Source organism: Streptomyces physcomitrii (assembly GCF_012273655.1).
GTDB classification, from domain to species: domain Bacteria; phylum Actinomycetota; class Actinomycetes; order Streptomycetales; family Streptomycetaceae; genus Streptomyces; species Streptomyces physcomitrii.
The window spans coordinates 75,529-123,176 of sequence record NZ_JAAWWP010000021.1; the positions used below are offsets into that span (position 1 = coordinate 75,529).

The following is a 47,648-nucleotide window of genomic DNA, read 5'->3' on the forward strand; positions in this document are numbered from 1 at the left end:
TGCCGGACGCCCGCCAGCCCTTCTTCGCGGAGATGGCGCACGCGGTCGAGCAGGCCGCCGCCGACCGCGGAAAGATGGTCCTGGTCGGCAACTCCGACTACCTCGACGAGCGCGAGGTCCACTATCTGCGGGCCTTCCTCGGCATGCGGGTCTCGGGCCTGATCCTGGTCAGCCAGGGTCCCAGCGAGACCGCCGCGGTCGAGATAGACGCCTGGGACGCGCGGGTGGTGCTGCTGCACCGCCGCCCCGAGGCGATCGAGGACGTCGCCGTCGTCACCGACGACGTCAGCGGCGCCCAGCTCGCCACCAGCCACCTCCTCGACCACGGGCACGCCTACGTGGCCTGCCTCGGCGGCACCGAGGAGACCCCGGCGGTCGGCGACCCCGTCTCCGACCATGTCGAGGGCTGGCGGCGCGCGATGGACGAGGCCGGGCGCTCCACCGAGGGGCGCCTTTTCCAGGCCCCGTACAACCGCTACGACGCCTATCAGGTCGCGCTGCGGCTGCTCGACGGTCCCGACCGGCCGCCGGCCATCGTCTGCGCCACCGACGACCAGGCCATCGGGGTGCTGCGGGCCGCGCGCGAGCTGCGGATCGACGTGCCGGGCGGTCTCGCCGTCGCGGGCTTCGACGACGTCAAGGAAGCCGGGCTGACCGATCCGCCGCTGACCACGGTCGCCAGCGACCGGCAGGCCATGGCGCGCGCCGCGGTCGACCTCGTCCTCGACGACGGGCTGCGGGTCGCGGGATCCCGCCGCGAACGCCTCAAGCTCTTCCCGTCCCGTCTGGTCATCCGCCGGTCCTGCGGCTGCGACTGAGCGCATGGGGACGCCGGGGAACACCGGGGGCGCGGCGGCGCGGCGCGCGCTCCCGCCGGTCGGTTCTTCGGTTCTTCGGCCGGTCGCACCAACACCCTTCGTACGTATGCCGATCCGGCGATCCGCCCATCCGGCGATCTGTCCATGGGCCGGTCCGACGGGCTTACGTACGAAGGGTGTCGGGATGAAGAGCGTTTGTATGAAGCGGGGGGATGAAGCGGGGCCGGGCGGGTGGATCCGGGGTGGTTTCGAGGATGAGGGTCGGTTCATCGCATGGGCGGTGAACCGACGACCTCACCGACGTTGAAGTGATCAACCGCCGAGCCGATCAGCCTTCGGATGCTCATCCGACTGATCAGCCGACTGGTCAACCGTCTGATCAGAACAGCAGGTTGTACTGGTTGAAGCCGGTGCCCAGACTGGTGGGGGCGGCGAAGAGGTCGGCCGAGGCCTTCCCGGTGCCCTTGTGCAGCCAGAGCTTCCCGGCGGAGTCACGGGTGAGGACGTCCGCGATCCCGTCGCCGGTCAGGTCGCCGTCGGTCACCATGGCGCTGTACTTCCAGCCGGTACGGGCCTGGATCCGCGCCGCCCACGGGGACTTGGCGTTGCCGGTGCCCCGGTAGAGCCACAGGGTGTTGCCGCTGTCCTTGACCAGCAGGTCGGCCTTGCCGTCCCCGGAGAGGTCACCCCGCCCGTACACCTTCACGTTCTTCCAGGACTTGTCGACCACCTTGATCTTGGCCGCGAACTGCCCGTTGCCCTTGCCCGGGTACAGATACGCCGAGCCGTCGGTGTCCACCACGACCAGGTCCGGCCACCCGTCCCCGGTCATGTCCCCCGGGAAGGCGTACGAGGGGTAGCCGCCCCAGACCGAGGAGATCTCGCCCCACTTCCAGGTCCAGCTCTGGTGGTCCAGGTAGTTGCGGTACAGCTTGCCGTCGGCCGTGTCCCGGATGACCAGGTCCTGGAACCAGTCCCGGTCCAGGTCAACCTGGAGCCCCCAGCCGAGCGACTCCCAGCCGTGGCTGACGAAGGCGCGCTGCGCGAGTCCGGTGCCGGTGCTGTCCTGCTGGAAGAGGCCGCCGGAGGGCGTACGGGCGAGCAGGTCGGCGCGGCCGTCGAAGGAGAGGTCGGCGTCGTCGATCCGCGGCTGCGCGGCCCAGGCGTACGAACTGACCTTGGAGAAGACCGGATAGGCGCCCTTGGCGGTGCAGCCCTCCACGCCCCAGGAGACGATGCCCGCGATCTTGCCGTTCACCACGAGCGGGCCGCCGGAGTCGCCGTTGCAGGGGCTGGTGGTCCCCTCGTCGGCGCCCGAGGCGGGCGTACCCGCGCAGGCCATGGAGCCCTCGACGAAGTAGTCCTGCCCGAAGACCTCGCCGAGCGCGCTGTCGCAGGTGGCGTCGGCGACCATCGGCAGCTCGGCCTTGCGCAGCTTCGCCGCCGGCGGTGCGCCCGGGGCGCCGGAGGTCAGGCCCCAGCCGTAGACGGTGCCCTTGGTGCCGGGGGTGTAGAGGGAGCTGTCGTTCGAGGCCGCGAGGCGCAGCCAGGCGCTCTCCAGCGGCGAGGAGAGGGTGAGGACGGCGATGTCGTCCTTGATCGTCTCCGGGTTGTAGCGGGGGTGGTTCCACTGGGCGTGGACGCCGGTCACGGTGCCGTTCTCGTAGTCGTCGAGGTCGGTGGTGCCGGACAGGACGGCGCCGTTCTTCGCCCAGTCGAGGCCCGCGACGCAGTGCGCGGCGGTGAGGACCTTGTTCGGGGCGACCAGTGCGCCGCCGCAGAACCAGCCCTCCCCGGTGGACTCGTCGTAGTAGCCGAGCTGGACCATCCACGGGGCCTTGGCGATGGTGGTCTCGCTGCCGCCGATGATGAACGGCGTCGCCTTCGGGGCCTTGCGGCGGGTGCCGTCCGGCTCGGCGACGGCGTTGTGCCGCTGGGCGGCGCGCAGGCGCTCCCGCAGCTCGTGCGCGGAGGCCTTCGGCTTCGGGACCGGCTTCGCGAGCCCCGCCGCGGGCAGTCCGGGCGGCTGCTCGTCCGCGGCGGCGGGCCCGGCGGCGAGGGCTCCGGCACAGCTGAGCGCCAGGGCGAGGGTGACGGCGGACAGGCCGGTGAGGGCCCGTCTGCTCCGGCCACGCAGGACACGTATCACGGGGGTCTCCGGGAGGGTGAGGTGAGCTGAGGTGAAGCCGGGCGAGATGGGGTGAGGTGAAGTGAGCGGGGCAGAGGGAGCGTTCAGGCCTCGGCAGGAAGGGCCCGCAGCTCAGGAAAGACGGCCCGCGCCGCTTCAGCCGGCCCGCGCCGCGTCGCGTTCTCCGGCTCGTCGAGCCTAGAACGCGCCGCGATCTCCGCACAGGAACGTCGTAGAAGACGGCCGGATCACGGTCAATCACGGCCGATCACACGGGAGTTGTCCCGTTTCTGTCCGTTCCTTCTTCTGAAGTCGACTCCTGGCGACCGGAGTTGAACGGTCGCCTCAGTCCGCTCCACCTGTCGCAAGCTCCTCTGCGCCCCTTCCTGCCTCTCCGTCCCTCCGCCGCTCCCTCCCCCATTTCTGCTCTCTGCCGTCTCTCCCCCGGCCGCCGCCCCGGTCCTTATATGGGGCATACGCACTTCTGCCGGGCTTCTCAGGGCGCGCTCAGGCAGCTCTCATCTACGGCGCCGAGTCTGGTTGTCATGAACGAGAACACCCGCCAGAGCGGCGCCTACGACCAGGACGGCCCCGAGGGGTCGTCGCACTCCGAGCAGTACGGCCCCGGGCCGGGCGCACCGCAGGGCGGCTACCCGCCCCGCCCGGCGCACGAGCCCGCGGGGCACCGCGCGACCGGCGGCGGAACGCACGCCTGGCCGAGCCAGGCCGGCTGGAGCGGCCAGAGTGGCTGGAGCGGCTGGAGCGGCCACGGCGGTCAGGGCGGCCACGGCGGTCAGGGCGGCTCCGGTACGGACGGTGGCGTCGGCGGCGGGGACGGTGGCGTCGGCGGCGGTGTTCCGGTGGGCGGTCACGGGGAGCGGCGGCGGGCCCGGCGGCCGGTGGCCCTCTTCGCGGCGGTCGCGCTGGTGGCGGCCGCGGTGGGCGGCGGCACCGCCTACGCCGTGCAGGAGCTGAACGACAGCGGTCAGGCCACGGCGACCAGCGCCACCGGCACGGTGAACGGCACCAGCGTGGCCACCAGCAGCAAGGGCACGGTCGCGGGCGTTGCCGCCGCGGTGAGCCCGAGCATCGTCGAGGTGACGGCGTCCGCGCAGGGCGGGAAGTCCACCGGCTCCGGGGTGATCGTCACCGCGGACGGGGAGATCGTCACCAACAACCACGTGGTCGCGGGCGCCTCCTCGGTCAAGGTGACCACGAACGACGGCAAGTCCTACCGCGCCGAGGTGGTCGGCACGGACAGCAAGAAGGACCTGGCCCTGCTCAAGGCGAGCGGCGCCCCGAAGCTCAAGCCCGCCTCCCTCGGCGACTCCTCGGACCTCCAGGTCGGCCAGGACGTGGTCGCGATCGGCTCGCCCGAGGGCCTCAGCGGGACCGTCACCCGGGGCATCGTCTCCGCCCTGGACCGGGATGTCACGGTCGCCAGCGAGCAGGAGCAGCAGCCGCAGACGCCGGGCCCCGGGGACGGCTGGCCCTTCGAGTTCGGCGGCCGCCAGTTCAACGGCGACACCGGCTCCTCGACCACCACGTACAAGGCGATCCAGACCGACGCCTCGCTGAACCCGGGCAACTCCGGTGGCGCGCTGATCAATATGAACGGCGAGATCATCGGGATCAACTCCGCGATGTACGCACCGAGTTCGAGCAGCGGCGGCTCCGGTGACTCGGGCAGCGCGGGCCTCGGCTTCGCCATCCCGGTCAATACGGTGAAGGCCGACCTGGACCAGTTGCGGTCGGGGGCGAGCAGCTGAGGGGTGACGGCGGCCGGTGGCGGATGGCACGGGTCCTGGGACGGCGGGGGCGGGGATCGCGCGACCTGGGATCGGCGGACCCGGGGACTGCGGATCCAGGGACCGCCGATCCCAGGACAGGCCGTGCCCCCCGCCGGGCCGCGTCCCCGCCCCCTCGTACCCTTCCGGCGTGCAAGGCTGAGTCCGACCGCGCTGGGACCGAGCGTCCCCTCCCGCCCCCGCCGTATCCGAGGAACCCGCCCATGTCACCCGCCCCCGGCGCCGAAGGCGCACCGCAGCAGCGCATCCTGATCGTCGACGACGAGCCCGCCGTGCGCGAGGCGCTCCAGCGCTCGCTGGCCTTCGAGGGCTACGGCACCGAGATCGCCGCCGACGGCCTCGAAGCCCTGGAGAAGGACGGCTCGTACCGCCCCGATCTGGTCGTCCTGGACATCCAGATGCCGCGCATGGACGGCCTGACCGCCGCCCGGCGGATACGGGCCACCGGCAGCAGGGTCCCGATCCTGATGCTGACGGCGCGGGACACCGTGGGCGACCGGGTCACCGGACTGGACGCGGGCGCCGACGACTACCTGGTCAAGCCCTTCGAGCTGGACGAACTCCTGGCCCGCATCCGGGCCCTGCTGCGCCGCAGCTCGTACGCGACGGAGGAGGGCGGCGCCGAGGAGGGCGAGGTGCTCGCCTTCGGCGATCTGCGGATGGACCTCGCCACCCGGGAGGTCACGCGGGGCGGGCGCCGGGTGGAGCTGACCCGCACCGAGTTCACCCTCCTGGAGATGTTCCTGGCGCATCCGCGGCAGGTGCTGACCCGAGAGCAGATCCTCAAGGCGGTCTGGGGCTTCGACTTCGAGCCCACCTCCAACTCCCTGGACGTGTACGTGATGTACCTGCGCCGCAAGACGGAGGCGGGCGGCGAGCCGCGCCTCGTGCACACGGTGCGCGGGGTCGGGTACGCCCTGCGCGCGGGCGGTCCGGAGTGAGCGGACGGCTGCGCGCGCTGCCGCTGCGTTCCCGGCTCGCCCTGCTCGTGGCGGCGGCGGTCGCCCTGGCGGTGGCGATCGCGGCCACCGCCTGCTGGGTGCTCACCCGCAACCAGCTGCGGGACGAGCTGGACGACTCGCTGCGCAACACCACGGCCGCCGAGCCCTACCTCCAAGCCCTGCGGCAGAACTGCTCCCCCGACTCCCGTACCGGCGAGAACGCCCCGCCCGCCTTCGCCTACATCCAGACCGTGCAGGGCGACGGCTCCCGCTGCGTCGGCCTCGGCTCCAAGGCGGTGGACGTCGGCAGCGAGGACCAGCAGGTCGCGCTCGGGCTGCGGGGCAGCGCCCTGCACGACGCACGGACCGTCGACGGTGAACAGGTGCGCGTCTTCACGCAGTTGTCCGAGGGCCGGATCGCGGTGAGCATCTCCCGGCCGCTCACCGAGATCGACCAGTCCCTCAACCGGCTCGCCCTGCTGCTCGCCGCGGTCGCCGGGCTCGGCGTCTTCGGCGCCGGGGCCGCGGGCCTGTGGGTCGCCCGTACCGCGCTGCACCCGGTGGACGAACTCACCGGCGCCGTCGAGCATGTGACGCGCACCGAGGACCTGGCGGTGCAGATCCCGGTCGACGGCGACGACGAGATCGCCCGCCTCTCCCGCTCCTTCAACGCGATGACCACCGCCCTCGCCTCCTCGCGCGACCTCCAGCAGCAGCTGATCGCCGACGCGGGGCACGAACTGCGCACCCCGCTCACCTCGCTGCGCACCAATATCGACCTCCTGGTGCGCAGCGAGGAGAGCGGCCGGGACATCCCCGCCGACGACCGGCGCGCCCTGCTCGCCTCCGTCCAGGCCCAGATGGCCGAACTCGCCGCCCTCATCGGCGACTTGCAGGAACTCTCCCGCTCGGACACCGGCCAGCAGAGCAGCCGCGCCGAGGTGGTCGCCCTGCACGAACTGACCGCCACCGCCCTGGAGCGCGCCCGCCTGCGCGGCCCCGAACTGCACATCGACTCGGCCCTCGACCCCTGGTACGTACGCGCCGATCCGGCGACCCTGGAGCGCGCCCTGGTCAACATCCTGGACAACGCGGTGAAGTTCAGCCCGAGTGCGGGCACCATCGAAGTCAGCCTGTGCAAGGGCGAGTTGACGGTCCGGGACCATGGCCCCGGGATCGCCCCGGAGGAACTCCCGCACGTCTTCGACCGCTTCTGGCGCTCCCCCTCCGCCCGCGGCCTGCCCGGCTCCGGCCTCGGCCTGTCGATCGTGGCCCGTACGGTGCGGCAGGCGGGCGGCGAGATCGGCCTGCGGCCCGCCCACGGCGGCGGGACGGTGGCGACCCTGCGGCTGCCGGGCGCCTCCGAACCGCCCCCGCGACTGGAGGAGTCGGATGAGGGGCCGCCCACTCCCCCGGGCTCGGGTTCGGGTTCGAGCTCAGATTCGGGCTCGGGTTCGGGCTCAAGCTCGGGGGAGGTCTGAGGCCCCGGACCGGGACCACACGGGCGGCGGCCCACCGGAGTTCAACTCGCCGGTGTCAACGCGCCGATGCTCAACTCACCAGTTTCCAGTTGCTGTTCAGCGCGCAGGCACCCAACTCCTCCGCGAACGGTCGCTGTTCAGCGCGCCGCAGGGTTGTGCCGCAGCAGGGCGTCCAGCAGTCCGTCGGTGGCCTCGGGGAAGTCCAGCGGCACGATGCCGAGGCCCTGCCAGCCGCCGGCCTCGGAACCGTTCAGGAAGTCGCGCACCTGGGGGTTGAGGCGCTCGGCGTTGGAGGAGGGCGGCAGCAGCGCGGCGGTGCTGACGAAGTTGATGTACTGCTTGCCGGGCTCGTTCGCCGCCTTGCGGAAGTGGTCCTCGATCAGGGGGTACTTGCGCAGCGGTTCGGCGTTGTAGTCGTCCTGGATGTCGAAGACCGAGGCATCGCCCCAACGCACCCCGGGCAGACCGCCGTTGTCCGCGATGAGCACCACCTTGCCGCGCGCCTCGCCGAGCGTGGGCAGGGCGTCGGCGATGTGGAAGAGCGAACGCCAGCCCTTCCCGTCGAGGTAGTCGTCGAAGACCCGCCGGAACTCCGCGTCGCTCTCCTCGGAGTACTCCTGCTTGACCCGCATCAGTACGGTCTCGGAGGGCCGCGCGGCCAAGAAGTCCCGGCAGGCGGTGAGCACGTCGTCGAAGTTGAGGTTCTGGTAGAAGGCGGCGTGGTGGATGGTGAAGGCGTTCTCGAAGAGGCGGCAGCGGATGTCCAGGAAACGGACTCCGGCGTCCAGTTGCTCCCGTATCAGCAGGTCCTGGCACTCGACCCAGGGCCCGCCGAAACGCGCCCCCGAGTCATGCGTACCGGGGATCGTCAGCGCGCGCAGGGCGGTGGCGTCCCCGATCCCGCCCATCCAGTCCTGGACTCCGCGCAGACGGGCGCGGGTACGGGTGGTGCCGGGCGAGGGGAGCGGGTGCGCCTTCGGGGCAGGGGCCGGGGGCGCGGTCGCCGCGGCGGCGGAGTGCGCGCCCGCGAAGGCCAGCGCCCCGCCCGCGGCGACCGCCCCGGCCCTGCCGAGGAAGAAACGGCGGCTGGTGGCACGGGAGTTCGGGGTGGGGCCCGGCGCGAGGACCGGGTGCGAGGCGGTGTCCGGGGGCGGTACGGCGCCCGTGGTCGTGCCGAGGTCTGGGGTCACGTCAGCAGTCATGGCGGCAGCGAAGCACAGGGCGCGTCCGGCGGACAGGGTGCGGAGCGAACCAGTCCGTGTTGCACCGGTCCGCACCAGCGGGACCGGGAACGGGACACGAGAGGGCCCCGGCGGATTCCCACCGGGGCCCTCTCCGCGCGGGCCGGGCGCCAACTCCCGCCCCGCACGCACTACTTCACGCAGACCTGCTACTTCACGTAGACCGGCCTCTTCACGCGGACCGGCCTCTTCACGCGGACCTGCCTCTTCACGCAGACCTGCCTACCGCTGCTCCCCCGCTGCGGCTACTTCACCACCGTGATGCGGTCCGCCTTCGGCGGGGTGAGCGGCTTGTCGGCCGAGGAGTTGGCGGTGAGGTAGTCGTTGAAGGCCTTCAGGTCGTCGCCGCCGACCAGCGGCTTGGCGCCCTTGCCCAGTTCGGCGAAGCCGTCGCCGCCGCCCGCGAGGAAGGAGTTGAGGGCGACGCGGTAGGTGGCCTTCGGGTCGAGGGCCTTGCCGTCGAGCTCGACGGAGTCGGTGACCACCCGGGCGGCGCCGGACTTCGTCAGGTCCAGGGTGTAGGTGAAGCCGTCCGAGACCTGGAGGATCTTCGGCGCGGCCTCGTTGCCGCCGCTGACCTGCTGCTGAAGCGCCGTCACCAGTTGCGCGCCGGTGAGGTCGACCAGGTTGACGGTGTTGCTGAAGGGCTGCACCGTGAAGCCCTCGCCGTAGGTCACGACGCCGTCGCCCTCACTGCCGCTCGCCTTGTGCACCAGGTCGGCGCGGATGCCGCCCGGGTTCATCAGGGCCAGGTCGGTCTCGGGGTCGAGGGACTTGGCGTGGGCGAGCTGGGCGTCGGCGATCACATCGCCGAGGGGGGCCTCGGGCGCGGTCGCGGTGCCCTTGCCGGGCAGGTCGGCGGAGATGTAGCCGACGGGCTGGTTGGCGATCGGGGCGGCCAGCTCGTTCCAGCGGCCGATCAGCTTGGTGATGTCCGCGGCCTTCGGCTGCTCGCGGCTGACCACGTGGTTCGCCGACTTCACGCTGGTACGGACGATGTCCTGGGTCCGGCGGTCGTAGGTGAGCGTGGTGTCGGTGTACAGGCGCCCGAAGGAGGAGGCCGAGGTGACCATCCGCGGCTTGCCCGAGGGGTCGGGGATGTCGCAGACGTACGCCTGGTGGGTGTGGCCGGTGACCAGGGCGTCCACCTTGGGCGTGATGCCCTTGGCGATGTCGACGATCGGGCCGGAGACGCCGTCGCCCGCGCCGGGCGAGTCGCAGTCGTAGTTGTACGACTCGGAGGCCGGGGCGCCACCCTCGTGGATGAGCGCGACGATCGACTTCACGCCCTTGCGGTTCAGCTCGTTCGCGTACTTGTTGACCGTCTCGACCTCGTCGTGGAACTTCAGGCCCTTGATGCCCTCGGCGGAGACGATGTCCGGGGTGCCCTCCAGGGTCACGCCGATGAAGCCGATCTTGACGCCCTTGTGCTTCCAGACCGTGTACGGCTTGAGGATCGGCTTGTCCGTCTTCTCGTCGCGCACATTGGCGGCGAGGTAGGGGAAGTCGGCCCCCTTGAACTTCTTGCCCTCCTCGAAGCAGCCGTCCTTCGGGTGGCAGCCGCCCTTCTGCATCCGCGCGAGCTCGATGGCGCCCTCGTCGAACTCGTGGTTGCCGACGCCCGTGACGTCGAGGTCCAGCTTGTTCAGCGCCTCGATCGTCGGCTCGTCGTGGAAGAGCCCGGAGAGCAGGGGGCTCGCGCCGACCATGTCGCCCGCGCCCGCGGTCACGCTGTACTTCTGGCCCTTGCGGGCCGTGCGCAGCGAACTCGCCAGGTACTCCACGCCGCCCGCGTCGACCTTCTTGACCGAGCCGTCCGGCTGCACCTCGCTGACCTGGCCGGAGGACCCGGCGGGGGGCTCCAGGTTGCCGTGGAGGTCGTTGAAGGACAGCAGCTGGACGTCGACCGTGCGGCCCTTGCCGTGCCCATGGCCGTGACCGTGGCCGTGGCCCTTGCCGGTGCCGGCGACGGCGGGCAGCGCGGCCACCAGCCCGCCGACCGCGGCGAGCGAGGCCCCGGCGATGAGCAGGCGCCGGGTACGGGACCTCTTCTTGTGAGTCTGGGCTGTGGCGGACACAGGCCCCCCTGTGGGTTTCGAGGACGAGCAGACGGTTTCAGCAAGGCGCAGCCTAGGTTGACGCGCGTAGCCCAACCAGGGGGAACGGGTTACGGACTGGTTGCGAGCCGGGGACCGTCCCGCCCAGGAGGCCACATCCCGGTATGCAGTACGACAACTCACTCTTCCAGGCGAGATATCCACGCAGAAACGTCACCGCACGCCTGTACGAAGTGAAGCTTGCCCCATGACGCACGACCTCACCGACGGCACCGGCAACCTCCCGCTTCCCCGGGGGAGTTCGCGGGCCCGCGAACTCGGCCCCGGGCACACCGGACCCGGCTGTGCCGCCGGGGTTCCATGCACTGGTGGACGACCTCAAGACCCTGGTCCGGGGCGCCCACCTCCGGGCCCGGCTCAAGGTGAACACCGAGATGATCCGGATGTACCGGGAGATCGGACGGACCATTCTGGAGCGGCAGGAGCAGGGCGGGTGGGGGTCGAGTACGCCCTGAGCCGCTCCGGAAGCCCCAAGGAAGGAGGGCTCGGGGTGCAGCGGCGACGGGGGCCGGAAGCGACAGAGGTGAAGTGAGGAGCGGGCCGCGTACGGCAGGGCGCACGGCAGGGGAAAAGTGAGAGAGAGGATTCCGTTTCTGTGCGGAGGAAGGGGGCACGCGGAGAGAGAACCGCCGTACCGCACGGCAGCAGCCTCCGGTCGCCGACCGGGGCCGCAGAACGGAGGTACACCATGCTGAAGGCCATCGCCGATGTCTTCCGCACCATCGGTGGCGCCATCGCCACCGTCGTCACCCTGCCCTTCCGCATCGTCGCCCGCCTCTTCGGCGGAGCCTCGGACACGGCACGCGGGCACCACTGAGCGAGGGCGGTGCGGTGGCGCAGGGCCCGGGTGATCCGCCGTGCCGCTTATCCTCGATCCATGACCAGCGACGACGCGGCAACACCCGCCACCCTCCGCCGTATCGAGACTCTGGACACGCTCTCGCCCGAGCGCGCCGGGGCGGTTCTCGAACTGATCGACGCGGCCGCCCGCGAGGACGGGCAGCCCGCGGTCAGCGAACAGGGCCGGCTCCAGCTGCGGGGCGGTGAGCGGGCCGGCGTACGGCATCTGCTGCTGTACACGGGCGAGGAGCTGCTGGGCTACGCGCAGCTGGAGGACACCGACCCCATCGAGGCTCCCGCCGCGGAGCTGGTCGTGCACCCGGCCCACCGGGGCAGGGGGCACGGCCGGGCGCTCGGCACCCTGCTGCTCGACGAGTCGGGGCGGCGGCTGCGGGTGTGGGCGCACGGCGGGCACGCCGCGGCCCGGCACCTGGCCCAGGTCCTCGGCCTCACCCTCTTCCGCGAACTGCGCCAGATGCGCCGCCCGTTGACCGGACTCGAACTCCCCGAGCCGGTGCTGCCGCCGAAGGTCGCCGTACGCCCCTTCGTACCCGGCCAGGACGACGCGGCCTGGCTCGCCGCGAACGCCGCCGCCTTCGCCCACCACCCCGAACAGGGCTCCCTCGGCCAGCGCGACCTGGACGACCGCAAGGCGGAGACCTGGTTCGACCCGGAGGGCTTCTTCCTCGCGGTGCGGGAGCCCGCGGGCGAGCTGCTCGGCTTCCACTGGACCAAGGTGCACGCGCGGGAGGGGCTCGGCGAGGTCTACGTCGTCGGGGTGCTCCCCGAGGCCCAGGGCAGCGGGCTCGGCAAGGCGCTCACCACCATCGGCCTGCGCCATCTCGCGGGCCGCGGCATCGGCACGGCGATGCTCTACGTGGACGCGGACAACAAGGCCGCAGTCAGCGTGTACGAGCGGCTGGGCTTCTCCACGTACGAGACCGATCTGATGTACCGGACGGAGTCCTGAGCGGACGGGCCGCCATCGGCCGAGCGGATCCCGGCTGACGGAGCCGACAGAACTGACAGCAGGGGCGGCGTACTTGACGTCGCCCCTGCTGTGGACCACCCTTTCACTACTTGATTAGTGAAAGGGTGTTGCCTGCGTGGTCCAGTACCGCATCGACCGGCGCAGCGGCGTCGCCACCTATGTGCAGATCGTGCAGCAGACCCGGCAGGCGCTGCGGCTCGGCCTGCTGGAGCCCGGGGACAAGCTGCCCACTGCCCGGGAGGTCGTCGAGGCCACGGCGATCAATCCGAACACCGTCCTGAAGGCCTACCGCGAGCTGGAACGCGAGGGGCTCGTCGAGGCGCGGCGCGGGCTCGGCACCTTTGTGCGCCGGACCCTGGGCGCCGCCGCCACCGACACCCCCTTGCGCGCCGAACTCGCCGAGTGGGCGGGGCGGGCCCGGGCCGCCGGGCTCGAACGGGAGGACGTCGCCGCGCTGTTCACCGCCGTTCTCGACGAGCGCTTCGGGGCGGCCGGCACCGGATCCGCACCGCCCACCGGCGCGGGCCCGGGCTCCCATCCCGACCCCGGCTCCCGCTCCGACTCCGATACGACCGCGGCCACGGCCGCGGCAGGCAAGGCCACCACCGGCTCCGCCCCCGCCCCGCACCCGCCGGGCGCGGAGCACCCACGCCACGCAGCGCACACACACCAAGGGGGATCCCGCCCATGAAGGACAGCGCCGTCGAGGCGGCAGCGCTCGGCAGGAAGTTCGGGGGGCGTACCGGTTCGCCGTTCGCCCGGTCGCGCGGGCGGGCCCCCGGGAGTGCCGCGGATCCCGCGCCCCGGGGGCCGGGCCGCGGGACCTGGGCGCTCCGGGAGTGCACCGTGGCCGTCCCGGCGGGACGCATCTGCGCCGTGGTCGGGCCGAACGGTGCCGGGAAGTCGACGCTGCTCGCCCATGCCGCCGGGCTGCTCCGCCCCACCGAGGGCAGCATCCGGGTGCTCGGCACCGCACCGGTCGCGGCCCGCGAACGACTCGCCTACGTGGCCCAGGACAAGCCGCTGCACCCGCGGTTGACCGTCGAGGAGACCCTGCGGCTCGGCCGCGAACTCAACCCGGGCCGCTGGGACCAAGCCGCCGCGGAGCGGGTGGCCGAGGACGGGCTGTTCGCCGACCGCACCCGGGTGGGCCGGCTCTCCGGCGGGCAGCGGACCCGGCTCGCCCTGGCCCTCGCGCTCGGCAAGCGGCCCGAACTCCTGCTCCTGGACGAGCCGATGGCCGACCTCGACCCGCTGGCCCGGCACGAGCTGATGGGCCTGCTGCTCGCGGAGGCCGCCGAGAACGGCACCACGGTGCTGATGAGTTCGCACATCCTCGGTGAACTCGCCACCGCCTGCGACCACTTGGTGCTGCTCGGCGCCGGGCGGGTACGGCTGGCGGGGGAGGTGGAGGAGGTGCTCGCCGCGCACACCCTGGTCACCGGCCGGGGCAGCCCGGCCGATCTGGACGGCCGTACGGTGGTCGAGTCCCGGGCCACCGGGCGCGGGCTGACCGCGCTGCTGCGCACCTCGGAGCCCCTGGGCGCGGGCTGGGAGAGCGCCGCGCCCTCGCTGGAGGAGATCCTGCTCGGCTATCTGCGCACCCTGGACGAGGCCCCGGCGGCCGAGCACACCGCGGAGCGCGTACCCGAGGAGGCGGCCTCGTGAGCGCCCGCCGCGCGCGGACCGCGCCCCCGGACACCCGCCCCGTGGCCTCCGCGCCTCCGCGGGAGGACATCCCCCGGGACCTGCCGGCGCCGGCCACCTGGCTGCGCGGCCCGTACTGGGCCACGGCACGGACGCACCGGACCGCCCTCAGAGCCGTACTCGCCCTGGTGCTGCTCGCGGCGCTCCTCGTCCTCCTCGGGCAGCTCTGGCTGGCGCTGCGAAGGGACCAGCCCTGCGGCGGCGAACTCGGCCTGGACTGCGGCGGGTTCTGGGCGCAGGCCAGTGCCGAGCAGTTCCTCGACCGACTCGGCCGACTGGGCCGCCCGGCGCTGCTCCTGTGGCCCGCGGCGGTGGCCGCCTTCGTCGCGGGACCGCTGACCGGGCGGGAACTGGAGCACGGGCTGCACCGCCTCGACTGGACCCAGTCCGTGACCCCGGCCCGCTGGCTGACCGCGAAACTGGTCCTCGCCGCCGCGGTCGCCGTGCCCGCGGCTGCCCTCCTGTGCGGGGTGTTCGCGCTGGCCGAGCCGCCCGGTGCCGACAACGCAGGCTGGGCGGACTGGACCGCCCGGGGCGAATTCGAGACCCACGGCGCGGTCCTCGGGGCGTACACGGTGCTGGCCGTGGCGCTCGGCGCCCTGACCGGTCTGGTGCTGCGCCGCGGCTACCTCGCACTCGCCCTCGCGGGCGGGATCGGCGCCGCGCTGCCGCAGCTGGCGGCCTCGCTCCGCTGGGAGCTCTGGCCGGTGCGCACCCTGACGGCGACGCAGGTGGATCGGACCGACATCCCGCCGATGATGGACGCCGACAGCGTCCGCATGGACTGGGGCCGGATCACCGCCACCGGGCGGCAGGTGCCCGCCGACTACTGCACCCAGCAGACCGGCCTCCCCGGGAAGTGCCCGCCCGGCGTACGGATCACCGGGGTGTGGGCGGAGTACCATCCGCGCGCCCACTTCTGGTACGTACAGCTCACCGAGTCACTGCTCGTCCTCGCCCTGGCCGCGGTCCTCGTCTGGGCCGCCTACCGGGTGCTGCGCCACCGGACCGGCTGAGCAGCGGGCGCCCGGGAGCGTCCCCGCCCGCGCGGCGGACGGGCGGCGGACGGGCGGCGGCGCTCCCGCCGCTCCCGCCGCCCCGGGCGCCGGACCCCCCGGGGCCGCCCCCCGATGTCCTGCACGTCATGTCGCCGTAACCGTTGATTCAGGTGGCCTTGCGAGGCTCGGGCAATGCAGCCCGCCGTGCCCGAGCCCTCGCCGCCGCGCGAGGAGCCCGGGCTTCCCGCGCCCCGCCGCCTCCGCCGTTCCGCGGCACAGGACGCGGCCGCGGCCGCGCTGACCGGCGCCCCGGCGCGGAAGAGCCCGGCGCGGAACAATGGACTCATGACGCAGCCCGACGCCAAGGCCCCGATGAAGCACGCTCAGCCCTCCGTGGGCTCGATCGCGGCGCACCGGCCGCACGCGATCGCCGCGACCACCTCGGATCTGGAACCCGACCTCGACTCGGATCTGGACCACTTCGAGGACGCCGACGACACCGAGCTGCCCCTCGGCCGCTTCCTGGACCGCGAGCGCAGCTGGCTCGCCTTCAACGAGCGGGTCCTGGAGCTGGCCGAGGACCCCGCCACCCCGCTCCTGGAGCGCGCCAACTTCCTGGCGATCTTCGCCGGCAACCTGGACGAGTTCTTCATGGTCCGGGTGGCCGGCCTCAAGCGCCGCATCGCGACCGGGGTCGCCACCCGCTCCGCCTCCGGACTCCAGCCCCGCGAGGTCCTGGAGATGATCTGGAACCGCTCCCGCGAGCTGATGGCCCGGCACGCCGCCTGCTTCCAGGAGGACGTCGCGCCCGCGCTGACCGAGGAGGGCATCCACCTGGTCCGCTGGCACGAGCTCACCGAGAGTGAGCAGGCCCGGCTCGGCACCCTCTACCGGCACCGCATCTTCCCGGTGCTCACCCCGCTCGCGGTGGACCCGGCGCACCCCTTCCCGTACATCTCGGGGCTCTCCCTCAATCTCGCCGTGGTGGTGCGCAATCCGCACTCCGGGCACCGGCACTTCGCCCGGGTCAAGGTGCCGCCGCTGCTCTCCCGCTTCCTGGAGGCCTCCCCGCAGCGGTACGTGCCCGTCGAGGACGTCATCGCCGCCCACGCCCATCTGGAGATGCTCTTCCCGGGGATGGAGGTCCTGGAGCACCACATGTTCCGGATCACCCGGAACGAGGACCTGGAGGTGGAGGAGGACGACGCCGAGAACCTCCTGAAGGCGCTGGAGAAGGAGCTGATGCGGCGCCGTTTCGGGCCGCCGGTGCGCCTGGAGGTGGAGGAGTCCATCGACGAGGTGGTGCTCAACCTGCTGCTGCGCGAGCTGAAGATCAGCGAGGACGAGGTCTATCCGCTGCCGGGCCCGCTCGACCTGACCGGCCTGTTCGGCATCGCCTCGCTCGACCGGCCGGAGCTGAAGTACAAGAAGTACGTGGCGGGCACCCACCGCGACCTCGCCGAGGTGGAGTCGGCCTCCGCCCCGGACGTCTTCGCCGCGCTGCGCGAGCGGGACGTGCTCCTGCACCACCCCTACGACAGCTTCTCCACCTCGGTGCAGGCCTTCCTGGAGCAGGCCGCGGCCGACCCGGACGTGCTGGCGATCAAGCAGACCCTGTACCGGACCTCCGGCGACTCCCCGATCGTGGACGCCCTGATAGACGCCGCCGACTCCGGCAAGCAGGTCCTGGTCCTGGTCGAGCTGAAGGCGCGCTTCGACGAGCAGGCCAACATCAAATGGGCCCGCAAGCTGGAGGAGGCGGGCTGCCATGTGGTCTACGGCCTGGTGGGCCTGAAGACGCACTGCAAGCTCTCCCTGGTGGTCCGCCAGGAGGGCGACATCCTGCGCCGCTACAGCCATGTCGGCACCGGCAACTACCACCCGAAGACCGCCCGGCTCTACGAGGACATCGGGCTGCTCACCGCGGACCAGCAGGTCGGCGCGGACCTCTCGGACCTCTTCAACCGGCTCTCCGGCTACTCGCTGCGGGAGAACTTCCGCCGCCTGCTGGTCGCCCCCCGCTCGCTGCGCGACGGACTGGTCTCCCGGATCGCCAAGGAGGCCGAGCACCACCGCGCGGGGCGGCCCGCCTACGTACGGATCAAGGTCAACTCGATGGTCGACGAGGCCGTCGTGGACGCGCTGTACCGGGCCAGCCGGGCGGGCGTGCCGGTCGATGTGTGGGTACGCGGGATCTGCGCGCTGCGGCCCGGGGTGCCGGGGCTCTCGGAGAACATCCGGGTGCGCTCGGTGCTCGGCCGTTTCCTGGAGCACTCCCGGGTCTTCGCCTTCGGCAACGGCGGCGAGGCCGAGGTGTGGATCGGCAGCGCGGACATGATGCACCGCAACCTCGACCGCCGCATCGAGGCACTGGTCAGGGTCAGCGACCCGGCGCACCGGGCCGCCCTGAACCGGCTCCTGGAGACGGGGATGTCCGACCGTACGGCCTCCTGGCACCTGGGCCCGGACGGCGACTGGACCCGGCACGCCACCGACCCCGAGGGCCAGCCGCTGCGGAACGTACAGGAGATGCTCATAGACGCCCGGAGGCGCCGGCGTGGCACAGCAACACCATGAGGTCGCGGTGCAGTCCGCGGCGGGGGACGTCCTGGCGGCCTATCTGCGCCACCAGGCCACCGAGTTCCTCCGCGCGCTGAGGGCGCACCGCGAACACGGGGGGACCACCGGTTCGGGCGAGGAGGCGAGCGGCGCGGCGGCCGCGCTGCGGGCCTCGGCCCGGCGGATCGGGGGCACCCTGCACACCTTCAAATCGCTGCTCGACGGCCCGTGGTCGGAGGAGATCAGGGCCGAGCTGGCCTGGCTGTCCGGCACCCTCGCCCGCGAGCACGCGCACGCCGCCCGCCTGGAGCGGCTGCTCGGCGCCCTGCACCGGCTCTCCGGCGGCGCCGCCTTCGAGGACGGCCCGGCGGGGGCGGTGCGGGCCCCCGGGCCGCGCCGGGAGGACCGCGGCGGCCCCCCGCTGGCCGTCGGCGCCGCCAAGGCCGGTGCCCTCCTGGAACGCCAGCTCACCCTGGCCCGCACCCGCGCCCACTCGGCCGCCCTCGGCGCGCTCGGCTCGGCCCGCTTCCACGCCCTCGCCGACAGCGTCGCCGTGCTCGCCAGCGAGGTGCCGGTCGACCCCAACGCCCGCGCCGGGGACCTGCACCTGCTCGCCCGGGAGGCGAAGGCCCGCCTCGACGAGGCCGCGCAGCAGCTGCCGCTGCGCCGGGCGGGGCTGCCCTACAACGCCGAGGCCCTGGTGCACGGCCTGTCCGCCGAGCCGGGACCGCAGCCGCAGGACGCCCCCTGGCACCAGGTGCGGCTGCTGCTGCGGCTGCACCGCTACGCCCACGAGGTGCTGCACGCCGAGCCCGGCGCCGAGACGGAGACCGCCGGGCGCCTGCGGGCCGCGGGCCGCGCCCTCGACGAGCACCGGGACGCCGCCGAGGCCGCGCTCGCCGCCGCCTCCGCCGCCCGCACCCCGCGGATCGCCCCGGCCACCGCCTACGCGCTCGGCGTGCTGCACGCCGAGCAGCGGCACGCGGTGGAGGCCGCCCGCTACGCCTTCGGCCAGTGCTGGCTGGGCGAGAAGGAACCGGTGGCCACCGGATGAGCGGGCAGGGCGTCGTCCGGGCGGCGGGCTGCGTGCTGTGGCGGCGGGCCCGCTCCCCGCTGGCCCACCGCGAGCTGGGCGAGTCCTGGGCCGGGCACGGCGGCATCGAACTCTGCCTGGTGCACCGCCCGAAGTACGGCGACTGGTCGCACCCCAAGGGCAAGCTCAAGACCGGGGAGCCGCCGCTGGCCGCCGCGCTGCGCGAGGTCGCCGAGGAGACCGGCTTCCGCTGCACCCCGGGGCCGGTGCTGCCCTCCGCGCACTACCTCGCGCACGGCAGGCCCAAGCAGGTCAGCTACTGGGCGGCCGAGGCGGGCGAGGGCGGCTTCCGGCCGAGCCGCGAGGTGGACCGGATCTGCTGGCTGCCGCCGCTCTCCGCGCGCGCCCGGCTCACCGAGCCCCGCGACAAGGAGCTGGTGGACGCCCTCCTCACCGCCCTCCGGCTCGGCTGACCGGCTCCCACCTGCCGTGACGTGTCCCGCACGTCCAGTAGTCGCGCGCCTCACCGTGCCGACCGTCGAGGTTCACCCCCCGTTCACCCTCACCCATCGGCCGCTTCACCTGTTCTGCCTAATTTCGGCCTTGTACGGAGCGCGCCGCCAGATTCCGGCGCCCCCACCCCGTGCGGTGAGACCACGACTTCGCACGCCGCCCGCGTGAGGCGGCTCCTGGAAGGACATCCCGAAAGTGAAGCTTCAGCGCAAGAACCGGCTTCGCGCCCTCTGCATCGGTGCCGTCGCCGTCTCCGGCGCCCTGGCCCTGACGGCGTGTGGTTCGGACGACACCGGCGGCACGGGCGGCGGCGACAGCTCGGCGGCCGCCGACTCCGGCAACATCAAGTGCGAGGACGCCAAGGGCCAGCTCCGCGCCTCGGGCTCCTCCGCGCAGAAGAACGCGATCGACGCCTGGCGCAAGAACTTCGCGGCCGCCTGCCAGGTGCAGATCAACTACAACCCCAAGGGCTCCGGCGCCGGCGTCACCGACTTCCTGCAGGGCTCCACCGCCTTCGCGGGCTCGGACTCCGCGCTCAAGGACGACGAGATCAAGGAGTCCTCGAAGGTCTGCAAGGGCAGCCAGGCCATCGACCTGCCCATGGTGGGCGGCCCGATCGCGGTCGGCTACAACGTCCCCGGCGTCGACGACCTGGTCCTGGACGCCCAGACCCTGGCCGACATCTTCAACGACAAGATCAAGACCTGGGACGACGAGGCCATCAAGAAGCTCAACCCGAAGGCCGACCTCCCGGGCACCAAGATCCAGGCCTTCCACCGCTCCGACGAGTCCGGCACCACGGACAACTTCACCAAGTACCTGAAGGCCGCCGCTCCGGGGAACTGGCCGTACGAGCCCGCCAAGGCCTGGGCGGCCAAGGGCGGCCAGGCCGCGAGCGGCTCCTCCGGCCTCGCCCAGAACGTCAAGGAGACCGAGGGCGCGATCTCCTACTTCGAGCTCTCCTACGCGGGCGAGTCGGTCGACACGGTCGACCTGAAGACCGAGGCCGCCGAGCCCGTCGAGGCCACCGTCGACAACGCCACCAAGGCGATCGCCGAGGCCAAGCGGGTCGGCACCGGCAAGGACTACTCCCTGGAGCTGAACTACAAGCCGGCCGCCGAGGGCGCCTACCCGATCACCCTGGTGACGTACGAGATCGCCTGCGAGAAGGGCAACAAGGCGGAGACGCTGCCCGCCACGAAGGCCTTCCTCGGCTACATCGCCGGTGACGAGGGCCAGGGTGTCCTCAAGGAGAAGGGCTACGCCCCGATCCCGGCCGAGATCAACACGAAGGTCCGCGAGGTCATCAACGGCCTGAGCTGACCGTGAGTGCGGGCGGGCCGCCACCGGGGGCCCGCCCGCACCGTCCGGTGCACCGCCGCCTGGAGCCGCGCCCGAGGGCACGGCCCCGCAGACCGGAGAACTCCCATGGATATATCGACCAAGAGCGACACCGCTCCCCCTCCCCCGCCCACCGTCGTGCCCCTCGAACCGGGCAGCAGGCGCCCCTCGGTCCGCCTCGGCGACCGGATCTTCCTCGGCCTGTCCCGCGGCTCCGGCATCCTGCTGCTGCTGATCATGGCCGCGATCGCCTGCTTCCTCGCGTACCGGGCCGCGCTCGTCCTCGCGAAGAACGACGGCAACTTCCTCACCACCTTCGAGTGGGAGGCCAACGGCGACCCGCCGGTCTTCGGCATCGCCGTGCTCGCCTTCGGCACGGTGGTCTCCTCGGTGATCGCCATGGTGATCGCGGTACCCGTCGCGGTCGGCATCGCCCTCTTCCTCACCCACTACGCCCCGCGCAAGCTGAGCGGCCCGATCGGCTACGCCATCGACCTGCTCGCCGCGGTGCCCTCGATCGTCTACGGCCTGTGGGGCGTCCTCGTCCTGGTGCCGCACCTGAACGGCCTCTACGGCTGGCTCGACACGTACTTCGGCTGGACCGGGATCCTCGACTGGCAGGGCGGCGCCCCGCGTTCGCTGTTCACCGTGGGCATCCTGCTCGCGATCATGATCCTGCCGATCGTGACCAATGTGAGCCGCGAGGTCTTCCGCCAGGTCCCGCTCGCCCACCAGGAGGCCGCCCTCGCGCTCGGCGCCACCCGCTGGGAGGTCATCCGGATGTCGGTGCTGCCCTTCGGCCGCTCCGGCATCATCTCCGCCTCGATGCTGGGCCTCGGCCGCGCGCTCGGCGAGACCATGGCGGTGGCCACCGTCCTCTCGCCGGAGTTCGTGATCAGGACCAGCCTGCTCGACCCGGGCGGCGGCACCTTCGCCCAGAACATCGCCAGCAAGTTCTCCGAGGCCACCGTGCAGGGCCAGGACGCCCTGATCGCCTCCGGCCTCGTGCTCTTCGTCATCACCCTGCTGGTCAACGGCGCGGCCCGGGCCATCATCGCCCGCCGCAAGGAGTACTCGGGGGCCAACGCATGAGCCACGCAGCCACCACCCCGCGCCCGAAGAGCCTGAAGACGGCCCGCCTGCCGCGCGGCTCCGCCTGGGGCATCGCCCTGCTCTCGGTCCTGCTCGGCTCCGGCATCGGCCTGCTCGCCGGTCTCGGCAACAAGGTCCAGTGGGGCCTGCTCGCCGCCCTGCTCTTCGTGGTGATCACCTACACCGCGGCCGCCGCCGTCGAGGGCCGCCGCCAGGCCAGGGACCGGGTCGCCACCAGCGTCATCTGGGTCACCTTCGTCCTCGCCGTGATCCCGCTCGCCTCCCTCCTCTACGAGACGGTCAAGCGCGGCGCCAAGGTCTTCGACGGCTACTTCCTCGGCCACTCGATGGGCGTGGTCGCCGACACCGAACCCGGCGGCGGCATCTACCACGCCATCATCGGCACCCTGGAGCAGGTCGGCCTCGCCACCGTGATGTCCGTGCCGCTCGGCCTGCTCACCGCCATCTACCTGGTGGAGTACGGGCGCGGCAGGCTCGCCAAGGCCGTCACCTTCTTCGTCGACGTGATGACGGGCGTGCCCTCGATCGTCGCGGGCCTGTTCGTCCTCAGCTTCTGGATCCTGATCCTCGGCTTCGACTTCTCCGGCTTCGCCGGCTCGCTCGCCCTGTCGATCCTGATGATCCCGGTGATCGTGCGCTCCACCGAGGAGATGCTCAAGCTCGTCCCGAACGAGCTGCGGGAGGCCAGCCTCGCGCTCGGCGTGCCCAAGTGGCGCACCATCCTCAAGGTGGTCGTGCCGACCTCGATCGGCGGCATCACCACGGGCGTCATGCTGGCGGTCGCGCGCATCACCGGCGAGACCGCGCCGGTCCTGCTCCTGGTGTGGGGCAACAGCTTCATCAACACCAACCCCTTCGAGGGGGAGCAGGCCTCGCTGCCGCTGTACATCTACCAGCAGTACGCGAACAGCTCCGGCGAGGGCGCCGCCTACGACCGGGCCTGGGCCGCCTCGCTCGCGCTCATCGCCTTCGTCATGATCCTCAACCTGGTGGCCCGCGGCATCGCCCGCTGGAAGGCCCCGCAGTCCGGTCGCTGACCGCGGCCTCAGCGACCCGAAAGAAGCAGTGATTTCCATGGCCAAGCGCATCGACGTCTCCGGGCTCACCGCCTACTACGGCTCCCACAAGGCCATCGAGGACATCTCGATGACCGTGGAGCCGCGCTCCGTGACCGCCTTCATCGGCCCCTCCGGCTGCGGCAAGTCGACCTTCCTGCGCACCCTGAACCGGATGCACGAGGTCACCCCGGGCGGCCGGGTCGAGGGCAAGGTCCTCCTCGACGACGAGAACCTCTACGCCTCGTCCATCGACCCGGTCGCGGTCCGCCGCACCGTCGGCATGGTCTTCCAGCGCCCGAACCCCTTCCCGACCATGTCGATCTACGACAACGTCGCGGCCGGCCTCAGGCTGAACGGCTCGTACCGCAAGAGCGAGCTGAGCGAGATCGTGGAGAAGTCGCTCAAGGGCGCCAACCTCTGGAACGAGGTCAAGGACCGCCTCAACAAGCCCGGTTCCGGGCTCTCCGGCGGCCAGCAGCAGCGGCTGTGCATCGCCCGCGCGATCGCCGTCGAGCCGGATGTGCTCCTGATGGACGAGCCCTGCTCCGCCCTCGACCCGATCTCCACCCTCGCCATCGAGGACCTGATCGGGGAGCTGAAGGAGCGGTTCACCATCGTCATCGTGACGCACAACATGCAGCAGGCCGCCCGCGTCTCGGACCGCACCGCCTTCTTCAACCTGGCCGCGGTCGGCGAGCCCGGCAAGCTCATCGAGATCGACGAGACCGAGCGGATCTTCTCCAACCCCTCCGTGCAGGCCACCGAGGACTACATCTCCGGCCGCTTCGGCTGACCGGCCCCGGCCGCCCCCGCGTGGGCGGCCCCCTGCCCCTCGCGGTGCTGCATGGCGGTGCCACCGCGAGGACGAAAGGGCCCGCCCCCTGGCTCCCGGGGGGCGGGCCCTCTCTCGTAAGGGGTATGTGGTCCTCGTATGCGCAGGCGTTCCTGGTGGCTAGCCGAAGGCGAGCCAGACCAGGCCGTAGCTGGCCGCGGCGACCAGGGCGGCGGCGGGCATGGTGATGAACCAGCCGAGGACGATGTTCTTGGCGACGCCCCAGCGGACCGCGTTGACCCGCTTCGTCGCGCCGACGCCCATGATCGCGGAGGTGATCACATGCGTGGTGGAGATGGGCGCGTGGAAGAGGAAGGCGGAGCCGAACATGATCGAGGCGCCGGTGGTCTCGGCGGCGAAGCCCTGCGGCGGGTCCAGCTCGATGATCTTGCGGCCGAGGGTGCGCATGATGCGCCAGCCGCCCGCGTACGTACCGAGCGAGAGCATCACGGCGCAGACCAGCTTGACCCAGACCGGGATCGCGTCGCCGTACTCCTCGGTGTCGGCGATGACCAGGGCCATGACCACGATGCCCATCGTCTTCTGGGCGTCCTGGAGGCCGTGGCCGAGCGCCATGCCCGCGGCGGAGACGGTCTGCGCGATCCGGAAGCCGCGCTTGGCCTTGTGCGGGTTGGAGTTGCGGAACATCCACAGGATCAGGCACATCACCAGATAACCGAAGATCAGCCCGATGAACGGCGAGACGAACATCGGAATGACGACCTTCTCGACCACCCCGGACCAGATCACGTCGATCCCGCCCGCGAGCGCCGCGCCCACCATGCCGCCGAACAGGGCGTGCGAGGAGGAGGACGGCAGACCGAAGTACCAGGTGACCAGGTTCCAGATGATGGCGCCGACCAGCGCGGCGAAGAGGATGCCCATCCCCTTGCTGCCCTGCGGGGTCTCGATGAGCCCCTCGCTGACGGTCTTGGCGACACCGGAGCCGAGGAAGGCACCGGCGAGGTTCATCACCGCGGCCATCGCGAGGGCGGCGCGCGGGGTGAGGGCACGGGTGGACACGGAGGTGGCGATGGCGTTCGCCGAATCGTGGAACCCGTTGGTGTACGTGAAGAAGAGCGCGACCCCGATGGTCACGACAAGAGCGAAGGTGTCCACGAGGCCTCAGGATTCCTTGACCGCGATGGTCTCCACCGTGTTCGCCACATGCTCGAAGGCGTCCGCCGCCTCCTCCAGTACGTCCACGATCTGCTTCAGCTTCAGCACCTCCATGGCGTCGTACTTGCCGTTGAAGAGCTGGGCGAGCAGCTTGCGGTGGATCTGGTCGGCCTGGTTCTCCAGGCGGTTGACCTCGATCCAGTACTCGGTGAGGTTGTCCATGGTGCGGAGGTTCGGCATCGCCTCCGCGGTGAGGTCGGCGGCCCGGGAGAGCACCTCGATCTGCTGCTCCACACCCTTGGGCAGCTCGTCGACCTGGTAGAGGACGACCAGATCGACCGCCTCTTCCATGAAGTCCATGATGTCGTCGAGGCTGGACGCCAGCGAGTAGATGTCCTCGCGGTCGAAGGGCGTGATGAACGAGGAGTTGAGCTGGTGGAAGATCGCGTGGGTCGCGTCGTCCCCGGCGTGCTCCGCGGCCCGCATGCGCTCGGCGATCTCGGCCTTTGCCGAGGCGTCGGCCCCGAGCAGTTCCATCAGGAGACGGGAGCCGGTGACGATGTTGTCCGCGGAGGCGGCGAACATGTCGTAAAAGCTCGTCTCCCTGGGGGTCAGACGAAAGCGCACTGGGGGTCCTCGGGGTGCTCTGGTTTCGGTCAGGCTGATGCTAGGCGCATCATCCGGCCACGGCTAACCGGCGTTCCACCAGTGTCGCCCATCGGGCACAGTGCTCAGCACTGGGTACGGCCAAGGGGTCCTTACCCAGCGGAAACCCGTACCATATACCCACCAGGGGTATCAGAAATCAGAAGTCCCGCCGAAGCGCCGCACAAGCTCTGCGGAACGGCGCGGAACCGTCCAGGGAGGACGCGATGACGACCAGTGAAGCCGGGGCGGCGAGCGGCGGGGCGGCCCCGGCGCCCCGGGAGCGGGCGGGGCAGGGGCCCGGCACCGAGGTCGTCACGGACCACGACCGCGGGGTGCACGGCTACCACAAGCAGAAGGACGAGCACCTCAAACGACTGCGCCGGATCGAGGGCCAGATCCGCGGACTGCAGCGGATGGTCGACGAGGACGTCTACTGCATCGACATACTCACCCAGGTGTCCGCCTCCACCAAGGCGCTGCAGTCCTTCGCGCTCCAGCTCCTGGAGGAGCACCTGCGGCACTGCGTGGCGGACGCGGCACTCAAGGGCCCGGGCGAGGTGGACGCCAAAGTCGAGGAGGCCACCAAGGCGATCGGGCGGCTGCTGCGCACCTGAGGGGCATATGCGCCCTGGCCTGATCCCGATGAACTTGTCCACATGTCGGGACACGGTCATTTTTTGTCCACAGGCGTTCTTCGGCCAGCTGCCGTTTCTCGGCTTTTCCGCCCGCAGCCCGGCCGGGGCGGCGGGCACCCCCACCCGGCCGAGGAGACAGCGGCGCCTCGCGAGGCCGCCGGACGACGCACTGATGCCGTGCCCCCCGTCAGCGGGTGGACACGGCATCGGCTTCCCAGCGGCATCCGGTTTTCAGCGGCGCGCGCCTCTCAGTGGCGCCGGCTTCTCCGCGACAACGGTCTCCCGGTGGAGCCGGACTCTCAGTGCCGCTGGTTTCTCACCGGCGGGCGCCGTCTCTCCTCCGAGGGCCGACGGTGCCGCTCGTCGTGGACCCGGAGCACCTCGTCGATCCGGTCGGCGCTGAGCCGTTCCGCCCGGCTCGCCGAGGCGGCGATCATCAGTTCGCCGCAGAGTTCGATCTCGGCGAGGGCGACATGGTCGTGGACCGTTGCGCCGCGTATTCCGGCCACGCCGCTCACCTCCGCCCTCCGTCGGCTCACTCCGGGAAGCTCTTCCGGCTTCCCAGAGTAGGGAGGGGCGCACGGACGGCGCATGGCACGGACGGACCATTTCCGGCCCCCCGCCCGGGTACCGGTGGGCGTGGAACCGCCTGGACAGGGATCTTCGGTGCCGGGCGCGGCTGTTCGGTGACCGAGCCCACAAATCCAACGGCCGACGAAATCAAGCCCCGGGACGCGGTACGGGCCCATCGGACACCCGGCGGGGCACCCCTGACCTCGCGCGGGATCCCGCCGGAGCCTCGCGGTATCGCGCCGGGGCCTCCCGGTATCCCGCCGAAGCCCTGGTCAGCACCGGCGCCCGCGCGGAACACCCCCGGAGCCTCCGCGGGACCGCAGTCGTCGCGAGTCACCGCCGCCCCGGGGCCCCGCCCCTACTCCGCGATCTTCCCCGCGTAGATGTCCGCCGCCGCGGGCAACCGCACCTCGGCCGGCGCCCCGAACCCGTAGAGCAGCAGGGTCGAGGCGACCGCGACCGGCTCCGCGCGCCCCGCGTCGTAGACGAAGCGGTGGCGCAGCTTGCGCACCCGGCCCTGCTCGTCGAGGTACACCTCGAAGGGCACCCGGCTGCTGCCGAACCCTTTCGCCGCGGCGAGCAGCGGCCCCCGCTCCCCGGCGGGCAGGGTCCGGGCCGCCCGGCGCAGATCCGCGACACCCCGGTAGCGGCGCACCGGGACGCCCGCCAGATCGCCGCTGCCCGCGAAGACCACACCCCGCGCCCCGCGCAGGATCCGGGCCGCGGTGAGCGGATCGGTGGCCCCGCCGGTGACCAGGTTGCCGTCCGAGAGCGAGGCCGTCTCGATGCGCACCCACTTGTCGGCGGGGACCCCGGCACCGCGGTTCTTCATGTAGAGGGCGCCCGGCGAGAGGAGTTCGGTCAGCGGCCGGTGCTGCCGCTCGCCCGCCGGGTCCCGCGGCAGCAGCACCCGCAACTGCCCGAGCGCCCGCCGGAAGTCGTAGACGCCCTCGCCGCGGATGGTCACCCGGGTGCCGCCGGTGGCCATCTCCATCGAGGTGGTGGCCCGCGAACTGCCCGCCTCGGTCAGCGCCGCGGCGGCCCGGTGGACGGCCTCGGCCGGATCGCGCGGGGGGCGCGAGTCCACGGCCGCGCCGTCACCGGCACAGGCGCTCAGCGCCATCAGCCCCGCCGCGCACAGGGCGACGGCCGTACCTCCCGAAGGCGTCCGCCGCTGCCTCACCATCACTGCCATCCCCGTGCCGGATCCGGGCTCCCGTCGCTCCGGTTAACGACCGGTAGGGGCCGCCGTCACGCGTCTGGGTTCATCCGGCACGGGTACGTTGGGGGCGTGGCGCAGCAGCAGGAGGAGTCGGTCCCGGGCGGTCCCGGGGAACACCGCACGACAACCGTGGAGAACGGCCGCTTCTGCGCGGCCCGGTGCGGCTGCGGCTGGCGCGGCCCGGCCAGGCGGGCGCGCAGCAAGGCCCGCGCCGACGCCGAGGGCCACCTCGCCGCCCTCGGCTGAGCCCGCGCCGGCACCGCTCCCCCGCCGAGCCCGCGTGCGTACCCGCTCCCCCGCGCCCCGCGCACCCCCTCCGGTGCCGGGTGCTTCCTCACGCCCCCTCAGCCCGGGTGGGTGGCCCCGCAGTTGCGAGCGGTGCGGTATGCGGCAAATGTGTCGTTCCGGGAGATGCTGCGGACCGACCCCCGCTCCCGGATCCGGCCCGATCCCGACCAAGGGCCCCGGACGTGGTGCGCGAGATGCCCGGCGCCTCCCGGCCCGGCCGACCGGCCCGGCCCCGTCCCGCCTGGAGGTTCGCGTTGAAGCACGCCCGCCCCACCCCGCGTCACGCCGCCCGTCACTCGCTGCGGAGCACCGCGCTCGCCGCCGCCGGCGCGGCCCTCCTGCTCGGCGCCGCCGCGCTGCCCGCCGCGAGCGCCGCCCCCTCGCCCGACCCGCTGACGGCCGGGGCCGCCGCCCAACTGGCCGCGGACATCAGCGCCCAGCTCGGCCCGGCCGCCGCGGGTGCCTACTACGACGCCGTGAACCGCAGGCTCGTGGTCAACGTCCTCGACGAGAAGGCCGCCGACCGGGTGCGTGCCGCGGGCGCCGAGTCCCGTCTCGTCGCGCACTCCCTCGCCACCCTGGACGCCGCCCGCGCCACCCTCAAGGAGCGCGCCTCCGTGCCCGGCAGCTCCTGGGCGATGGACCCGAAGACCAACCGGGTCGTCGTCACCGCCGACCGCACCGTCACCGGCGAGCGGCTGGCGCGGCTGACCGAGGTGGTCGACTCCCTCGGCGACCGGGCCACCGTCACCCGTACGGCCGGGGAGTTCCGCCCGCTGGTCGCGGGCGGGCAGGCCATCTGGGGCGAGGGCGGGCGCTGTTCGCTCGGCTTCAACGTCACCAAGGGCGGCAAGCCGTACTTCCTCACCGCCGGGCACTGCACCGAGGCGATCGCCTCCTGGTCCGCGAAGCAGGGCGGTCCGGTCATCGCCAAGACGCAGAGCGGCAGCTTCCCCGGCGACGACTACGGACTGGCCAAGTACACCGGCGACACCCCGCACCCGAGCGCGGTCGACCTCTACGACGGCAGCCGCCAGAAGATCTCCAAGGCGGGCCAGGCCACCGTCGGCCAGCAGGTGACCCGCAGCGGCAGCACCACCAAGGTGCACGACGGCGAGGTCACCGCGCTGAACGCCACCGTCAACTACAAGGAGGGCGCGGTCGAGGGCCTGATCCGGACCGATGTCTGCGCCGAGCCCGGCGACAGCGGCGGCTCGCTCTTCGACGGCGAGAGCGCCCTCGGCCTCACCTCCGGCGGGAACGGCAACTGCACCATGGGCGGCGTCACCTTCTTCCAGCCGGTGGGCGAGGCCCTGCAGAAGACCGGTACGCAGATCGGCTGAGAAGACCGGTAACGGATCGGCCGACACGACCGTTGCCCGGATCGGCTGACCGCCCCGCGCACCGGCCCCGGACCGGCCGCCCTCCCCGGAGGCGGCCGGTCCCCGCATGTCCGGTCCCCATCTCCCGCCGCCCCGCGCCCCGTTCACATCCATCCGCGCGCAGGGGAACCCGACCCCTCACGGATGCCGTCTCGTTCACCGGGCAGGTAGTGAACCAACCGGGCCGGACGACGAGCGGAGGCGGCATGGAGCGGCGCAGGGTCCTGGAGGGTCTCGGGGGTCTCGGCCTCGGGTCCGCGGCGCTGGCGACCGGCGCGGCCACGGCCGCCTGCCGCCCCTCCGGCACCGGCGCGGACGGGGCCTCGACCCCGCCCGGCGACCCGAAGGGCACGGCCACCCGGACCGCCGCCTCCTCGGCGCCCGCCGACTGGAAGGCGCTCGCGAGCGACCTGGACGGGCTCCTGGTCCGCCCGGGCGACAAGGAGTGGGCCACCGCACGCCAGCTGTACAACACCCGCTTCGACGCGCTGAAGCCGACCGCGGTCGCCTATGTCGCCCACCTCGACGACATACGGACCACCCTCGCCTACGCCCGCGCCCACCGGATCCCGCTGGCCATCCGTAACGGCGGCCACTCCTACGCCGGTTACTCCTCCGGCGACGGCCGCCTGATCCTCGACGTCTCCCGGCTCGCCACGGTCCGGGTCAGCGGCAAGGAGGCGGTCGTCGGCGCGGGCGCCAAGCTCATGGACGTCTACCGGGGCCTGTCCCCGCGCGGGGTGACCATCCCGGCGGGCTCCTGCCCCACCGTCGGCATCAGCGGGCTCACCCTGGGCGGCGGCCACGGCGTCGCCTCCCGCGCCTACGGGCTGACCTGCGACAGCCTCATCTCGGCCACCGTGATGACCGCCGCGGGCAAGCAGCTCACCGCCGGCAAGGACGAGAACCCGGACCTGTTCTGGGCGCTGCGCGGCGCGGGCGGCGGCAACTTCGGCGTCGTCACCGAGCTGCGCTTTCGCACCCATGACGCGCCCGAGGGCGTCAGCGCCTTCCTGAGCTGGCCCTTCTCGCGGGCCGCCGCGGTGGTGAAGGCCTGGCAGGAGTGGGGGCCCGCCCAGCCCGACGAGATCTGGTCCTCGCTGCACCTGGACAACACCGAGGGCGGCACCCCGACCGTCTCCGTCGCCGCCTTCTCGCTGGGGAGTTACGGGGATCTGCAGAACGCGGTGGACCGGCTCGCGGACCGCGTCGGCGCCCCCGCGCGCAGCGTCTCGCTCAAGCGCCGCGCCTACCAGGCCGCGATGGACGTCTACGCGGGCTGCTCCGGCTACTCCGACGCGATGTGCCATCTGCCGGGCGAGACCCCGGGCCGCAACCGGGCGGGCGCCCTCGGCCGCGAGACCTACGCGGCCCGCTCCGACTTCTTCGACCGCTCGCTCTCCGCGGCCGGGATCCAGGCCCTGCTCGACCGCATCCAGTCGGTACGCGGCGGCAGCGGCGCCTTCTCGCTGACCGCGCTCGGCGGTGCCATCAACCGGGTCGATCCCGGCGCGACGGCCTTCGTGCACCGGCGCTCCCGCTTCCTCGCGCAGTACACCGGGGCCTGGCGGGCGGGGAGTTCGGGCACCACCGTCGAGTCCTGGCTGCGGAGCACGCACACCGCGATGCGCCGCCACGCCTCCGGCGCCGCCTACCAGAACTACATCGACCCGCGGCTGGACGACTGGCGCGGCGCCTACTACGGCACCGGCGCGGCCCGCCTCGCCCAGGTGAAGAAGAAGTACGACCCGGAGCGCTTCTTCTCCTTCGGGCAGGGGCTGTAGGGCGTCCCGCCCGTATCGGTGGATGCTTCGGGCCGGGGGCTTCAGCTCGCCGCTCGTACCGGCGGACGCCGCGGCCACGAGGCCGGAGGGCGCCGCTCGACCGCGGAAGCCGCCGGCCGAAGTGCCGACAGCTGCCGTGAACCCCCGTACAGCCGGCGGCTGGTGACGACCGTTCAGGCTGCCAGGTCGCGTTCCGAGGGCCCCTCGGGGCGGGGTTCGGGCAGCTCCAGCTGTTCGGCGGGTACGGAGGCGGGGCGCGGGGCGCTGACCAGCGCGCCGACCCGGGGCGCCCGCCCGACGGCCTTCATCAGGGGGGTGAGCAGGGCGGCGGCGCCGGGGGCGAGGAGCAGGGCGACCGCGGTGCCGAGCGCGAAGCCGCCGACCACGTCCGTCGGGTAGTTGACGCCCAGATAGACCCGGCAGGCGCCCTGGAGCAGCGCGATCCCGAGGGCCGCGAGGCCGAAGCCGCGGTGGGCGACGAAGAGGGCCGCGCCGATCGCCATGGCGAGGGTCGCGTGGTCGCTGACGAAGGAGAAGCCGTGGGTGCCCTCGGCGAGGACGTCCACATCCGCGTGGTCGGCGAAGGGGCGGGGGCGGCCGACGAAGTCCTTTATCGGAAGGTTCACCAGGAGGGCGAGCGCACCGGCGATCGGCGCCCACAGCACCGCCGCCGTCGAGGCGGCCGCCCGGTCCGGGTCGCCGCCGCTGCGCCGCAACTGCCACCAGCAGGCGGCGAGCAGCGGGATCAGGGCGAGCAGCAGCCCGTAGTTCCCGGCGGCCTCGACCGCGCGGTCGAACCAGCCCGGGGTGCTGCGGCTCAGGTGGTTGACGTCATGGAGCAGGCTGACGTCGGGGTTGGACCCCGATGCCTCGAGACCGGCGTTCACGCAGCGGCTCCTGTCTCTTCGTACCGGCGCGCGGGAACGCACCGGCCTTCCGGCCCCCCGTGGTCTTCAGTGCACACAGCAAAGGAACGCACACACCGTGTCGATACGTTCCACGATCTGCCGAAGGATCATCCACCCGTTATCGAAGAGAAATACGTCACCGCAGCTCAGAACGGGGTATCCGGCGCAGGGTTTCGGCCAAGCGCCCCCTTCCGCCCTCACCCGGCGTCACCGGCTCCGGCCGCCGCCCGCCCGTTTGCTCCGGCGATTCAGGCCTTGGCCGGGTTTGTCGGCAGCGCCTTCGCGCCATCCTTGGTGACCCGGGTGGCGCCGAAATAATCGGGAGTGTCGACCGGGTCGAAACGGATGACCGCCCCGGGCCGCGGCGCGTCGATCATGTAGCCGCCGCCGACGTAGAGCCCCACATGCCGGATCGCCCGCGAGTTGGTGAGATCGTCGGAGAAGAACACCAGGTCCCCGGGCAGGAGTTCGTCCCGGTCCGGATGTGGCCCGGCGTTGTACTGGTCGTTGGCCACCCGCGGCAGCGCGATCCCGACACTCTCGTACGCGGCCTTGGTCAGCCCCGAGCAGTCGAAGCGCCCGCCCTGGTCGGAAGTGCCGTTGCCGCCCCAGAGGTACTCGGTGCCGAGCTTCTTCTGCGCGTAGTAGATGGCGCTCGCGGCCTGCTGGGAGGGGTCGACCCGGGTGATCGGCCGGGCAAAGCTCTTCTCCAGGGTGGTGATGACGCGGACGTAGTTCTGCGTCTCCTGGTAGGGCGGCACCCCGGAGTACTTGATGACGGCGTAGGCGCCCGCGTTGTAGGCGGCCAGCATGTTGTGCGTCTGGTTGCCGGGCGCCTTGCGCACGTATTTGGCGAGATCGCAGTCGTAGGCGGCGGCCGAGGGGATGGCGTCGGCGGGGTCCCAGATGTCCCGGTCGCCGTCGCCGTCGCCGTCCATCCCGTGGGCGGCCCAGGTGCCCGGGATGAACTGCGCTATCCCGCGGGCGTCCGCCGGGCTCTTCGCCCGCGGGTTGAAGCCGCTCTCCTGGTACAACTGCGCGGCGAGCAGCGCCGGGTTGAGCGCCGGGCAGAGATTGCCCCACTTCTGCACCAGCGGCTGGTACGCGGCCGGTACGGCGCCCTTGGCCAGGCCCACCGAGCCGCCGCCGTTGCCGGTGGACATGTTCCCGGCGACCACGAAGGTGCCGATGAGCAGCAGCGCGACGAACGAGCACAGCGAACCGGCGAGCCCGCCGACGATCCAGACCTTGCGCACCGAGCCACTCCTCAACCGGGCGGAAGACAGCTTTCATTTCACCACGGAGGACGGCGCTGCGGAGCGGCTCGCGCGGGGTCCGGGCTCCCGCACAGGGCCCTTTCCGGCCGGACCCGCACCCGCGCCCGGCCGCCCCTCGCACCGGCAACTCTCACTCTGCGTCGCCCTCCTGACACACAGTAGGAGACCCCACCGACAGCGGCCCCTCGCGCGGCCGGCCGACCGGACGGCGGCCGTCCAGGAGACCCGCCCCCGGACCCGCCGCCCCACGACGGCAGAAAAAAACTCCCGAACGGTGTCATACGGATCGCCCTCCCCAGACGTATGGAGAGTGTCCGGCCGGACACCGCACTGACCAGAGCGGTCGGAGACCGCAGACAGAAACAGCAGACGAACGGGAGAAGAAAGATGACCAGGACTCGTGCCCGGATCCTCGGCGCACTGTCGGTGTGCGCGCTGACCGGCTCCCTCCTCGGCGCGGGCAGCGCCCTCGCCGCGGACAGCAAGGCGGGGGCCGACTGCGGCCCCCAGGAGGTCTGCTTCTGGCAGGACAACGACATGTCCGGCGCCCCCACCTGGCGCTGGTCCCCGGGCAGCGGCCAGCTGAACCTGCCGCCCGCCCTCCACGACAACGTCGGCTCCTTCGTGGCCAACGCCGCCGCCTGCTTCGTCGACACGGACCCGGCGGAGAGCCGCGCCGTGACCCCCGGGGACTACTCCAACGCCTATAAGGCGGACGGCAAGTTCGGCAGCAGGCTCGACCTCGTGAAACCGGCCTGCTGACCCTGCCGGCCGGGCCCCTCCACGGGGGCCGGGGCCCAGCCGGCGCTCCCCACCACGGAGCGCCCCGGGACACCGCGCGGGGTCCCGGGGCGCACTCGACCAGCCGGGCTCCGACCCGCGCGCCCTTTGCCCCCAAGTACTCCGAAAAGGGGCGAAGATGCCGATTACCCCACTCAAGCCACGGGCACGGGTGACCGCGACAGCACACGCGGCCATCACGGGGGAAGCACTGCACGTGCCACGCTCAGACCCCGGCGGCGGGCCGAAGACGTCCACGCCGCCACGACCCGACCATCCACCCGGTCCACGACCACCGGACGACCGGCTCCCCGCCAAGCCCGCCACCTCAGAAGGGAGTTCACCCGGCCCACCGGCCACCGAAGCCTCCCGCGCCTCCTTCGACGAGGTCTTCTGCTCCTTGCTCGACCGGCTGTACCGGCGGGCGGCGATGCTCGCGGGCACGCCCCACGCCGCGGAGGACGCCGTGCACGAGGTCTATCTGAAGATCGCCCCGCGCCCGCAGAAGTTCCTCGCCCACCCGGAGCCCTACGCCTACGCCTTCGCCACCCTGCTCAGCGTGCTGCGCAGCGGCTGGCGCCGGGAGCGGCGGCAGACCCCGGTCGCCGACATCCCGGAGTCGGCGAACTGGTCCTGGGACGGCGGCGTCGAGCAGCGCACCGCCGAACTGGAGGCGGTACGGCTCCTCGCGCAACTCTCCGTACGCCAGGCGGCCGTGGTGATACTCGTCGACCTGGACGGATACACCATCGACCGGGCCGCCGAGATCCTCTCGGTCCACCGCGGCACCGTGGCCCGGACCCGCGGCAGGGCCCTGCGCAAACTCAAGGGCTCCCTGAGCGACCTCCAGCGGGAAGGACGAGGGCGCGATGAGTCCTGACGACGAGGAAGACCCACAGCCCACCGCCGCCGCACTGCGCGCACGGCTCCGGGCCGCCGAGACGGAGATCCGGACGCCACCCGGCCTCTGGGAGCGGGTACGCGGCCCCGAGGCAGAGGGGGGCGTCCTGGCGGCGGGATCCGTCCCGGCCATCGGATCCGGCCCGGCGAAGAACACCCTCCTGTCCCACCTGCCCAATCTGTCCAAGAGGCCCGTCCTACGACGGGGACCCGTCCCGTCCCAGGGCTGCGTCCCGCCCGGGCGATCCGTCCCGCCCAGGCGCTTCGTCCCGCACGCCCGTGCCTCGCCTCGCGCGGGGCGCCGCCGCGCCGCTCTCTCGCTGACCGCCGCGCTCGCCGTCCTGCTCATCGGCGTCGGGGCCTGGCTGCTCCTCACCCCGGGTGTCCCGGACGGCCAGCACCCGGCCGGGCACGCGGCCCCGACCCTCACCGTCCACAACGCCGAGACGGCCTGCCGGGACCACCGCACCCTGGAGTGCGCCCTCAGGCTGGCGAGGACCCCGTACGGCCGCTATGCCGCCCCGGACAACGCGGCGGGCCATGTCTGGGGCCGCGACCGGCTCAGCGCCCGGTGCGTGGTGACGGACGGGACCCTGGTCCGGGACGAGAGCGGGATGACCTCCACCCGCTGGTACCTGGCCACCACCCGGGAGGGCACGACGGGTTGGCTGCCCGGGGTCCGGACGCGCAACACCACGGAGGTCCGCCTCTGCACGGCCGAGGAGGCCCGGGTACGGCCCGGGCGGGGCTGAGGAGGAGAGGAAGGGAGAGGGGAGGGAAGGGGGAGGAGGGAGGGGGAGGGGGAGGGGAACTGGCCACCCGAAGCCTGGGGCCCGGCTGCGGATCGGGCTGGGGACTGGCTGAGCGCCAGGCTGAGGAACTGGCCAAGGGGCCAGCCAATTTTCCGGCTGAAAACTCGGCCGAGGTGCGGACTGGAGACCCGGCCTCCGATCGCGCACTCCCCCGGGCAGACCCCCCGGGCAGACGGACTGCCCGCCCCGGGCCGGGAGGTGGCCGGGACGGGCAGTCGGTTCGCGGTGCGGGAGAGCTGGCCGGTCCGCCGGTGAGGGCGGGCGGCCGGAGAGGTGCGGCCCGGGCGGCCGGTGTCCAGGTGCGGGGCCCGGGCGGCGCCTCGGGGTCAGTCCGCGGTGATGGTCTGGCCCGGGGACATCTCGACGGTCGCCTTCAGCGCGACGGTGTCGCCGTTGTTGATGATGCCGAGGCAGCTGGCGTTGGAGGCGGTCAGGTCCTGGCTGGTGCCGTCGGCGATCAGCGCGCTCTTGGTGTTGTCGAAGTAGCCGTGCACGGTGCCGGTGAAGTCGGCCGAGCAGGCGGGGCCGGACACATGCGCGTTGACACCGGCGATCTCCCCGGTGACATGGTCCGGGTTGTCGGCGCTGACGCCGGTGATGTTGATGGCGTAGGGCGCGCCGTTCGTGGTGATCTCCAGGGTGAGACCCAGCGCCGAGCAGCCGTCGAAGGACAGGCTGTCGATGCTGCCGATCCCGGCGCCGTCGAGACCGGAGCCGCCCTTCACCGAACCGGTGCCGTCGGCGCTGTCACAGGCGAACTCACCGGAGTCCGTGACGACGGCGGGGTTGTCGGCGTGGGCGGTGACGGCGCCGCCCGGGGTGACGGTCCACGTGGCCTGGGGGGCAGCCGACGTGGAGGTGACGGCGAGGCCGAAGGCGGCGCTGCTCGCGGCAACGACGACGGCGGCCTTGCGTACGAGTTTGTGCATGGATGCGGTTCCTTCCTCGGTCGTGGCCGCATCAGTGGGGCTGCCCGGCGCCGGTGCCGGACACCGGAACAGGGCAGGGGGCATCGACACGACACACGTAACGGAAAAGCCAGCCAGGCCCGTTGGCTGACCCGATCGAGCACTCGCCGTGACGTTACGAGCAGGTAACCAGCAGCCGCAATACTCCGCCCCGCAGAAAACGGAGCGGCCGCCACCGCGGCCCGCCTTCTTGTCGGCGAGTGAGCAAGCGGCCCGTATTTCTTGTGCGCGGGTGAGCCTTTCCGGGACCGGGTGCCAGGGACGGGTGACGGGTGACGGGTGACGGGGTGAGCCTCTCCGCGACTCGGCGGAAGCCGGCCCAGCCCCCAGACCCCCACCCCCCAGCCCCAGCCCCTCCCACCCCGAGCTCGCGCCACCGAACCCGCGCCGCCGAACGGCACCGCCGGGACAGCCCCCGACGCCCGGATCCGAGCCGCCCGTCCCTCCTCCCGGCACCCGACCCGGCGGAATCCAGCCACGTTTCCCGTCCCGAACCCCCTTATCCGAAGGGCCAATCGAAGCGGGCACGTGTGTACGGATGCGCGGGCGCACGCCCCGCGCATCCACCCGTAGCGCTGCCGGACACGCAGAGCAGCCGCCCTGCCCAAGGCTTTTGACGGCAGGTCAGCCCATCGACGACGCCTCAGGCCTGCGACGAGATCCCTCCCGCCCGCTGAGGCGTCATTGCCCGGGGTCATCCGTCGTGATACACAGAGTGACCATACGATCCTTCGCAAGCCCGTTCCCGGCCCGAGCAGAGGGTCAACGGCGGGGCAGTCGGCGGATTGGCACGAAACCCGCCATGCAATGACGCCGAAGTCGACATCAGTCGGCGGGATCGTCAGCGAGAATGAGTGTGACCTCTGCGCGCTCGCAGAGGGTACGGAACTACCCGCTAGGGGCGGTGAGTTACATGCTTATGGCAGCCGAAAAGGGCGACATCAACACGATTATCGGCGGAATCGCCCCGGACTGGGGGCCGTTCGGGAGCCTGGGCAACGAAGCCCGGGTCATGATCGAGGTCGTCATGGCCGTCGCCATCCTGCTGTGCCTCGGCATCGCGATCTGGGGCGCGGCCAAGCAGCGCATCGGCGCCACGGCGCTGCGCGACACCTTCAGCGCCGAACAGGGCAAGGGCCTCATCATCGCGGGCCTGACCGGCGTCTTCATCATCGGTTCGCTGGGCACTCTGTTCACGATCGTCTACGGCATGGCGGTTTAGCGGCGCCGACTGCCCGGCCGGGCAGCCCCGGCCGTCCTCCCACCAGTTAGCCCGTCATGCCCACCGGCCGAGGTTGCGTCCCCTTGATGTCCACTATCCACAGCTCCCCAAGACGGCGTCCCACACGGCTACCGTCGTACGGAACGGCGTTTCGGCACGAGTACAAGGGGGCGGACGAGGCATGAGCCCGAGCGACGAGCACGGCTACGGCGGCGAGACGCGCGCGGACGACGGCTTCGGCGGCTCCGGACAGACCCGCACCCGGCTGCCCGAACGCGGTGGCGAACCCTACGGCGGCACCCGCCGCCGCTCCTCCTCGCGCAGCCTGGCCACGGTGATGGGCGTGGTGGTCCTCCTGATCGCCGCCATCGCCTTCGCCAACCGCGGCACCGACGACTCCTCCGGCGGGGACGAGGACGGCGGCGGTCCGGCCGCCGCCCCCACGGCGCCCACCGGGGGCAAACCCGTCGCCGGCAAGAACGGCGCCATCCCCTCGGGCTTCGGCCACGACGCCCAGGGCGCGGAGAGCGCGGCGGCGAACTACGCGGTGGCGCTGGGCTCGGCGGAGATGTTCGACAAGGCGGCGAGACAGTCCATCGCCCAGGCCGTCTACACACCCGACCAGGCGGCCCGCCGCCAGGCCGACCTCGACAAGGTGTACTCGGACCCGGCCTTCCTCCGCCGTATCGGACTGGAGAAGAACGGTGCCGCGCCGGAGGGCTCGACCTTCGTCTCGCGCATCATCCCGGTGGGTACCAAGACCAAGAAGGTCTCGGCCGATACGGCGAGCGTCGAGGTCTGGTACTCCTCGCTGTTCGGTCTCTCCGGGGTCACGTCGAAGAACCCCGTCAGCGAGTCCTGGTACACGTCGACATACAAGCTGAAGTGGGTGGGCAACGACTGGAAGGTCGAGGACTTCAGCCAGAAGGACGGTCCGGTTCCCGTGAACGGAGACCAGAGAGCGTCCACCGCCGATGACATGTCCAAGGCCGTCGAGCAGTACGGAGGATTCACGTATGCCCGCTAGCCGGCGCCGACGCGTCCTCTCGCTGACCGCCTCGCTCTCCGCGGTCCAGGCGGCAGTCTTCCTCTGGGCGACCCGTGCCGTGGCCGCCCCGGACCCCGACCCCGGCGACGACTCCTGCGAGCTGATCCGCGGTCCCGCCAAGCGCTACTGCGAAAGCGGCAGCAGCGGAAGCAACCGCCAGCCCCCCGACGACCCCTCCGTCGAATCCCCCCTCGACCCCCTCTCCTCCCTCTCCAAGGCCTGTGCCGAGGCCGCCTCCTGGACGGTGGACAAGCTGTCCGAGGCGGTGAAGGAGACCGCGCAGGTCGACTACACCAACCCGAAGTTCCTCCAGCAGTACGCGGTGGTCTTCGCCGCCTCGACCGTGCTGACGCTGCTGTTGTGGCTGCTCGCGGTGGCGAAGCGGGCGGTGCGCGGGGTACCGCTGACGACGGCGATCTCCGAGGCGATCGGCTTCCTCTGGCTGACGGTGCTGGCCTCCGCCTTCACCCCGCTGATCCTCTACACGGTCGTCTCCGCCACGGACAGCATCACCGACGTCCTCGCGAAGACGACGGGCAGTCAGACGGACGTCTTCTTCGGCTCGTTCTCGGGTGCCCTGAAGAAGGGCGAGGACATCGGCGGCGGCCCGATCATGCTGATCGTGGTCTCCCTGGTGTCGATCCTGGCCGCCGGGGTGCTCTGGCTGGAGCTGGTGATCAGGGCCGCGCTGCTCTACGTGGGCGCGCTGCTCGGCACCGTGGTCTACGCGGGCCTGGTCGACAAGAACCTGTGGACGCATGTGCGCCGCTGGGCCGGGATCATGATCGCGGTGATCCTGGCGAAGCCGGTGATCGTGATCGTCCTCGGGCTCGCCGGAGCGCTGTCCAGCGACGGCGGCCCCGACTCCTTCTCCGCCGTGGTCTCCGGGCTGGCCATCATCCTGCTCGCGATCTTCGCCAGTGCGATGATCTACCGCTTTGTGCCGGGCTTTGGCGACGAGATCGCCGCCGGGCGCAACAACCGCCTCACCCAGGGCGCCGAGAACCGCGCGGCGGCCGTGATCAGTTCGCCCGCCGCCCTGGTCTCCCAGGGCATCAAGGCGCACAGCAGCCGCGCCGACTCCGGCGGTGGGGGCGGTGGCGGAAGCGACGCCCGCCCCTCGAACCCGGTCAGCGGCGGGGTGGCCGCCCACAGCAGCCGCGGCGGCGACAGCGGCGGCGCACCGCCACCCCGTACCAGCCCGGCGAACACGCCGCATGCCGGGAACCGCAGCGCGAAGAGCGCCAACCGCTCGGGAGGTGAAGGGCGTTGACGACGGAACTGACGCACGCCTCGCATCCGGTCACGCCCCGCCGCACGTATCTGATCGGCCGCGCCCGGCCGAACGCGATCGTCGGCCGCAACCGCGAGACCGGAGAGATCGCGCTCATCATCGCCGGCGCCTTCCTGGGCATGATGTGCGGACTGCTCGTGCCCGTGCTGAGCATGCGGATCGTGCTGCTCATGGGGTTCCCGATGCTGGCCTTCGCCGCGGTCTACGTGCCGTACAAGGGCCGTACCTTCTACAAGTGGTTCGAGATCAACCGGAGTTACAAGCGGCTGCTGCGGCGGGGCACCGGGTACAAGTCGGCGAGTGTGGAGGCCGGGACCCGGATCGACGGGCGGGAGGTCGAGGTCGGGCCGCCGCCCGGGATCGGCCGGATCAGCTGGCTGGCGGCGCCCTTCGGCCCCGACGAGATCGCGGTGCTGCTGCACGCCGACCGCCGGACCGTCACCGCCGCCATCGAGATCGAGGGCCCCGGGGTCGGCCTGCGCGACTCGGAGGACCAGGAGGCGCTGGTCGACCGCTTCGGCACCCTGCTCAAGCACGTGGCCAACGGCGACGGCTTCGTCACCCGGCTCCAGATGCTCGCCCGTACGCTGCCCGCCGACCCGGACGCGCACGCCAAGGACGTCGCCCAGCGCGGGGACGACCGGTCGCCGCGCTGGCTGCAGGGCTCCTACGAGCAGTTGCAGTCGATGGTGTCGACCAGCAGCGAGCAGCACCGCGCCTACCTGGTGGCCTGCATGCACTACTCGCGGGAACTCGCCGCCGAGGCGCAGGCGATGGCGCGGGCCGCGCGCGGGCACGGCGGCCGCAAGCTGGACCGCGACGCGGGCCTCGCCGTGGTGATGGCCCGTGAACTGACCGATATCTGCTCGCGGTTGCAGGAGGCCGACATCCGGGTCCGCCAGCCGCTCGGCCAGGGCCGGCTCTCCTCGCTGGTGCACTCGATGTACGACCCCGACCACCCGATCGACCACATCCAGGCGATGACCCAGCGCAACACCTGGCCCGCCGAACTCGACGCCATGGAGCCGACGTACCTCCAGGCCAAGACCCGCGAGTCCAGCACCCGGGCGCCCTGGTGCCATGCCACGGCCTGGGTGAAGGAGTGGCCGATGACCCCGGTCGGGGTGAACTTCCTGGCGCCGCTGCTCGTGCACACCCCGGATGTGATCCGCACGGTCGCCGTCACCATGGACCTGGAGCCCACCGAGATCGCCATCGAGCGGATGCTGACCGAGAAGACCAACGATGTCGCCGACGCCAGCCGCGCCGCCAAGATGAACCGCACCGTCGACCCCCGCGACATCGCCGCGCACTCCCGGCTCGACCAGCGCGGCGAGGACCTCGCGAGCGGCGCCGCGGGCGTCAACCTGGTCGGCTACATCACCGTCTCCTCGCGCAACCCCGAGGCGCTGGCCCGCGACAAGCGCACGATCAGAGCCTCGGCGGGTAAGTCGTATCTGAAGCTCGAATGGTGCGACCGCGAGCACCACCGGGCCTTCGTCAACACGCTCCCGTTCGCCACCGGCATCCGGAGGTAGGCCCAGATGAGGGACCCGCTGTCGATCCTCACGGACGCCTTCACCTCCTTCCTCTTCGGAAAGGTCGAGACGACCCGCCTGCCGGTGCGCACCTCCACCGGCCAGGCCCAGGCCGTCTACCTGCCGACCGCCGCCCCCGGCCTCGGCGACTCCGGCGTGATCATCGGCCGGGAGGTGTACTCCGGCAAGGGCTATATCTACGACCCCTTCCAGCTCTACGGGCAGCAGCTCCCGGCGCCGCACTGGCTGGTGCTCGGCGAGTCCGGCAACGGCAAGTCGGCGCTGGAGAAGACGTACGTACTGCGGCAGTTGAGATTCCGCGACCGGCAGGTGGTGGTCCTCGACGCGCAGGGCGAGGACGGTGTCGGCGAGTGGAACCTGATCGCCGAGGAGCTGGGCATCACGCCGATCCGGCTCGACCCGACGGCCGCCCTGGACATGGGCATCCGGCTCAATCCGCTGGACCCCTCGATCACCTCGACCGGCCAGCTGGCGCTGCTGCGCACCATCATCGAGGTGGCGATGGGCCACGGCCTGGACGAGCGCGCCGGTTTCGCGCTCAAGGTCGCGCACGCCTACGTCAACGAGACCATCACCAGCCGCCAGCCCGTACTGACCGACATCGTCGAGCAGTTGCGGCATCCCGAGCCGGACTCGGCCGAGGCGATGAATGTCGCCCTGGAGGACGTGCGGGCCTGGGGCCTCGACGTGGCGCTGGTCATCGACCGCCTGGTCGACGGTGACCTGCGCGGCATGTTCGACGGGCCGACCACGGTCGGCATCGACCTGGACGCGCCTCTGATCGTCTTCGACCTCTCGCACATCGACCGCAACTCGATCGCGATGCCGATCCTGATGGCGATCGTCGGTGTCTGGCTGGAGCACACCTGGATCCGGCCCGACCGCAAGAAGCGCATCTTCCTGGTGGAAGAGGCCTGGCACATCATCAACTCCCCTTTCGTGGCGCAGCTGTTCCAGCGGCTGCTGAAGTTCGGGCGGCGGCTCGGCCTCTCCTTCGTGGCGGTGGTCCACCACCTCTCGGACGTGGTGGACGGGGCGGCCGCCAAGGAGGCGGCGGCGATCCTGAAGATGGCCTCGACCCGGACGATCTACGCGCAGAAGGCGGACGAGGCGAGAGCCACCGGCCGGGTGCTCGGGCTGCCGCGCTGGGCGGTGGAGATCATCCCGACCCTCACCCCCGGCATCGCGGTCTGGGACGTCAACGGCAATGTGCAGGTGGTCAAGCATCTGATCACCGAAACCGAACGCCCGCTGGTCTTCACCGACCGCGCGATGACCGAGGCCTCCGCCCGGGAGGACTTCGAGCACGACGCGCTGCGCGCCGCCGAGATCGAGGCCGAGCAGCGGGCCGCGTACATGGAGCGGCAGATGAACGACTCCACGGTGGCGTAGGGCGCGGGTGTGCGCCCCGGCACACTCCGGGGCGCGGGCGCCGGCGGGCGGACCGGGCGACCAACGGCGGTGCCGGGCCTGCGACGATGGCACCGGCACCGGAGGACGGCAAGCCGCGGCCGGGCAGGAGGGCGGCGGCCTGGAACGAGGGACGTGGCCCCAGATGACGGACGTGGCCTGAGATGCGCGACACCGGACGCGAGCCCCCGCGCCGGGGCGAGGAGAAACCGGAAGGCGGGATCCCGGACGGCCTGCTGATCGGCGTGCTGGCCTTCCTCCTCGGCCTCACCGCGCTCACCTGGACCTCCACCGGCCTCGCCGGGCTCTTCTCCAAGGGCGCCTGGCCGGACGGGGTCGGCCTCGGCAACACCCCGGGGGCGATGCGGGAGTTGATGCAGGAACCGCACGACCTGCCCGGCGCCTGGCCCGGCACGCCGAAGGAGCAGCTGAGCGGATACGGCCTGTTCTGGGGCCTGTTCATCGGGCAGCTGCTCGTCCTCGTCGTGCTGACCGTCTTCGTGATGGGCACCGTGGCCCGCTGGCGCGCCGTCCGCGCCCGCAAGCGCGCGGCCCTCGCCAAGGCCCGCGCCGAGCAGGCGGAGGAGCGGGACCGCCGGTACGAGGAGCAGGCCCGCGGAGCCACCCGGGGCCGCTCCGCCAAGGACCTCCCCGACCGCGGCGACCTCGACGGCGGCGCCCCGCTGTCGGAAAACCCGTACGCGGCGCACAAGTCCGCCACCACGGATGCCCCCGGCACCCACGCCCACGACGGCCACCGCCAACCCGGTTACGACCAGGCGGAGTTCGCCCGCCAGCGCGCCGAACTGGAGCGGGACCGCGCCGTCTTCGAACGCGAGCGCGCCCAGGCCGAACTGGAGCGGGAGCGCGCGGAGTTCGCCCGCGCACGCGAGGCCTACGGGGCGACCGCGGGCGGGGCCGGGACAGCCACCGGCGGTGCGACGGGCCTCCACGGCGCGGCAGACCCCGGAGGCCCGGCAAGCCCCGGAGCCACCCCCGCTCCCGGTACCGCCGCGGCACCCAACTCCCGTACGGGAGACGGCTACCGAGACGGCGAAAGCGGCACCCACGGCGTCGGTGACGCCCAACCGGAGCCCCAGGGAACGGCGTTCGCCTCCAGCACGGCCAACACCGCTCCCTTCACAGCCAGTACGCCCACCCCCGAGCCCGTCGCCGGGGCGGCACCCTCCGGCGTACCCCACCCCGCCTCAGGGACCGGCGGCGGGATCGCGCAGCCCCTGGCCCCCGCCGGTTTCGCCGCCTCGCTGCCCACGCCCCGCTCCCCGCTGGTCCTCGGCCCGGCCGGGACCCGGCGGCCCGCCGCGGTGCGGGCCGTGCAGGACGCGGAGGGGCCCGCCCTGGTGGTCACCTCGGATCCCACGCTCTGGGCGGAGACCAAGGACGGGCGCGCCAAGCTCGGCCCGGTCCTGGTGTACGACCCGCTGCACCTGTGCGACACCCCGGCGCGCCTGCACTGGTCCCCCACCCGGGGCTGCGAGGACCGCGCGGTGGCGGCGGCCCGCTCGCGGGCGCTGCTCGCCCCGGTGCGGCCGACCGCCCGGGTCGACGCGCTGCTCGCGGAGACCGCGGAGACGCTGCTGCGCAGCTTCCTGCACGCGGCGGCCGTGGACGGCAGGCAGTTCAAGCACGTCCACCGGTGGGCGCAGGGCACCGGGGTGCAGGAGGCGGTACGGATCCTGCGCGCCCATCCGAAGGCGGCCTCCGGAGCCGCGGGCGAGCTGGAGGCCGCGCTCACCGCCTATCCCGAACGCCGCGACATGGCACAGGAGTTGACGTCCCGTTCGCTGGCGGCGCTGTTTTCGGTGCATATCCGCGAGGCATGCGCACACAATCGGACGGATGCCGTCACGCTGGATTCCTTCGTCCATGAAGGGGGCACCCTGTATCTGGTGGGCGAGCCCATCGAGGACCCCAGAACACAGCCCGGGGCGATGCCGCTCCTGACCGCCCTGGCTTCGAGCGTGGTCGAGCACGGCCGGGGCATGGCCGCACGGTCATCTTCCGGTCGGCTCGACCCACCACTCACCCTGGTCCTCGACGACGTGGCCGCGGTCGCCCCGCTCCCCCAACTCCCCGAACTCCTCAGCAGGGGCCCGGAGCAGGGCCTTCCGACGCTCGCCCTGCTCCGCTCCCGGGAACAGGGTCGCGCCCGCTGGCCGGATGCCGAACTGCCCGCCTGAGCACAGCACTTGGCTCCCGTTTCCGGGAAAGCAGAGGCTCTGCGGGAGTCAGGAGAAGTCGAGCACCAGCCGTCCGCGCAGGCCGCCGGCGGCCAGCATGCGGTGGGCCCTGGCCGCTTCCTCGGCGGGCAGCACCTCGGCGACGCGCAGCGTCAGGGTGCCGTCCTCGGCCTGACGGCGGAGCCGGTCCAGCCGCTCCGTGTCGGTGAGGGCGTCCGCCACCATCACCGGGCTCACGCGGACGCCGCGCTCGGCCGGGCCGGTCCAGCCCCGCAGCTCGGCCAGCGCCCCGCCGTCGGCGACCGCGGGGACGACCTCGGTGGTCTGCAGGGAGCCGTCCACCAGACCGGGGACCCCGGCGGGCACCAGCGCGCGGATCCGCGCGGCGACCTCGGCGCCGCGCTCGACAAGGCGGTCGGCGCCGAAGCCGCGCACCAGCTCGACGTCGCGCGGGGCGGCGTCCGCGATCACCGTCAGCCCCTCGTCCTTGGCCAGCTCGACCGCGTAGCCGCCGACGGCACCGGCCGCTCCGGTCACGGCGACGGTTGCGCCTCGGGGCACGGCCAGCGCGTCCAGGGCGAGGCGTGCGGTCAGGGCGTTCATGAGCAGCGTGGCGGCGGCCGGGAAGTCGGCACCCTCCGGGGCGGGCACCACCGAGGCGGCCGGGACCACGACCTGCTCGGCATAGGCCCCGCCGTGCCGAGAGGTGAACAGCACCATGGCCACCACCCGCTGCCCGAGGGCGAGCCGGCCGTCGCTGCCGGGCCCGAGCTGGTCGATCACCCCGGCCGCGTCCATGCCGGGCACGAACGGAGGCCGGCGGTCGGGCATACGGGCGGCGTGACCGCCGGTACGCAGCAGGGCATCGGTCGGGTTCACCGCGGCCGCGTGCACCCGGATGCGGACCTCACCGGGCCCCGCCTGCGGTTCCGGCAGATCAAGAACCCGCAGCACTTCCGGGCCGCCGAACTGATGGACACCAAGAGCCTTCATGCCCCCGGCCAACCCGCCGCACCGCGGCCGTATTCCCGCGGACTCCCGCCCGCGCACGGGGCGTACGCCGTCCCGACGTACCGCCGCCGTGGAACGTCCCCGCGCCGCCCGGCCGTTCAGCTGCTGAACCGTTGAACCGTTCCGCTGTTGAGCTGTTCAGCCGACGGACGGTCGGAGCACGTACTCCAGCTCGTTCGCCTCCGCGCCGTCCGGTTCCGGCACCGCGACCCCGGACGGTACGAAGCCGAACCTGCGGTAGAAGCCCTCAGCGCGCGCATTGCGTTCATGGACGAGGAGGCGGACCCGCTCCACGGCGGGCACCTCGTGCGCCCACTCGACGGCCGCCCGGAACAGATCCTCGGCCAGACCCCTGCCCCGCGCCCCGGCCCGTACGAAGACGCCGACCAGATGGGCCTGCCGGTGCACCACCGGGAGGCCGAAGGGGTCGGTGCTCCCGGCTTCCTCGATGAGCACGGTGACGGTGCCGTCCCAGCGCCCGTCGCCCGCGCGCTCGGCGACGAACTGCGCCACCGTGGTCCCCTCGGCGGCATGACGGGCCCGGTCCTGCCAGAAGACCTGGGGCTGACCGGCCGCGTTCGCGTAGCTCTCCAGGAAGGCCAGCGGGGCGAGCGGATCGAGCAGCGCGGCGAGCCGCAGCTCGCGGACGGCTGGCCAGTCCTCGGCGCGGACCGGCGCACAACATGCTGAAGCTGCCTGGGAGCGTTCATCCCCCGATCCTGGAAGGTCGCCCCGCACGGCGCAAGGCAGTAAATGAGAAAAGCCCCCGTACCGGTTCTCCCGGTACAGGGGCTCTTCTCTACATTTAGTTCGGCGGCGTCCTACTCTCCCACAGGGTCCCCCCTGCAGTACCATCGGCGCTGTAAGGCTTAGCTTCCGGGTTCGGAATGTAACCGGGCGTTTCCCTCACGCTATGACCACCGAAACACTATGAAACACACAACCGAAGCCACACCACCACCCAGAAATCGGGTGTGGGGCAGCGGTTGTTCGTGGTTTCAGAACCAACACAGTGGACGCGAGCAACTGAGGACAAGCCCTCGGCCTATTAGTACCGGTCAACTCCACCCCTCACAGGGCTTCCATAT

The 47,648-nt window shown here is 72.2% G+C and carries 41 protein-coding genes, 1 rRNA gene and 1 pseudogene (1 of these 43 running past the window's edge); 30 read left to right on the forward strand and 13 right to left on the reverse strand.

The window, feature by feature from the left end:
• Positions 1–818 carry the 3' portion of a LacI family DNA-binding transcriptional regulator gene (locus HFV08_RS26535; protein WP_040251971.1) on the forward strand. The gene continues 205 nt to the left of window position 1, outside the view, so the window shows 818 of its 1,023 coding nt (coding positions 206–1,023); the start codon falls outside the window, past its left edge; it ends in the stop codon at positions 816–818.
• 379 nt (positions 819–1,197) lie between these two features.
• Here the strand turns inward: HFV08_RS26535 and HFV08_RS26540 are convergent, their stop codons facing one another.
• Positions 1,198–2,967, reverse strand: coding sequence for a trypsin-like serine protease (locus tag HFV08_RS26540; RefSeq protein ID WP_168542986.1), 1,770 nt, complete (start codon positions 2,965–2,967; stop codon positions 1,198–1,200).
• A gap of 524 nt (positions 2,968–3,491) precedes the next feature.
• On the opposite strand from HFV08_RS26540, the gene HFV08_RS26545 reads away from it, so the two are divergent.
• From HFV08_RS26545 to HFV08_RS26555, 3 genes are all read left to right on the forward strand, one after another.
• Positions 3,492–4,715, forward strand: coding sequence for a S1C family serine protease (locus HFV08_RS26545; protein ID WP_168542987.1), 1,224 nt, complete (start codon positions 3,492–3,494; stop codon positions 4,713–4,715).
• A gap of 242 nt (positions 4,716–4,957) precedes the next feature.
• The gene (locus tag HFV08_RS26550; RefSeq protein WP_168542988.1) at positions 4,958–5,695 is read left to right on the forward strand and encodes a response regulator transcription factor; all 738 of its coding nucleotides are present in this window, start codon (positions 4,958–4,960) and stop codon (positions 5,693–5,695) included.
• Positions 5,692–7,176 (forward strand): sensor histidine kinase, encoded by a 1,485-nt coding sequence (locus tag HFV08_RS26555; protein WP_168542989.1) that lies wholly within the window; start codon positions 5,692–5,694, stop codon positions 7,174–7,176. Before HFV08_RS26550 ends, HFV08_RS26555 begins: the two co-directional genes overlap by 4 nt.
• 137 nt (positions 7,177–7,313) lie before the next feature.
• Here HFV08_RS26555 and HFV08_RS26560 read toward each other — a convergent pair whose 3' ends face one another.
• Both HFV08_RS26560 and HFV08_RS26565 read right to left on the reverse strand, forming a co-directional pair.
• The gene (locus HFV08_RS26560) at positions 7,314–8,378 is read right to left on the reverse strand and encodes a phosphatidylinositol-specific phospholipase C (RefSeq protein ID WP_168542990.1); all 1,065 of its coding nucleotides are present in this window, start codon (positions 8,376–8,378) and stop codon (positions 7,314–7,316) included.
• A 284-nt stretch (positions 8,379–8,662) separates the two neighbouring features.
• Complete coding sequence (locus tag HFV08_RS26565) at positions 8,663–10,495, reverse strand: bifunctional metallophosphatase/5'-nucleotidase (protein ID WP_168542991.1); 1,833 nt, start codon at positions 10,493–10,495, stop codon at positions 8,663–8,665.
• Between the two features lie 347 nt (positions 10,496–10,842).
• Here HFV08_RS26565 and HFV08_RS32180 point away from each other — a divergent pair, with 347 nt between their 5' ends.
• From HFV08_RS32180 to pstB, 13 genes and pseudogenes are all read left to right on the forward strand, one after another.
• Entirely contained in the window at positions 10,843–10,989 is a 147-nt protein-coding gene (locus tag HFV08_RS32180; RefSeq protein ID WP_312885837.1) for a DUF1016 N-terminal domain-containing protein, read from the forward strand.
• Positions 10,990–11,222: 233 nt separating this feature from the next.
• Positions 11,223–11,351 carry an LPFR motif small protein gene (locus HFV08_RS32185; RefSeq protein WP_281373555.1) on the forward strand — a complete coding sequence of 43 codons (129 nt, stop codon included), beginning with the start codon at positions 11,223–11,225 and terminating at the stop codon, positions 11,349–11,351.
• A 60-nt stretch (positions 11,352–11,411) separates the two neighbouring features.
• A complete protein-coding gene (mshD, locus tag HFV08_RS26575) occupies positions 11,412–12,344 on the forward strand; it encodes a mycothiol synthase (RefSeq protein ID WP_168542992.1) in 933 nt (310 codons plus the stop codon).
• A gap of 136 nt (positions 12,345–12,480) precedes the next feature.
• Positions 12,481–12,849, forward strand: a pseudogene (locus tag HFV08_RS26580) (GntR family transcriptional regulator); the annotation flags it as partial.
• Between the two features lie 203 nt (positions 12,850–13,052).
• Positions 13,053–14,033: an ABC transporter ATP-binding protein gene (locus tag HFV08_RS26585; protein WP_168542993.1), complete on the forward strand. Its 981-nt coding sequence runs from the start codon at positions 13,053–13,055 to the stop codon at positions 14,031–14,033.
• Positions 14,030–15,088, forward strand: a complete 1,059-nt coding sequence (locus tag HFV08_RS26590) for an ABC-2 membrane transporter-related protein (RefSeq protein ID WP_168542994.1) — start codon at positions 14,030–14,032, stop codon at positions 15,086–15,088. Before HFV08_RS26585 ends, HFV08_RS26590 begins: the two co-directional genes overlap by 4 nt.
• A gap of 327 nt (positions 15,089–15,415) precedes the next feature.
• Entirely contained in the window at positions 15,416–17,647 is a 2,232-nt protein-coding gene (locus HFV08_RS26595; RefSeq protein WP_168542995.1) for an RNA degradosome polyphosphate kinase, read from the forward strand.
• A complete protein-coding gene (locus tag HFV08_RS26600) occupies positions 17,628–18,683 on the forward strand; it encodes a CHAD domain-containing protein (RefSeq protein ID WP_168542996.1) in 1,056 nt (351 codons plus the stop codon). The genes HFV08_RS26595 and HFV08_RS26600 overlap by 20 nt, the downstream gene beginning before the upstream one ends.
• Positions 18,680–19,135: an NUDIX hydrolase gene (locus tag HFV08_RS26605; RefSeq protein ID WP_168542997.1), complete on the forward strand. Its 456-nt coding sequence runs from the start codon at positions 18,680–18,682 to the stop codon at positions 19,133–19,135. Before HFV08_RS26600 ends, HFV08_RS26605 begins: the two co-directional genes overlap by 4 nt.
• Positions 19,136–19,370: 235 nt before the next feature.
• A complete protein-coding gene (pstS, locus tag HFV08_RS26610; protein WP_168542998.1) occupies positions 19,371–20,498 on the forward strand; it encodes a phosphate ABC transporter substrate-binding protein PstS in 1,128 nt (375 codons plus the stop codon).
• Positions 20,499–20,603: 105 nt separating this feature from the next.
• Positions 20,604–21,608 (forward strand): phosphate ABC transporter permease subunit PstC, encoded by a 1,005-nt coding sequence (pstC, locus tag HFV08_RS26615; protein ID WP_168542999.1) that lies wholly within the window; start codon positions 20,604–20,606, stop codon positions 21,606–21,608.
• Complete coding sequence (gene pstA / locus HFV08_RS26620; RefSeq protein ID WP_168543000.1) at positions 21,605–22,666, forward strand: phosphate ABC transporter permease PstA; 1,062 nt, start codon at positions 21,605–21,607, stop codon at positions 22,664–22,666. Before pstC ends, pstA begins: the two co-directional genes overlap by 4 nt.
• A gap of 37 nt (positions 22,667–22,703) precedes the next feature.
• Complete coding sequence (gene pstB / locus HFV08_RS26625; RefSeq protein ID WP_168543001.1) at positions 22,704–23,480, forward strand: phosphate ABC transporter ATP-binding protein PstB; 777 nt, start codon at positions 22,704–22,706, stop codon at positions 23,478–23,480.
• Between the two features lie 159 nt (positions 23,481–23,639).
• Here pstB and HFV08_RS26630 read toward each other — a convergent pair whose 3' ends face one another.
• Positions 23,640–24,638 (reverse strand): inorganic phosphate transporter, encoded by a 999-nt coding sequence (locus HFV08_RS26630; protein WP_168543002.1) that lies wholly within the window; start codon positions 24,636–24,638, stop codon positions 23,640–23,642.
• A 6-nt stretch (positions 24,639–24,644) separates the two neighbouring features.
• Positions 24,645–25,265, reverse strand: a complete 621-nt coding sequence (locus HFV08_RS26635) for a DUF47 domain-containing protein (protein ID WP_040251939.1) — start codon at positions 25,263–25,265, stop codon at positions 24,645–24,647.
• Positions 25,266–25,510: 245 nt separating this feature from the next.
• Here HFV08_RS26635 and HFV08_RS26640 point away from each other — a divergent pair, with 245 nt between their 5' ends.
• Positions 25,511–25,900 carry a metal-sensitive transcriptional regulator gene (locus HFV08_RS26640; RefSeq protein ID WP_168543003.1) on the forward strand — a complete coding sequence of 130 codons (390 nt, stop codon included), beginning with the start codon at positions 25,511–25,513 and terminating at the stop codon, positions 25,898–25,900.
• Positions 25,901–26,220: 320 nt separating this feature from the next.
• Here HFV08_RS26640 and HFV08_RS26645 read toward each other — a convergent pair whose 3' ends face one another.
• Entirely contained in the window at positions 26,221–26,439 is a 219-nt protein-coding gene (locus HFV08_RS26645) for a hypothetical protein (RefSeq protein ID WP_312885838.1), read from the reverse strand.
• Positions 26,440–26,852: 413 nt separating this feature from the next.
• Positions 26,853–27,680, reverse strand: a complete 828-nt coding sequence (locus HFV08_RS26650; RefSeq protein WP_168543005.1) for an SCO4651 family lipoprotein — start codon at positions 27,678–27,680, stop codon at positions 26,853–26,855.
• Between the two features lie 105 nt (positions 27,681–27,785).
• Here HFV08_RS26650 and HFV08_RS26655 point away from each other — a divergent pair, with 105 nt between their 5' ends.
• From HFV08_RS26655 to HFV08_RS26665, 3 genes are all read left to right on the forward strand, one after another.
• Positions 27,786–27,962, forward strand: a complete 177-nt coding sequence (locus tag HFV08_RS26655) for a hypothetical protein (RefSeq protein WP_168543006.1) — start codon at positions 27,786–27,788, stop codon at positions 27,960–27,962.
• A gap of 296 nt (positions 27,963–28,258) precedes the next feature.
• On the forward strand, positions 28,259–29,347 hold the full coding sequence (locus HFV08_RS26660) for a S1 family peptidase (protein WP_376770730.1): 1,089 nt from the start codon (positions 28,259–28,261) through the stop codon (positions 29,345–29,347).
• 245 nt (positions 29,348–29,592) lie between these two features.
• The gene (locus tag HFV08_RS26665; RefSeq protein WP_168543007.1) at positions 29,593–31,170 is read left to right on the forward strand and encodes an FAD-binding oxidoreductase; all 1,578 of its coding nucleotides are present in this window, start codon (positions 29,593–29,595) and stop codon (positions 31,168–31,170) included.
• A gap of 173 nt (positions 31,171–31,343) precedes the next feature.
• Here HFV08_RS26665 and HFV08_RS26670 read toward each other — a convergent pair whose 3' ends face one another.
• Both HFV08_RS26670 and HFV08_RS26675 read right to left on the reverse strand, forming a co-directional pair.
• Positions 31,344–32,057, reverse strand: a complete 714-nt coding sequence (locus HFV08_RS26670; RefSeq protein WP_168543008.1) for a phosphatase PAP2 family protein — start codon at positions 32,055–32,057, stop codon at positions 31,344–31,346.
• Positions 32,058–32,326: 269 nt separating this feature from the next.
• Positions 32,327–33,334 carry a bifunctional lytic transglycosylase/C40 family peptidase gene (locus tag HFV08_RS26675; protein WP_168543009.1) on the reverse strand — a complete coding sequence of 336 codons (1,008 nt, stop codon included), beginning with the start codon at positions 33,332–33,334 and terminating at the stop codon, positions 32,327–32,329.
• 408 nt (positions 33,335–33,742) lie between these two features.
• Between HFV08_RS26675 and HFV08_RS26680 the strand changes: the two genes are divergently transcribed.
• From HFV08_RS26680 to HFV08_RS26690, 3 genes are all read left to right on the forward strand, one after another.
• Positions 33,743–34,117, forward strand: a complete 375-nt coding sequence (locus tag HFV08_RS26680; protein ID WP_168543010.1) for a hypothetical protein — start codon at positions 33,743–33,745, stop codon at positions 34,115–34,117.
• 235 nt (positions 34,118–34,352) lie between these two features.
• The gene (locus tag HFV08_RS32190; RefSeq protein WP_312885839.1) at positions 34,353–35,015 is read left to right on the forward strand and encodes an RNA polymerase sigma factor; all 663 of its coding nucleotides are present in this window, start codon (positions 34,353–34,355) and stop codon (positions 35,013–35,015) included.
• On the forward strand, positions 35,005–35,787 hold the full coding sequence (locus tag HFV08_RS26690) for a hypothetical protein (protein WP_168543012.1): 783 nt from the start codon (positions 35,005–35,007) through the stop codon (positions 35,785–35,787). Before HFV08_RS32190 ends, HFV08_RS26690 begins: the two co-directional genes overlap by 11 nt.
• 386 nt (positions 35,788–36,173) lie before the next feature.
• On the opposite strand, the gene HFV08_RS26695 is transcribed toward HFV08_RS26690, so the two are convergent.
• On the reverse strand, positions 36,174–36,776 hold the full coding sequence (locus HFV08_RS26695; RefSeq protein ID WP_168543013.1) for a hypothetical protein: 603 nt from the start codon (positions 36,774–36,776) through the stop codon (positions 36,174–36,176).
• 952 nt (positions 36,777–37,728) lie between these two features.
• Between HFV08_RS26695 and HFV08_RS26700 the strand changes: the two genes are divergently transcribed.
• The 6 genes from HFV08_RS26700 to HFV08_RS31935 all read left to right on the forward strand — a co-directional run bounded on the left by HFV08_RS26700 (position 37,729) and on the right by HFV08_RS31935 (position 45,549).
• Complete coding sequence (locus tag HFV08_RS26700) at positions 37,729–38,037, forward strand: DUF8827 family protein (protein ID WP_030363595.1); 309 nt, start codon at positions 37,729–37,731, stop codon at positions 38,035–38,037.
• 181 nt (positions 38,038–38,218) lie between these two features.
• Positions 38,219–39,064, forward strand: coding sequence for a hypothetical protein (locus HFV08_RS26705; RefSeq protein WP_210430812.1), 846 nt, complete (start codon positions 38,219–38,221; stop codon positions 39,062–39,064).
• Positions 39,054–40,358, forward strand: coding sequence for a hypothetical protein (locus HFV08_RS26710; RefSeq protein WP_168543014.1), 1,305 nt, complete (start codon positions 39,054–39,056; stop codon positions 40,356–40,358). Before HFV08_RS26705 ends, HFV08_RS26710 begins: the two co-directional genes overlap by 11 nt.
• On the forward strand, positions 40,355–41,917 hold the full coding sequence (locus HFV08_RS26715) for an SCO6880 family protein (RefSeq protein ID WP_040251907.1): 1,563 nt from the start codon (positions 40,355–40,357) through the stop codon (positions 41,915–41,917). Before HFV08_RS26710 ends, HFV08_RS26715 begins: the two co-directional genes overlap by 4 nt.
• A gap of 6 nt (positions 41,918–41,923) precedes the next feature.
• Complete coding sequence (locus tag HFV08_RS26720; RefSeq protein WP_168543015.1) at positions 41,924–43,330, forward strand: ATP-binding protein; 1,407 nt, start codon at positions 41,924–41,926, stop codon at positions 43,328–43,330.
• Positions 43,331–43,512: 182 nt separating this feature from the next.
• The gene (locus HFV08_RS31935; RefSeq protein ID WP_246342082.1) at positions 43,513–45,549 is read left to right on the forward strand and encodes a hypothetical protein; all 2,037 of its coding nucleotides are present in this window, start codon (positions 43,513–43,515) and stop codon (positions 45,547–45,549) included.
• Between the two features lie 48 nt (positions 45,550–45,597).
• On the opposite strand, the gene HFV08_RS26735 is transcribed toward HFV08_RS31935, so the two are convergent.
• From HFV08_RS26735 to rrf, 3 genes are all read right to left on the reverse strand, one after another.
• The gene (locus HFV08_RS26735; protein ID WP_168543016.1) at positions 45,598–46,542 is read right to left on the reverse strand and encodes an NADP-dependent oxidoreductase; all 945 of its coding nucleotides are present in this window, start codon (positions 46,540–46,542) and stop codon (positions 45,598–45,600) included.
• Between the two features lie 156 nt (positions 46,543–46,698).
• Positions 46,699–47,298 carry a GNAT family N-acetyltransferase gene (locus HFV08_RS26740; protein ID WP_168543017.1) on the reverse strand — a complete coding sequence of 200 codons (600 nt, stop codon included), beginning with the start codon at positions 47,296–47,298 and terminating at the stop codon, positions 46,699–46,701.
• A gap of 70 nt (positions 47,299–47,368) precedes the next feature.
• Positions 47,369–47,485 (reverse strand): 5S ribosomal RNA (gene rrf, locus HFV08_RS26745).
• Between the last annotated feature and the right edge of the window lie 163 nt (positions 47,486–47,648).

Coding starts and splice junctions, on each gene's coding strand:
- HFV08_RS26545 (WP_168542987.1), top strand. CDS start 3,492: ATGAACGAGAACACCCGCCAGAGCGGCGCCTACGACCAGGACGGCCCC.
- HFV08_RS26550 (WP_168542988.1), top strand. CDS start 4,958: ATGTCACCCGCCCCCGGCGCCGAAGGCGCACCGCAGCAGCGCATCCTG.
- HFV08_RS26560 (WP_168542990.1), bottom strand. CDS start 8,378: ATGACTGCTGACGTGACCCCAGACCTCGGCACGACCACGGGCGCCGTA.
- HFV08_RS32185 (WP_281373555.1), top strand. CDS start 11,223: ATGCTGAAGGCCATCGCCGATGTCTTCCGCACCATCGGTGGCGCCATC.
- mshD (WP_168542992.1), top strand. CDS start 11,412: ATGACCAGCGACGACGCGGCAACACCCGCCACCCTCCGCCGTATCGAG.
- HFV08_RS26585 (WP_168542993.1), top strand. CDS start 13,053: ATGAAGGACAGCGCCGTCGAGGCGGCAGCGCTCGGCAGGAAGTTCGGG.
- HFV08_RS26595 (WP_168542995.1), top strand. CDS start 15,416: ATGACGCAGCCCGACGCCAAGGCCCCGATGAAGCACGCTCAGCCCTCC.
- HFV08_RS26605 (WP_168542997.1), top strand. CDS start 18,680: ATGAGCGGGCAGGGCGTCGTCCGGGCGGCGGGCTGCGTGCTGTGGCGG.
- pstC (WP_168542999.1), top strand. CDS start 20,604: ATGGATATATCGACCAAGAGCGACACCGCTCCCCCTCCCCCGCCCACC.
- pstA (WP_168543000.1), top strand. CDS start 21,605: ATGAGCCACGCAGCCACCACCCCGCGCCCGAAGAGCCTGAAGACGGCC.
- pstB (WP_168543001.1), top strand. CDS start 22,704: ATGGCCAAGCGCATCGACGTCTCCGGGCTCACCGCCTACTACGGCTCC.
- HFV08_RS26640 (WP_168543003.1), top strand. CDS start 25,511: ATGACGACCAGTGAAGCCGGGGCGGCGAGCGGCGGGGCGGCCCCGGCG.
- HFV08_RS26650 (WP_168543005.1), bottom strand. CDS start 27,680: ATGGTGAGGCAGCGGCGGACGCCTTCGGGAGGTACGGCCGTCGCCCTG.
- HFV08_RS26665 (WP_168543007.1), top strand. CDS start 29,593: ATGGAGCGGCGCAGGGTCCTGGAGGGTCTCGGGGGTCTCGGCCTCGGG.
- HFV08_RS26680 (WP_168543010.1), top strand. CDS start 33,743: ATGACCAGGACTCGTGCCCGGATCCTCGGCGCACTGTCGGTGTGCGCG.
- HFV08_RS26690 (WP_168543012.1), top strand. CDS start 35,005: ATGAGTCCTGACGACGAGGAAGACCCACAGCCCACCGCCGCCGCACTG.
- HFV08_RS26695 (WP_168543013.1), bottom strand. CDS start 36,776: ATGCACAAACTCGTACGCAAGGCCGCCGTCGTCGTTGCCGCGAGCAGC.
- HFV08_RS26700 (WP_030363595.1), top strand. CDS start 37,729: ATGCTTATGGCAGCCGAAAAGGGCGACATCAACACGATTATCGGCGGA.
- HFV08_RS26705 (WP_210430812.1), top strand. CDS start 38,219: ATGAGCCCGAGCGACGAGCACGGCTACGGCGGCGAGACGCGCGCGGAC.
- HFV08_RS26710 (WP_168543014.1), top strand. CDS start 39,054: ATGCCCGCTAGCCGGCGCCGACGCGTCCTCTCGCTGACCGCCTCGCTC.
- HFV08_RS26720 (WP_168543015.1), top strand. CDS start 41,924: ATGAGGGACCCGCTGTCGATCCTCACGGACGCCTTCACCTCCTTCCTC.
- HFV08_RS31935 (WP_246342082.1), top strand. CDS start 43,513: ATGCGCGACACCGGACGCGAGCCCCCGCGCCGGGGCGAGGAGAAACCG.
- HFV08_RS26735 (WP_168543016.1), bottom strand. CDS start 46,542: ATGAAGGCTCTTGGTGTCCATCAGTTCGGCGGCCCGGAAGTGCTGCGG.